This window comes from Dyadobacter sp. HNCC25DJ183, from assembly GCF_056895175.1.
In genome coordinates this window covers 749,728-807,398 of sequence record NZ_JBXHAP010000002.1, presented here as the reverse complement: position 1 = coordinate 807,398, position 57,671 = coordinate 749,728, and the positions used below count along the sequence as shown (strand labels likewise).

Here is a 57,671-nt window from a genome sequence, read left to right as displayed (position 1 = left end):
TTATACACATTCCGGAGCGTGTGAGGGTATACATATGAAATACTACTATTTTCTTTTGCTGCTTATACCTTCGATCGGATTTTCGCAGTACGACAAACAACCTGAAATATATACAGACTCGACAATCAACTACCTGGAAGTGTCGGGAATGGGAAGTAACAATGGACATACTCCTTTCTGGATGCATGCAAACCAGTTTGGAACCGTACCTGTAACCGGCCCGGCAGGTACCGCCAGGGTTGGAATTGAAACATACTGGCCGCTTTCCGAGAATACCGGCAGGAATGTCTGGCGAGTAGGCGGCGGAATAGAGGGAGTAGGAAACGTAGGCGAAACTTCGAAAGTACTTCTCCCGCAACTCCATGCTACACTAAAATTCAAGAACTGGGAATTATCTGTCGGTCGAAAAAAGCAGTGGATCGGCCTGGCTGATTCCACGATCGGCTCCGGCTCCTATTCATGGTCAGGCAATGCAATGCCGATCCCGAAAATCATCCTGGGTACCTCGCGCTTTGTCCCGGTCCCTTTTACAAAGAAGTGGATTTCCTTCCAGGCATTTTATGCGGATGGTCTGTTTGAGAAAGGCAGGCCAGTTACCAGCGGTTTGAAGCTGCACCAAAAATCATTTTACCTCCGGATTGGAAAACCGCATTCTACTTTAAAGCTGTACGGAGGATTCAATCATCAGGTGCAGTGGGGAGGCAGATCAAAACATTTAACAGCTGAGAACGGCAAGCTCCCCGATGGATTTGCCAATTACATTCGCGCGGTAACAGGCTCGATCGGAGGCTCCGGCGATGATGTCACGCATTTTGACAGTACCAACCGCATTGGTAACCACCTGGGCTCCATTGATGCTGCAATGGAGATCGAGACTTATGGAATGAGCATATTTCTTTATCGACAATTCGTATTTGAAGACGGCTCCCTATTCTATCTCACTACGCTGAATGACGGTTTATACGGAATCAGGTTGCGCAAGAAGAACTCCTACGGGGCTAATTTTGAAATTACCGAGGGAGTATTGGAAATGCTTTATACCAAAAGCCAGGGAGGCGATGTATTTGTTCTGGGCGACGGCAAGCAGCGGGGCCACGACGATTATTTCAATAACCAGCAAGTCCGCGACGGTTGGTCCTACTATGACCGAACAATCGGGACCCCCTTTATTCCCCCTACTTCCCAGACGATCTGGAAGTATCCGCAGTACGCAGATAATTTCACAAGCAATAACAGGGTTTTACTTTATCACCTCGGCCTGCGCGGGACATTGTTCCGTAAAGTAGAATGGCAGACCAAGTTCTCGTACTCTCACAATTACGGCACTTACGGTTGGCGTTTCCTGGATATCCCCAAACAATTCTCCGGCTACATTGCACTGCAAACGCAGCTTGATGTACTTGGCGGGCTCACGGTCAAAGGAGCATACGCAGCGGATATAGGGGATTTGTATCGCAAAACGCACGGTTTTACCCTGGGCTTGCGGAAAAACTTCTCCTTTTACTGATCGTTCTTTAAAGCTTTTCGCGGATCTGCGAAGCCAGGCTCGCCAGCTCTTCCTGTGAAATGCTGATTTTTTTAGAGAAATCAGCGTCTGACATACTGTTCAGCGGAATCAAGTGGATATGTACGTGCGGCACTTCAAGGCCGATTACGCTCACACCAATGCGGAGACAGGGGACTGCTTTCTCCAATGCAGGCGCGATGTTCTTTGCAAACAGCAGCAAACCCGTATACGTAGCATCATCCAGATCAAACAGGTAATCAATTTCTTTTTTAGGTATCACCAAGGTGTGCCCCTTTGCAATCGGAAATGCATCAAGGAAAGCCAGAAAATCATCATTTTCCGCAATTTTGTGAGCCGGGATTTCTCCGTTAACTATTCTTGAAAATATAGAAGCCATTGTTGTCAGTTTAAAAAAAATCAGGTCAGGATACCTACTTTGGCAGCCGAACTTTCGTTTGAAATAAGTATTTAAAAACCGAAAAGTACTTAATATTGCGATCTAAATTTTAACAGAGAAAACATGACAAGCAAGAATTGGAAAGCTTTCAGCAGAGCATCCCTGATCGCATTGATCGCTTTCGCTTCTACTACTAACCATGCAGAAGCGCAAAATAAAGGCAAATGGGAAACCCTGTTTGACGGTAAATCACTGAAAGGCTGGCACAGCTGGCAGTCAGACGAAGTGCTGCCGCAATGGAAAATACAAGACAATGCAATCGTGCTGACGGAAAAAGGCGGGAAAGACCTCGTTACCGACAAGGAATACGGCGATTTTGAACTTGAACTCGAATGGAAAATCGCAGAAGGCGGCAATAGCGGTATTATTTACCACGTGATCGAAGATAAGAAGTACTGCTGCCCCTACTCAACCGGTCCTGAAATCCAGGTATTGGATGATGTAAAACACCCTGATGCAAAAGCGGGCAAAGAAGGCAACCACAAATCCGGTTCACTTTATGATATGCTTCCTGCAAACGACTTCAAAGCTGTAAAGCCTGCGGGACAATGGAACAAGGCGAAAATCGTGATCAAAGGTGGTCGTGGCGAAAGCTGGTTAAATGGCAAGAAAGTAGTTGATTTCCCGACGCAGGGTGCTGAATGGGAAAAGCTTGTTGCAAATAGCAAATTCAAAACCTGGGAAGGGTTTGGTGCTGCTTCAAAAGGAAAAATTGCTTTGCAGGATCACGGAGATCAGGTTTCTTACAGAAACATCCGCATCAGAGAACTATAATATGTCTGCCGGCAAATTGCCAGACCAGTACTCTCGGCTATAAATGCGCCTGAATGGCCAGTTTTTCTGCCGCAAAAGGAGGGGTAAGTAAGCGTGCGGTTCCTTTGACGATTTGCTCTCATGATAGAGATCGTCGTCAGTCAGGATCAAGCCCTTATAAACCCCTTCTTCTTTTATTGTCACATCGCCGAACGGAAGTTCTTTTCTATAGTCTGGCCGCAGTCTGGTCAAACGTTCTTTCAGCAGCCAGTCTGTCCTGAATTGCTTTGCACTCACGGGAACGGGCTGGAATTTACCCTGTGATACTTCCAGCGCATATTCCAGGTATGCTTTTAACATTTTGGGGCCTGCATTTGCAGTATGGTCCGTCTGCATTTGAGCCGGCCACAAGCTTGTTACAAAATAGATACGCTCCCGGGCACGGGTAACTGCCACATTCAGCCTGTTTTCGCCTCCCTGCATATTCAGGCTTCCGAATTGCATGGAGAGCCTGCCTCTTTCATCAGGCGCATAGCCCATAGAGAAAATGATAATGTCCCTCTCGTCGCCCTGTACGTTTTCTATATTCTTTACAAAAAGATCGGGTGGCAACATACTTTCCTTTTCCAGACTATCCTGGATCGCCGCTTGCTGGTAGAAATTGAATGTAACGATGCCAATGCTTTTGCCTTCGGGAATCAGCTCTTTAACCAACTCCACCACTCTTTCCACCTCAACTGCATTGGTGTTCTGTTTCCAGATACCTTCGGTTTTAATGTACTGGATCCCGGCTCTGCCTGCATTGATGTGACTGAAATCGGGCAGCAGCCGAAGGCTGTTTTTGTAAAAATGGCGGTTAGAAAAGTCGATCAGATCAAGTGACTGGCTGCGGTAATGCCCGGTAAGCTGATACTGTTCCAGCGACTGTGCTGCCAGGTCCAGCAACGATTCGATCTCTCTGGCCGCAACATATTCATCATCTTCGTCTCCCCTATCCTCATACCTGACCTTATACAAGTCACTTGGAGAAAGTTGTTTATCGTCACCCGTTACAACCAGCTGCTTCCCTCTGAATGCCGCCGGGAGGCCATATTCGGCATAGCATTGCGAAGCTTCATCAAATATAACCAGGTCAAAAAGCGCCTGCTGCATCGGGAAAATGGCAGATACAGACTCCGGCGAGGCGAGCCAGCAAGGTACCAGCGAGAAAACCTCATCCGAATAACTTTCCAACACCTTTCGGATTGGCCAAATCTTGCGTTTTTTGGTTACCTGATGCGCCAGTTCGCGATAGGTAACCGTATTTCCCAGCCGGTTTTTCGCAATATCTTCGTAAGTACCTTCACGCAGCTTGATACTATTGATAGCTACGCTCAGCTTTTGTTTGAGCTGAATACTGGCTTGAAGCTGATCCTCCCATTGCGCCATTTTCAGCGAAGTAACAGCCCGCAGCTGCGGGTATTTTGACTCTATATGTTCAATCCAGGCAAGTTTGATGCTATTTTCAAACAAGCCCATCATAGCTTCCGTATTTGCTAAACCGGATTTGCTGCTTTCGACACGCACGCTTTTGGCTACGGACTGCTCGGAGCTTGTCATTCCCTTAAAAAGCCTATCCATATCAGCCAGCGAGTCAAAGTCTCTGGTTAGAGAAGCGCGTAGGCGAATTGCATACGCTGGCTCACTGATCAATTTGCCAATTTGTGAGGGCAGTATAAAAGGCAGCATTTCACGCTCCATTTTGTCCCAGGTTTCGAGCCACTGGATCAATCCTTTGAGAATGGCGTCGAATTCGCTTTTGTCATTTACATTCGTAATAATAGCATGCAAAACCGCCTGCCAGGGCTGAAATGAACAACGCACAACAGCATCGGCAGCTGATTCTGCATTTCTAAAAAATTGGGTCAATGCGATATCCGGCTGCATTCGGGTATCAGAGTTTTCTTTGTAATGCAGACTTGCCTGCGACAACCAACCCTCCACTTCCTGTCTGTTCCTAATCTGCACCTGCAACTTTCTCAGGTCTGCAATTTCAAGTGAAAGTCCATTGGCAGTGGCAACCCTCTCGATTTCCTTTTTTTCTTTGCTGAATATTCCCCAGAAAAAGCCGGTCAATGCCGACCCCTTGGATTCCAATGCCTTGTTCAGAGATTGAGAAAAAGTAACGAGCTCCGTTTTATTCAGCGAAAATTCAATGCCCTCTTCCTGCAAAAATCCGTCAAGTGCATCGGCAGTCTGCCTTACGAAAGCGAGCCGCTCATGTGCATTGTGTGCTGATGAAAGGTACTGCTTTAATAAAGACCAGCTTTCGTTATTGTGGATCAACGCAGTAATATCCCGAAGCCGACCAAGCGCCTCATTACGGTTTTGACAAAAATCAATTGAAAAATGCGCACTGGTAAGCTGCTGAAATTTGTCTTTCTGTCTCAAAAAAACAGCCGGGATTTCATCCAGCATTTGTTCCATTCTCCTTAACTCCGCAAGCCCAAATCCCGCGAAATCCCTGCGCTCAGCCCAGTCGTGGGCGGCAGTAATGTGAATGGTATAGTCGAAATATGTTTTTAAGCGCCTCCGGAAATCGTCCCATTGGTCAATTCTGAAATGTCTGTAATGCGCAAGCAAGTCAGGATGCGGCGCGCGCTGGTCGCTGGTAAGATATAGTTCCTTGATACTTACACCGCATTCAGTCTCATCAAACAAAGCTTCCCGAAACGCATTCAGGTCAGCGACAGTCTTGTCGATAGCCCGGCTCTCCTGCGTAAACTGTCTTTCAAGAAAAACGGCATCGAGACTATAATTCTCCTTCCGGTATGCATCTACGTCCTCGATCTGCGCCGCGATTTGCCGGTATAATGCCGCCCTGTCATTTTTGAAATCATGGATCAATGCGACAAACCTGTCCATTCCAATTGTTTTGAGCCGCTGGTGCACCACATCCAGTGCAGCCCGTTTCTGACAAACCAGCAGCACCCGCTTTCCCCTGGAAGCGAAGTCCGACATCAGGTTACATATCAGCTGAGACTTGCCACTTCCCGGCGGTCCCTGCACCACGACCGATTTGCCCGTTTTTACCTGTAAAATGATATCCTCCTGCGCTTCGTCAACCGGAAATGGCGTCAGAATTTCTTCCTCCCTCACTTTTGACACATCTGATTGTGCCGCCAGAGACAAGTTGTTTTCCTGATCTTCCGTGTAGCCTTCCTCTTCCGCATTAATCAATGGAACAGAAAACGGCTGCTCGTCAAAAGCGGTAATCAGCGCATTGTAGTCAGGCACAAGGTAAGAACCCGCTTGCGGGAAAATACCCAAAACAGCCTCTGGGTATAGCTTTAACTCTCCGTTCCGGCAAGTGTTATCCAGCTCCGACGCTTTCTCCGCCGAGAATGCAACGAGCTTTTCGTCAAATAATTCCTGATTGAAGTTGATACGGAATGGCGTTGTTTTCAGCCACTCGTAAAGCTGGGTCCTGAATTCCAGGAAATCTTTGGGAAAGTCCTCAAACGATTTTTCAAGAATTTCGTCAGGTAGGGAAGTCTCGTTGAAATGCGCGTAAGCGAGTGCGAAGCTTTGATTTAAGACTACATTGCCTTCTTCCCGCAACTGCAAACACCATTGTTCCCGGTCCATTTTCAGCGTAACAGGAAAGAACAACAGCGGAGCGTGAATGGAAGTACCGTCTGACAGCTTGCCCTTTACAAAAGGATAGCCGACAAACAAATCCTGTGAACCCCGTTCCTCGGCTATAAACTGCTCGGTCCTGCTGATCTTCCGTAGCCGTTTGCTGATTTGATTTACCTTCTCGTAACGCGGATCGGCCACGTCGCAGACAGCAATGCGAGCCTTTTGCTGCACAAGCTGTCTGACCAGATCAATGGAAGGTTTTTCAAGAACAAAGTCCGTATCATGAAGATCAATAAACTGCTCCGCTGCCAGATGCGTGAGGAGCAGTGACTTATTCCTAGTACTTAAATTTGTCAGTCGTTTTAAATAGGCTTTCAGAATCCGCTTCATACATACTTCAACGATCCTGCACGCTAGCTATTTGAAAGTACTTTCTCTTCGTTCGTGTCCTTTTTCGGAAATACAACGGAAGCCAGGATACTGATTGCAAGGATTCCGATGATCACGTAAAGTGAATAGATCGTTTCGAAGCCAACCGATTCCAGGTAGCTGTGAGCCAGCATTTTCCCTCCAATAAATACAAGCAGAACGCCCAGACCATATTTCAGGAATCGGAACAGGCCCATAATGTTGCTGAGGAAGAAGAACATGGAACGCAATCCCATGATTGCGAAAATGTTGGAGAAGAAAACGACGTATGGATCTTTTGTAACGGAGAAAACCGCCGGAACGGAATCGACCGCAAATATCAAATCTGTAAATTCAATGATCAGTACCACAACGAACAGTGGCGTAAGCATCCATTTGCCCTTCTTCTTCACAAAAAAATGCTCTCTTACGTATCTTGGAAAAACAGGCAGGTATTTGGAAGCAAACTTTACAACAGGGTGCTTGGCCGGATCGATCTTTTCTTCTTCTCCACCCTCAAAAAATATCTTACCACCCTGATAAACGAGCAATGCACCAAAAACAAGGATGATCCATTCAAAGCGCTGCATCAATGCGGAACCCACAAAAATAAACACGAACCGCATTCCTATCGCGCCGAGTACACCCCACAAAAGTACTTTCTTATAGTACTTCGGCCGCACACCAAATGACGCGAAGATCAGGATGATGACGAAGATATTATCAACAGACAATGCATATTCGAGCAAGTAGCCGGTAATAAATTCCAGCGACATGTTTTTACGGTATACTTCAACACTAGCCTCGAAATTGCCTGGAATCAGCGTCAGGTGAGGCGCGTATTTATCTTTGATGCTTTCCAGCTGAGCGTAGTTGTCTACGCCATGAATGAGATCACCGTGCGTTCTTATGATCAGGTAAAAGCCCATTGCCAGGGCAATCCACACGATCGTCCACGCAGCAGCCTCCTTGAACTTGACTATATGGTCTTTTCTGTTGAAAAAAACACCCAGGTCAAGAAGAAGCATAATGGTAATAACCAGTATAAAACCTGCGAAAAACAATACTTCGTTGGAAAGTAACATGAAAAAACGCTGTTATGTATTTTGGACTTAGAGACAACATCCGACTGAAAATGGCCTTCACAGCCTGCATTGCCTACTCAGAAGGATAAAGGTAATCAAAATATGAAATGGATCGTCGAAAACGGACGGACGGCAAAAACCACAAGCCGATCTGAAAGTTTTTCCTGATAAAACCGCGCCAGCTTTATGGAAGAGATTTCAGGTAAGTAAAAAAAGTTTACGGGTTATAGTACGTGATTTACAATTTGTTAATTAGTCTGCTCAGATTTTTTGTTAAATATTTGTTGTAAAAACTTGCGTCAAATAGTGCGTGTACATACATTTGCACCACGATAACCGAATCGGTTACGCGAAAGTAGCTCAGCTGGTAGAGCGCGACCTTGCCAAGGTCGAGGTCGCGGGTTCGAACCCCGTCTTTCGCTCAGAGAGCAAAGCACCGGAAACGGTGCTTTTTTTCTCTTAGGTACCATCACAAAATTATGGCACTGGCCGGGGTGGTGGAACTGGTAGACACGCAGGACTTAAAATCCTGTGAGCCGAAACGCTCGTACGGGTTCGATTCCCGTCCCCGGTACCAAAAATGAGAAGCGGCTTTGAACAATTTTCAAAGCCGCTTCTCATTTTTAGCTGAGTTCCAAAACAACCTCCACCATTTCCTCCTTCCCACTTCCGCATACCCCACAACAGTAGCTTTCGGGAAGGGACTCGAAAGGTGTATCTGGTGCAATGTTTTGCTGCTCGTCGCCATACTGCGGATCGTAGACTGTGAAACAGTCCGGGCATTGGTGAAGTACCTTACCCTGCTCTGGTTGTTGCTGCAATTCTTCGTCCGCAGTAAAGGCGAGCTGCATTCCGAGTTTTGAGCGTTGATTACTAAACCTGCGACAGAGCTTTTCGAGCTGCACAGCCAGCTGCATTCTGTATAAACCTTTTTCAAAAGCCACGAGTCGGCGACTGTTCGGGTTGAAGTTTTCGGTATAATAAATGTCGTACAGACTGAAAACCGCCAGCTGACCGATTCGTAGCAATGGACGTTTTTTTATCAATATCGAGCCAAATACTTCTGATTTCGGTCGCGTTTGAATGCCGAAACAAAGTCCGAAAGTGCGTGTATCGTGTTTGTCGAAATACTGGATCAGCTCCTTTTTAAGTACCGAACCTTCTTCGTGATGGTCTTCTGTTTGCCACGCCAGTTCGTTAGCAGCGTGCCTCACATTGATATTGTGTTTACCCAGTATACTGCTCCAATCGCCCCTGTAATGGTCTTCAATCCCTTTTATAATCAGCGACTTCCATGGCGTAATGCATATTTCACCGATCTTCGTTTTCATGCAAAGCGCACAAACATCCAGTAAAAAATCGACAGAAAACAGTTCATCACGTCGGTACAAACCCAGCCAAGTCCGCGATTCGTAGCGGTTAAATCCTTCGTAGTAAGGAAGTGAAAATGAGGGCAGCTCAACCTCATTTGCCGCTGGCTGGGATATATATTGAATGCGCGCATTGACGGATGCGAACAAAGTTTCTTCATCTACAAACTCGTCCGCCAGCAAACAAGCCTCCACGGCATGGGTAACCTTTCCAATCTCATTCGTATAAACCAGCTCCCGCCACCTGAAAACCACATTGCTCTGCTTTGGACGTACATATAAGTACCAAAAATGCGGCTCGGGCGAAGAAATGAAGTTAAGGTTACCTGTAAAAAATGGCGTAAAACTCTGATTTGAATCGGAAATATTGACTTTCAATGCAGGCTGGTAATCAAAACAATCCAGTACCGAATGGTATTCATTTGCAAGCAGCCACTGCCCGGTCCGGAAAACATCCTCCCCGCAATAGGAGCTCACGATGTTCGGATTGCGGTCGGTATTTACCTCGTAGCGAATCGCCGCATTCTTGAGGCTTTTTTCAAGAAACCGCATATCCTCATAATGAGCGGTTATGAGCAGTTGCTGCCGTGCGCCAAAACGCACTTTATGTACATTGGCTTCTCGGGAAGCCAACAAAACTTCCTTTAAAAAGCCCGGAGAGGCAATACCGCCCGGCAGGTTGATCTTTACATGATAATAATCTTTCATCTTTTCACCGCGTTCATTGTAAACATGATCATTCCTGCGCAACAACCAGCGAGCGTTCCATTACCCTTTCGAGGATAGCACGCACTTCGGGCCGGCACGAGCCGCAGCCGGTACCAGCACCGGTCTTTTTACATAAATCCTGAAAATCGTCACAGCCATTTACAATCGCATTTTCAAGGTTTCCTTCACCTACATTGTTGCAGGAACAAACCACTTTTCCTACCAGCGGATCGGCCGGCTTGCTCGCCCTGAGCAACTGCAAACGCTTTTCCGAAAGCTCGGTACCACTTGCGATCAGGTCTCGGAACTCGGCAAATTCATTTTTATCCCCGATCATGATCGCGCCTACCAGCTTGTCACGGTACACAATGCATTTCTTGTAATACCTTTTGGATTGATCCGTAAATACAATTTGCTCATAAGCGGGATCATTTGGCGGCACTTCCGTGAGCCCGATGCTGCACAAATGCAAGCCTTCCATTTTCAGGATATTCATCGAAATACTTCCTTTGTAAGGCTGCGTAATATCTCCTGCCAGGAAACCGGCAATTACCCCGGCCTGTTCTTCGGCAGCCAATGTGATCCCCCACATTCTTCCGTTCCATTCCGCAATTTCACCGGCGGCATAAATGTCCGCATCGGAAGTTTGCATATAATCAGTTACGACCACCCCACGCTTGCATTCCAGGCCGGCTTCCTGAGCGAGCTCGATATTGGGCACAGTTCCCATTGTCATCACCACCACCTGACAGTCCAGCTTTCGTCCCGATTTCAGCCGGATACCTTCTACTTTTTCAGTGCCAGAAAATGTGGCTACTTCATCATTAAAAAACACTTCAACTCCCCTGTCAAGCAACTCCTGATAGAGCAGCTCACTTGCAAGTGAATCGAGTTGGCGCTCCATAAAACGGCCGCTACGCTGGATTACGGTCACTTTTACATTCATTTCGCGAAAAGAAGCAGCCAGTTCCAAACCCAGAATACCTCCGCCAACAATCACCGCGTGCGGCTCCGGCTGTGTTAAAAACGGCAGCAAAGCATCTGCGTCCGGGCGCGATCGCATATTAAAAATACCGCGCAGCTTGGGCACACTTTTCGGCATAAAAGCGCGACTGCCGGTTCCAAGGATCAATTTATCGTAAGTATGTTCCTGCCCTTTATCATCAATAATCGTCTTGTTTTTACGATCAATATGAACAATGCCGGTTCCTTTGTGGACAACAATGCGCTGACAGTCAAATTCATCCTCACGCAACCTGACCAGCTGTTCCCACTGCTGCGCGCCGCTGATGTAGTCGGGCAACATGACCCGGTTATAAAATGGATTAATTTCCTTTGAAAAAACATGGATTTCATCTTCCTGATTCAACTTTCGGTACGCATTGATAAAGCCCAGCCCGGCGGAACCTGCTCCAATAATGATAATCTTTTCAACAGGTTTTTGGTATAATGAGACCTCAACCGCCGAGAATTTAAAATCCGGCTCTTTCGATTTTGGATCTACCAATGCATTGGTCAGGTTATTGGCCCTGACTGCATTACTTCCTAAAATCTTCCCCCAATGCATGGGCAGAAAACAAAGTCCGGGTCGCACATCGCCGGTCAGCTGCGCTTTCACGCGCACCTCTCCTCTCCTGCCTTTCACGATTACCAGTTGTCCCTCCGCGATATTCCTCAGTGTCGCGTCTGCCGGGTTTATTTGTAAAAATGGCTGGGGAATGTGCTTGTTAAGCCGCGCTACCTTCCCCGTTTTAGTCAATGTATGCCACTGGTCGCGGATCCGGCCGGTGGTCAATATCAATGGAAAATCCGCATCAATGGGTTCTGATGCATTTTCATCGTCTACCGCGTGGATCTGAGCTCTTTTGTTTGGAGTATAGAATTGATGATCACTAAAAAGCCGCTGCTGGCCCGCAGTTATATTACTTTCCTGCGTTTGCAATGAAAACGGCCACTGTACACTTCTGTTTTTTTGTAAAAAATCGTGGCTTACCCCGGTCACGTCGATATGCGTCCCGGCTGTGATTTTCACGTATTCATCGTAAACCTCAGCTGCATTGGCATAGTTGAAAGAACTGCCAAAACCCATTTTTTCAGCAAAGCGCCAAATAATCTCAGCATCAGGCAAAGCTTCGCCCGGCGAGTCGACCACCTTGGGTAAGTGGGTAATGCGCCTTTCGGCATTCGTCATTGTGCCTTCTTTTTCAAGCCAGGCCGAAGCGGGCAAAACCACATCCGCAAACTGCACGGTATCTGCACGATTGGATACATCCTGAACCACCACAAACCGCGCCTTTTTCAATGCGCTCTCCACCGCATGCATATCCGGCATACTCACAAGCGGATTGGTATTGATAATCCAGATCGCTTTGAGCTTGTCATTTTCCAGCGCCTCAAACATTTCGGTCGCGGTCAACCCCGGTTTGGCACCTATCTGTACCGGAGTTTGCCAGAAATCTTCCAGTTCCTGCCGGTGAGCTGCGTTGGTAACTTCCCGGTGGCCGGGCAAAATGTTCGCCAAACCGCCTGTCTCCCGTCCGCCCATTGCATTCGGCTGACCAGTAAGTGAAAATGGTCCATTGCCCGCCTTCCCGATTCGGCCGGTTATCAAATGCAGGTTGATCAGAGAAAGGTTTTTATTTACCCCGATGACAGATTGGTTCAGCCCCATTGTCCAGAAAGAGAGAAACCCTTGAGACTCTCCGATCCATTTGGCTGCGAGTGCAATATCTTCCGTAGCTACCCCGCATAACTCGGCAGATTCGGCGAGCGTGCGCTGTATTACCTTCTGGCGGTAAGCTTCATAACCATCGGTATGGTTTGTTATAAAATCATCATCGGTATAGCCATTTTCGATCAGCAACCTTCCTATTGCGTGATTTAAAACAATGTCGGTGCCCGGTATGATTTGCAAATGCAGGTCCGAAGAGCGGGCTGTATCCGTTTTCCGGGGATCGACACAAATGAGCCTTACACCAGGATTTGCCGCTTTGTGCGCCTCCACGCGCCGCCAGATAATCGGGTGGCACCAGGCCGGGTTTGCGCCGGTGACGTACATGACATCCGCCGCTTCAATATCATCGTAGCAAACAGGAACACTATCTTCCCCGAGTGACATTTTATAACCCACTACCGCCGAACTCATGCAAAGCCTCGAGTTAGTATCAATGTTATTGGATCCGATAAAACCTTTGATCAGCTTGTTGACCAGATAATATTCTTCTGTCAAGCATTGACCCGAAACATAAAAAGCGACGGAATCCGGACCGAATTTCTTGATAAATGTTTTGAAAACAGCCGCAGTCCGCTCCAATGCATTGTCCCAGCTCACGCGCTGCATAGGCATTGAACGGTTCATCCGCATTTGCGGGTAAAGCAGCCTGTCCGACTGGTCCATTACCGTATAATGCAGGTTCATTCCCTTCGAGCAGAGCATACCTTTATTGGAAGGGTGCGTTTTGTCACCTTCCAGGCTCAGCCGTCCATTACTCTCTTTGGTGACCACCACCCCGCAGCCAACGCCACAGTAACAGCAGGTGGATTTGAAGGATGTTAGTTTCAATTTTGAATGATTGAATGACCGGGTCGCCGGTGCGGTGAATGAATGAATTAGTGAGTTAGCGAAATGCAAATCATCAAGCTAGCTACTGCGGAGCAGAAATGCCCCTGTGAAACGGAAAATCAGCATTTTGCAAACGCAGCGCAGCGAGCGCCAGGCCAATCGCCCCAATCCATTTCCGTCGGCTTCAGCCAACGGAAGAGGGGGATGGAGATAGGCTTTCTGATATGATGGATTCTGTTTTTTCAAAATTGACCAGCGCGACTACTGCGGCCACACAGGCGATAGCGCCGCCGATGTACATGAATGCATCCGAGTAGGAAATAGAACTGGATTTGAAAAGAAAACCTGCAAGCACCGCCCCTACATTACCACCAGCACCCACGATCCCGCTCACTGCCCCCATCGCTCTCCGGTTGATAAACGGAACAATCGCATAGGTAGCTCCATTGGCCATTTTGAGAAACATCGCGAAGCCGAGCATGGTAATTACTGCTACGGTCAGACTGTTACTCTGGGCAAAAAGCGCAATCCCGATGCCTTCGAGACACAACAATGCAGCTAGCAACCTGCCTTTTCCAAGCATTCCGTACTTGTTCCCAACCTTATCAGCCACAATCCCGCCGATAGCGCGGGCGAAAATGTTCATAAAACCGAAAGCACCTGCGAGCAGCCCGGCAGTAGCCAGCGACGCGTCGAAGTTTTCGGAGAAATAAAGTGCAGCTACATTGTCGAAGGTGATCTCAATTCCAAAACAGGCACCGTACGCAAGAAAAAGCGCCCAGGTGCGCGGGTCTTTCGCTGCTTTTGCCAAAGTACCTTTTACTTTCACAGCCTTGGTATCCGTTACATTCAGATCCTCGAAATTTCCCGCAGGAGTATCTTTTGTAAAGAAGTAGTAAACGAATGCAAAAATGAAAAGAGCCGCGCCGGGAATGATCATCGCCACGCGCCAGGCAGATTCAGGCAGGTAACCCAGACTTATAAAAAAACCGAAAACAAGCGGCATTGCCATATTGGTGATACCACCGCCTAGATTCCCCCAGCCTCCGGCCACCGCATTGGCAGTACCTACTATCTTCTTGTCAAACATCACCGAAGTATGGTATTGCGTGATCACAAACGACGCGCCGATCACCCCGATAGCCAGCCTGAAAAGCAAAAACGATTCATAAGAATGCACCAGCCCGACTGTCATCACGGGAATGGAGCAGATGCCCATCAAAGCCGCATAGGTTTTTCGCGGCCCCCACGAATCACACAATTTCCCGATCAGAATGCGGGCAACTACTGTCGCGGCTACTGATGCGATGATGATGTTTCCGATTTCTTCTTTACTTAAACCCAGGTCTTTTTTGATAATCGGCATCAAAGGTGCGAGACCGAACCAACCGAAAAAGCAGAGAAAAAACGCCATCCAGGTCAGGTGAAAAGTACGCATTTGTACACCCTTGAAACTAAATACATTCAGCTTCTCGAGCGGTTTCTGAGTTGTTTCCATCGTAATAAGAGTTGAAAGGTGAAGATTTGACTTGGGGAATTATTTGATAAACTCCGGTTTGATATTGATCATCAGATAAGCCCAGTTGGCCATGTTCTGAGGATTGGGAATGTTCTTGACAACCGCCAAACTGCTGCTCGGCAAAAAAGTGCAGTAACCCGCCTGAAAGCTGATCGCATTGGTCAGGCTGTAAGTGGCAATCACATCCAGCTCGCTCCCGAAGTTGGCCGACAGCTTCTGGTTCTCTGCATTCCGAATAGGCGCTGCGCTTGAAAACTGGTGCAAATCAGCCTGTATCAGCCACTTTTTTGCAGGTTTGATAAGGGTATTAATGTAAAAATCTTTGAGTCCGCCCCGGCCAAATCCATTGGCTGCATAGAAGTAATCCATTTGTCCCCAAAACTTATGCGGCGTTCCGTAAAGCGGGTCGAATGTGTGGTTTTTGGCTGATCCTGCCTGACTGCCGGAGGTATAATCAAAGCCCGGGCCCACTGCAAAACGGCTGTTTGCATTGTACAAGCCGCGTACCGAATAAAGCCATGCGTCGAGCGACAGCCCATCTTTGTCTTTCCCTGTCTGGTAATGCGCGCTTGCGGTTAGATTCCAGTATTTACCCAACTTGGTCTCAAAATACGGTCCGATTGTAATGCGGTTCCAGGTACCGTTTCTCAGCTCTTTCTTTCCGGTAGAATCCTTTGAATATTTCTGAAAATCGTCTTTAAAAATCAGGAATGAAGCTTTTCCATTCTTTGTCTTTTTACCAAAATATACAAACTGCATTGACTTATACATCGTCCCGATTGCATTGGTACCGGCCGGATAACCCACCGGAACACCATCGTACAAAGTGCCGCTTTTAACCTCACGGTTTTGGTTATACGCAACCCCGATGTGCGCTGTCCAATTCTTGTTTTCATATTTGAGCAAAACCGCATCGTGGCGCCTGGCTTGCTGCAGCCAGTCGAGATTACCGAGCAGCCGGCTGTCGTCGTACAGCAATTCCTGCCGCCCAATCTTGATCGCCAGCATTTTACCCGCATTTGCCTGCCCGGTATCCAGCAAGCTAATCTGTGCCCAGGCTTCGTGGAGCATTAATCCGTTTGCAGCCTGATTGGTAATGCGGTTATTGGTAGAAGCATCCTGTCCCCAGACCCGCACATCCTGAACTGCGGTGAAAAATTGCATGCGGTACCCCGTATAACCTGCATTCAGGCGCGTGCGCTGGGATGTAAAGAAAGCGGCTTTGTCGTTTTTGGACAATGGACTTCCCTGTCCGTGCAGCAGCTCGGTGCGCGTACGGAACTGGCCCGATAATGTGAACTGTGCATTCGCATTGGCGCATATCAGTAAACCGCAGGCTGATAATCCTGCAATGAATAGGAATAAAGTTCTTTTCATCCCGGTGAAAGGTTGGAGGTGGTTGTTAACAGGATATCCCGGCGTGTTGCAGGTATTCGTATGCATAAGAGGGGTGTAGCGCGACTACTTCACCCATCATCATAATCGCGGGCGTGCCTATTCCGTGCTCGCGCACCAGCTCAGGCATTTCCCAAACCTGCCCGATTACACTTTTTTCATCTGGCCGGGTACCATTCTGGATTACCGCCATTGGTAAGTGTCCACGACCGAAATGTTTATACAGCTCACAGATCTCATTCAGTTTGTTCAATCCCATTAAAACCACCACCGTCGCTTTCGATTGTACTGCCAGGCGCAGGTCGTCGGACAAAGTCCCGTCCTGTGTAGTTCCCGTAATCACCCAGAAGCTCTCGCTCACGCCCCGGCGGGTTACCGGTATTTCCATGGAAGCAGGTACCGCAATGCTGCTGGACACACCTGGGATCACTTCGACCGCAATTCCGTAGTCACGTGCATACTGCATTTCTTCGTGGCCACGACCGAACACAAATGGGTCGCCACCTTTTAAACGAACAACGTGACCTTTCTTTCGGGCGAGACGAACGATCAAACCGTTGATCTCATCCTGGGTGAACGATGTTTCTCCCACTTTTTTGCCTACGTAAATTTTCATGGCGTGTGCTGGCGCAAAATCGAGCAGCGTATTGCAGGCGAGCTCGTCATACAATACTACATCTGCCTTTTCAAGTGCTCTGACCCCTTTTAGGGTGATCAGCTCTCCGTCGCCCGGACCGGCTCCTACCAATGTGAGTTTTGCTTCCATTTTCGCTGGTATCATAGAAGTGAATATTAAAAATGTACTATACGTAGTAGTTACTAATCATAGTTATTGGCGCATCAAAATTAGGAGCTACATTTTACAAAACAAGCATTTGACCAAAATTTATATTTACAAATAACTATAATTGCAAATATAAAATTAGGAAAATGACTATTAGCCATTTATTTTTGGAGGCACTTATACCAGTACACTCTAGAAAAGAATTGAAATAGTACAACAAAATACTTATTGGTTCACAAATTAATAGTTACTATTTACTATGAAACAAGAATTAGAGATCAGAATTGTAGTAATCGGCAACGGGATGGTTGGTTTTAAGTTTTGTGAAAAACTGTTGTCGAAGCGGAAAGAAGGGCAGAATATTGCGCTCACAGTATTCGGAGAAGAGCCTCGCGTTGCCTACGATCGCGTACATTTAAGTGAATTTTTCGCAGGTAAGTCTGCCGATGACCTTACCCTCGCCAAAGAAGAATGGTATACTGACAATGGAATTATACTGTATCTGTCCGACCCGGTAGTGGATATCGACAGAGATAGTAAGCTCGTGCGTTCACACCATGGACATGTAGTGCATTATGACTACCTGGTTATGGCGACCGGCTCCGGCGCATTTGTACCCACTATTCCGGGGGTTGAGAAAGATGGCGTTTTTGTGTACCGTACCATTGAAGATCTTGAACTGATCCAGACTTATGCACGCAAGGCAAAAAGAGGGGCGGTGATCGGTGGCGGGTTACTGGGACTGGAAGCTGCGAAAGCGCTGCTCGACCTTGGTTTGCAGGAAGCCCACGTAGTTGAATTTGCATCGCGGCTTATGCCCAGACAGATTGATGAAGCCGGCTCGCGAATGTTGCAGAACCAGCTAGAATCGCTTGGGTTACATATACATTTATCGAAAAATACGCAGGAGATCAAAGGCGGGGATTGCATTGAGGGAATGCAATTTGCTGACCAGTCTTTCCTGGAAGTTGATATGCTGGTAATTTCCGCCGGTATCAGACCGCGTGACGAACTGGCGAAAATAGCAGGATTGGACACACACCCGAGAGGCGGGATTGTGGTGAACAACCAACTGCAAACTTCCGATCCATTCATTTTTGCAATCGGCGAATGTGCGCTGGCCCACCACATGATTTACGGATTGATCGCGCCGGGATATGAAATGGCCGATGTGGTTGCGACGCAGATTACAGGCGGCGAAAAAGAATTTCTTCCCTTTGATATGTCGACGAAGCTAAAACTCATTGGTACCGACGTCGCGAGTTTCGGGGATCCATTTATAGAAGAGCCGGCTTGTACGACTGTCCGTTACGAAAACAAGGCGAAAGGCATTTACAAGCGGATTAATGTAAGTCTAGACGGGAAGTCACTGCTCGGAGGGATCCTCGTTGGTGATGCAGAGCAATACAATATGCTTTTGCAAACCTGTAAAAACAAAACAATACTACCTCCCGATTCCGAAGATCTGATACTAGGCTCGCGTGGCGGCGAAGAAGCAGGTGCAGGCGTGATGAGCTTTCCCGACGATGCATTGATCTGCTCCTGCGAAGCTGTGACGAAAGGGATGATTTGTCAGGAAGTGAATGAAAAAGGCCACCAGCATATAGAAGCAATCAAAAAGTCCTGCAAAGCGGGTACTGGCTGTGGCGGCTGCGTTCCGATGGTCAAGGATATTATCGCAGGCACATTGAAGCAAAATGGCGTTTACATCCGGAATGTAGTTTGCGAGCATTTTGATTATTCAAGACAAGAGTTGCTTGATCTTGTCAAGATGAATGGGCTAAAAACCTACAATACCGTTTTGGATACCTTCGGAAAAGGCGATGGTTGCGAAACCTGCAAGCCGCTGGTCGCTTCCCTGCTCGCTAGTTTATGGAATGAAAATATCCTTCAAAAAGACCGCGCGCCTATCCAGGATTCGAACGACCGCTTTTTAGCCAACATTCAAAAAGGAGGAACTTACTCGGTTGTACCGCGGATTCCAGGCGGTGAGATAACACCGGAGAAACTGATCGTGATCGGCCAGGTAGCTCAGAAATACGGCATGTATACCAAAATCACCGGCGGCCAGCGCATTGATATGTTCGGCGCGCACTTGGGCGACCTGCCGCTGATCTGGGAAGAGCTGATCGGGGCAGGTTTTGAGAGCGGCCACGCTTACGGGAAGTCGCTGCGAACTGTAAAAAGCTGTGTGGGTTCAACCTGGTGCCGGTTTGGAGTTCAGGATTCTGTGAGTTTCGCCATTGAAGTAGAAAACCGCTACAAAGGGCTACGCTCGCCGCATAAGCTTAAATCCGCAGTCTCGGGCTGCATCCGGGAATGTGCCGAGGCGCAGAGTAAAGATTTTGGGATCATAGCGACTGAAAAAGGCTGGAATTTGTACGTATGCGGCAATGGAGGATCAAAACCGCAGCACGCACAGCTGCTCGCGACCGATGTAGACAAAGAAACCTGCCTGCGCCTGATCGATCGCTTTTTGATGTTTTATATCAAAACCGCCGACCCGCTCACCCGCACCGCAACCTGGCTCAACAAAATGGAAGGCGGAATGTCATACCTCAAAGCAGTGGTCGTAGACGACGTACTCGGCATCGCAGCTGAACTTGAAAACGAACTCCAGCAACTGATCGACGTGTATCAATGCGAATGGAAAGAAGTAGTAGAAAGCCCCGAACTACGGAAACGTTTTTCCCACTTTGTTAACACCCCCGCAAAAGATCCTTCTGTGCAGTTCGAAGAAATGAGGGAGCAGAAAAGAGCGAAGGAGTGGGCATGAAAAACGGCTGTCGGCTGTCGGCTGTCGGCTGTCGGCTGTCGGCTGTCGGCTGTCGGCTGTTAGTAATCAGCAGTCTGCTCTAAGAGTTCCTTTAGTTGAAACAGTAGCTAGTCAAAACAATCAAAAACAAAGAAATAAGCCGAAAGCCGATAGCTGATGGCCGAAAGCTTTTAAACTCTTTTCCCCATGAACACCCAAACAAACATCGAAACCCAAGTAACCTGGCATTTCGCTTGTCAGGTGAGTGATATCCCTGAGGATGGCGGCGGTTGTGCGCTGATTGACGGGAAACAAATCGCTATATTTAATTTCGCAAGAAGAGGCGAATGGTATGCAACCGACAATGAATGTCCGCACCGGCAGCAAATGGCCGTGGCGCGCGGGATGATCGGGAGCCAGGATGGTGAACCGAAAGTGGCTTGTCCTTTTCACAAAAAAACCTTTTCATTGCAAACCGGGCATTGCCTCAATGACGATGCTTATCAAATCAAAACCTTTCCGGTGATGGTGAAAGAAAACCTGGTATATATCGGAATATGAGCAAATGGATAGACTCGACAAACGGGTAGCAGGTAGTCTGACAAGGTTTTATGTGGTCGCATTATGCGTAGTGGCATTACTGACGCTCAGCGGCTTATTCCTGATCAGGAAAACGATCAGTAACCTCAACCACGACAGTCGGGTAGTGAATGTGGCGGGGCGCCAGCGGATGTTAAGCCAGCGCCTGACGAAGCTTGCATTGCTCAAAATCAGCGGTACAGCGCACAGGGACTCGGCCCGCTTTTCGGAACTGCTGGATCTCTGGAAAACAAGTCACGAAAATCTTGCAAACAGGAGACTGGCCGTCGAGGACGGGTTTGTAACCTGGAAAAGTCCGGTACTGGATCAGATGTTCACCGAGCTCGAACCGGTATTCGACGAAATGTACACGCAGTTTCTAATCATTGAGCGTGATACCTCGGCCCAGGCCAGCCAGCAGGGATTACAAACCATTTTAGAGAATGAACCCCGCTTTCTTGCCAAAATGGACAAGATCGTTTTCCAGTTTGACCGCGAAAGTTTCGAGCGGCTGGAAAACCTGGAAAGGATAGAATGGATCCTGGATATCATGACCATTCTGGTACTGCTGGCTGAGGGATTGCTGATTTTCAGGCCGGTGGTAAATACAACCCGGCGCGTTGTAAGAATGCTGACCGAGTCTGAGAATGCATTGCAGCTTTCTAACCAAAAACTGAAACAAGCCAATTTGCAGCTCCTGGAAGCACAGAATGAGTTGTTGCGCGTCGAAGAAGAGAAGTACCAGATGAAACTGGCAGAAAACCAGATCAGAGCGGCTTCGCTGATTGAGGGACAGGAAGAAGAGCGAAAACGGTTCGCACTGGAACTGCACGACGGGATTGGGCAAATGCTGACCGGGCTCAAATTGCATGCTGAAAAACTCAAATCGGTGCAGTTTCATGATGAAAAACACAAGCGGCAGTTCGAAAAGCTTGTGGCGCTCGTGCAGGACATTATCCAGACTACGCGACAGGTATCTTTCAATCTGATGCCTTCGGTACTGAATGATTTCGGACTTGCTGCCGCATTGAAATTGCTTTGTGACCAGACAGCCGAAATTGCCGGTGTGCGGGTTGACTTTGAAGGAGATACCAGTTCAAGAATCGCTATAAGCGGCATTATGGAAACGAGCCTGTACCGGATCGCACAGGAAGCACTTAACAATGCGATCAAGCACGCCGGGGCTGATCGCATTAAGATTAAATTGGAACAGAGCAGTAATCGTATTATTTTGGAGATCGCCGACGATGGGAAGGGTTTTGAAATGGATCAGCTGAAAACAGAAGGCGGGTTTTCGACTTCCGGCAATGGAATGGAAAATATCCGCACGAGGAGCCAGCTGCTCAATGCCAGAATGAATATCTCCTCCAAAATCGACGGTGGCACCAGGCTCGTCCTGGAAGTCGAACTATGAACTGTCACTCCTTTTTAAAGCAGAATGCGTATACGGATTTTGGTTGTCGACGACCACTCGGTTGTCAGGCAGGGAATTATCACCCTGCTCGAAGATGAAGAAGACCTGCTGATCGCGGGCGAAGCAGCCGACGGTGACGAAGTGTGGGATATGGTGGAAAAAGTGAATCCGGACGTGATTTTGCTTGACCTGACCATGCCGCGCGTACCCGGCCTGGACGTAATCAAACAGATCGTACCCGCATTCCCGAATGTTAAAATACTGGTTTTCAGCATGCACAACAATGCAGATTATATTGTAGCATCTGCATTAAGCGGCGCATCGGGCTACCTGCAAAAAGACGCGAGCCGCGACGAAATGCTTCTGGCGATCCGCGCCATTGCAAAAGGTGAGCTGTATTTTCCACCTTATGCCTCTTCCATTATCATCAAAAAACTGATGAAACAGTTGCTCGTGGCACCCGAACCCGCCCCGGTGCAGGAAGAGCTGGAAGGCAAATCGGTATGGAGCCTGCTCACCCCGCGCGAGCAGCAGATCCTGGAATGCCTCATTGAGGGAATGAGCAGCAAGGATATAGCCGAAAAATTCGAGATCAGCTCCAATACGGTGGCCAACCAACGCGCCAGCATTATGAAGAAAACGAATGTAAAAAACACGGCAGAACTGGTCAGCCTCGCGCTTAAAAAGTCGAGCTGAGGTGTTTGCCGCTCATTTCGTTTTTACTACTAACAATTGAGCCAGCAATTCCTTCCGGTTTGAAGCGGGTACCGGTATCACAATTTTCCCGCCTGACATGAACAGATGATTCTGTTCCAGCCTTTCCAGCTGATCCAGATTAACCAGTAACGATCGCGAGACCCGGTAGAAATTCGAACTTGTAAAATAGCCCGCCAAATGGCTCAAATTCGCGCTGATGTGAAATGGAGACTCTTTTCCGGCCAGGTACACTTTCACGTAAGATCCATCGGCTTTCAGGTACACGACATCTTCACAATTGACCTTCTGATACCCTTTGTCAACAGGCAAATAAATGCAACCCGGGGTTCCGGGCAGTGCTTCCATTCCTGCTGGAGACTTTCTATGATTATGGTGCGCCAGTTCGATCTGAAAACCAAGCTCCTCCCTGCTAAAAGGCGGAAGTAAGTATGCTGCGGGGGATGTTTCCTTCGCGGCCTGAAATGTAGGATACGCACGATCTCCGGCAAGGAATACTACCGGCAGGTCGTGTGTTTTCATTACTTCCTGCGCAACCTGAATGCCCTTTCTTTCTGCGGAGGTCACTTCAATGACGAGCAAATCCGGTTTGAAGGTTTGTATCGCGCGTACAACCGGGTTGAGCCCGGTCCTTGACGCGAAGATCGTATTTCCCGAATGTTCCATCAACTTTCTGAACGCAGCAGCGGTAGTTACCTCATTCACCGCTACAAGGATCCGTAAATGCATCTGCTTTGCTTTTTTCTGCCGAAGTGGAGTCTCCTGCCTCACTTAATACCAATGCAGACAGGCAGAGTAACACTTCGGAGTTCACATATCAACATTCTCACAAGAAAATCGGGCGGATACGCAAGGAAAAAGCCCGTCTCCGCAAATATCATGTTTGGGAGCCAGCTATTATTCTTCAATTTCAATGCAGGTAACTTCTTTAAAATCAATCCGAAACCAATTAACTGCGCTCCATTTAAAACGCCCCTTTCGCTATGAGAAAACTTTATACGACGGTCCTGGTATCTATATACACCTTCACGATGCCGGCATTCAGCCAGCATCTTAATCTGGCCGGATTAAACAACAGTAAAATCCTTTTGACAGACAACCGCACGCAAGAACCCACATTGAGTCAGCATAATGAAACTCAACAGAAAACCTTCCATTCACAGCCGCCTTCAACGACAGAAGTACAGGAGGAGTTGCGTGCAGCTGCACCGTCTTTTCGGCTTGGTAAGTCTGTTTCTGTGCTGGTTTTTGCCGAAGGTTTGTACGCCATTGAAAGTTTATCAGGAGGCTGGTCTGCCAAGTCCACCGGCGTGGGGATACTGCAGGGCTTTGGTGCCGGCATTCAGCTCAACTACTATCTCGCCGAGCGTGTAAGTGTCAATCTGCAGGGAGGATCTTCCAAGTGGCAGGTCCAGAGAAAATATGTAAGTATCGTTCCCGAGAAGGTACTGCAGTTCAGCAGTGATGAAACGATTACCAGGATTCCGCTGCAAGTTGGCTTCAAGCTTTATCCTATCAAAAACATTTACTTCAATCCCTACGGCGGTGGCCAGTTTACCAAACGCGTGAGGACCACGACTGAACTTCATCCCGAAGGCCCGGGCACTGCAGAAGCCACCGCTTTTTTACCTGCAGTGGGCGGCGCGATCGGGTTTGAGAAGTACCTGGTGGGCGGCTTGTTCCTGGACGTGGCGGCGCAGTACAACTATGTAATCAATACGGATTTCGCAGGAATTTCCGACGCGCTGCATTTTGCCGGTCTTCGAGCCGGAATCGGATACAAGTTCAAAGCAACCAAATAATACACTACCCTTAACACCCAGCTCATGTTCCGTAAATCTACATTTATACTCTTCTCGGTCCTTCTATTCTTCGCGGGCAGCTGTATCCGGAAAATCGAAACCGTAGTAGACCCGATTGTGATCGACCCTTCCGATCCTGCTACGTTCAGCCGGTATATCATTCTTCCCGACGGCACCGTTCGCATTGTGGGTAATCCACCTAGGAGTACGCAGGGTTCCAATCCTTCTATTTTCCCGAGATCCACAGCAGTCATTATTTCCAGTAACGGTAGTACTGTTGCAATTCCTTTCAGCGTAAACCTGCCGCCCGGGTCGACCATCGGCGGCTATTACGTACAGGTAGTGGGTTCTGATATGTACTTTGTAGTTCAGGCTGATCCTGATAATCCCGGCCAATTCACTTTACCGATCGGGATACCGGCTGCATCTATCAACGGGCAGTTTTGCATTAAAGTCTGGGTTTATGACAACAGAAATCAGGTAAGCCAGCCTGTTACACAATGCGTTGATATTGTAAAACTGGGTACGGGAGCATTGCAGATTAATCTTGCCTGGGATACTGACGACACAGACATTGATCTGCACGTGATCGAGCCAGGCGGTAAGGAAATTTACTTTGCAGATGATTATTCATACACCACCGGCGGCCAGCTGGACCGTGACGATGTGGACGGATACGGACCTGAAAATATCTTTTGGGACAATGCACCGGATGGAGAGTACAAGGTATTTGTGCATTACTATGAAGGTTATGTCCGCACGAAATACTATATCACTGTAACCACACCGACAGGCTCGCGCAGCTACAACGGGACTCTGAACAGGGAAGATGATGAGAACATGGTGGTTACGATCCGCAAGCGAGGAGAGCAATATACCTTCGAGTAATTAATATGAACTTTCACTATACCGGGCTTCCTTTCAACAGGAAGCCTTTTTTGCATTACTCTGAGTAGTACCGACACAGTTTTTCCTTCAAAATCCCCTATCGAATTGTTTGGAAACCTGTCTCAATTTTTTCTACAAATATCGCTTACTGCTGCATGGGCGGACTTTCATTTAGGTATGATTTAACCTATATTTGAAGTTTCCCAATTCTTAAAAGAGGTCGTCTCCTACTCTTTGGGAAGCATTTCGTCAACACTTATTACTTGTAGAAACCGGATAATGAAAGTATCTCCGTCCGAGCCATTTAAGATTGTTTATTCAATTTTGAACCATGAATATTTGGGATATATTTTTGAAGCTTTCGCCGTACAGCTGAATGCACAAGGCGATTTTACGTTTCAGATCCAGAATATATCTTCCAAAAACGTCAAGGAATTCAGAAGCGGGCTTGACGCCGGGGATTTTGAGCTGGTAAAACTGATCGACGATATCCAGCAAGATCTGGTAGTCCGGAAGTTTAACACTAAAAAGCTCAATGCAGTCGACTTCTTCCTTAAAGTTTACGATGCACAAAAAGGCGATAAAACGATTCAGGAAGCCATCGCAAGCTATCTCGAAAATAGCAAGGCGCGGATCTTGGAAAAGCTGAATGGAAAGGACATTTTCATCATGGGAAGCGACGGTAACCCGCTCTGGAAACCTGTCGTCACCGAGCCTGAAAAAGCGACTATACGTTTTCATTTTGTAAGAAATGAAGATAACACACATTACTTCCCAACGATCCGCCACAAGTACCAAAAGCTTGATTTTCAATATAAAAATGCATTTCTGATCTGCGAAGATCCTGCCTGGCTCATTGTCGACGGACACCTTTACAGCTTCGAAGGAAATGTGGACGGGAAGAAGATCAAGCCATTTCTGAACAAAAAATTCATTGCCATTCCGGGTCAGGTGGAGGAGCAGTATTACGGGCGATTTGTTGCTCCGCTTATTGCTTCTTACGATGTGGTGGCCAAAGGATTTGAGATCAGGAATGTATCGTCGCAGCCAAAAACGGTGCTGACCATCTCCGAATTTACAACAGCGCCTAAAAAGACGCCGGTGCTTTTCCAGGATTCAGAAGATGTGGAGGTGATCGAAGAGGAAGATAGCGACGTCACTTTTGATCTTTCGTTCCAATATGCAGGTTTTTCTTTTCATTACGACAGCTTTGCGCATCCGTCGAGTGTACACATGGAGAAGAAAGGGAATGATTACTTTTTCAATAAGGTAAGGCGGGATATCGATGGCGAAAGCAAGAATGTGCGACTTTTGAAGGAATGGGGGCTGAATATGCGCAATGGAAAGCTGCAAATGCCTAAGTCACAAGCTTTTGGCTGGCTACAAGGCAATGCGATAACGTTATCTGAAAATGGCATCAGCGTAAGGCAGAACACCAGCGACAGCAAACGTTATTTCCTGGGGTACTCTTCCCTGGACATTTCCGTTCAGGAAGGCCGTGACTGGTTCGATATCAATGCAAAAGTGAAGTTCGGAGAGTTTGAAATCCCGTTTATACAGCTGAGAAGCTACATTCTAAACCGTAAGAAAGAATTTTTACTACCAAATGGAGAAACCGCAGTGATCCCGGAATGGTGGTTTACCAAATACTCCGAATTCTTTTCCTTTACTGAGCACGCCGAAGACGACGATCAGCTCCGGCTCCGGATGCACCATTTGGCATTGGTACAGGAACTGCAGGAGGAAAACCTCGCCACAACAGTAATCAGCAGAAAGCTCGAAAACCTTCGGAATTTCCAGCAAATTGAGCCTGTCGATCCTCCTGTGAATTTCAAAGGCACTTTACGGCCTTACCAAAAAACAGGTTACGACTGGCTTCAATTCCTCAAACAATACCGGCTTGGAGGTTGCCTGGCCGATGATATGGGTTTAGGAAAAACGGTCCAGACGCTGGCATTGCTGCAATCCGAGAAGGAGAATGGCGCATCTAATCCTTCCATGCTGATCATGCCTACTTCACTGCTGTACAATTGGCAACTGGAAGCGAAGAAATTTACACCCGACCTGAAAGTTCTTCTTTATACCGGCACTAACCGGGAAAAAGATACAGCGCAATTTGATCAGTATGACCTGATTTTAACTTCATACGGGATTGTGCGGCTGGATATTGATATTATTGAAACCTACCAGTTCAATTACATTATCCTCGACGAGTCCCAGGCTATTAAAAACCCGACTTCCATTATCACAAAGGCTGTACGAAAGCTTAATTCTTCACACCGGCTCGTGTTGACGGGTACGCCGATTGAAAATAACACACTTGATTTGTGGTCACAAATGACCTTTGTAAACCCGGGTTTGCTGGGAAGTCAGTCGTTTTTCAGGGACGAATTTCAGATTCCGATTGAGAAGAAAGGTGATGAAGATAAATCGAAGCGACTTTATAATTTGATCAAACCGTTCATTTTACGAAGGCTAAAATCGCAGGTAGCAACCGATCTTCCCGAAAAAGTCGAGAGTATCCAGTACTGTGATATGGTGGAAGAGCAGGAAAAAGCTTACGAGGAAGCAAAAGCCTACTATCGGAATCTGATTCTTCAAAGCATTGATAAAGAAGGCATTTCCAAGTCGCAGCTGGTTGTATTGCAGGGCCTTACAAAGCTCCGGCAACTCGCAAACCACCCGTTGATGGTTGATCCGAGATATAGTCACGGTTCGGGCAAATTCGAGGATGTGCTGCACAAGATGCAGACGGTTATGACTGAGGATCACAAAATCCTGGTTTTCAGCCAGTACATCAAACACCTTGACCTTTTCAGGCATTATCTAGACGAACGGAATATCAGATACGCGTATCTCGACGGCTCAACAAAGGACCGGCAGGAGCAGGTGGAAACGTTTCAGGAGCAAGCGGGTATCAAGATATTTCTGATCTCGCTAAAAGCAGGCGGCCTCGGGCTTAACCTCACCGCCGCCGACTACGTTTTCATTCTAGATCCCTGGTGGAACCCGGCCATTGAAGCACAGGCAGTAGACCGCGCACACCGCATTGGCCAGCACAGAACCGTTTTTACTTATAAGTTTATAACTAAAAACTCGGTAGAGGAGAAGATTCTTGCATTGCAGAAATCAAAGAAACAGCTCGCTGACGACCTGATTTCAAACGAAGAAGGTTTTATAAAATCGCTCAGCCGGGAAGATGTGTTGAATTTGCTGGCGTAGCGTATATTGTTTTTTGAAGTACTTGTCAGTCTGAGCAAGTACTTGTCACCCTGAGCGGAGTCGAAGGGCGCTACCACCAAGCAGTAGCGCCCCTTCGACTCCGCTCAGGGTGACCAAAATGTATAAACGGAAACCCTTACCTAAACCGACAATGCAGACGCTTCGCGGCTGATCAATGCCTCACGGTCAGGACCGGTGGAAATGAATGTAATTGGCAACTTCAATTCCTCTTCCAGGAATTTTACATAAGCTACCAGCTCTTCCGGAATGGCATCGAAATCGTGGATACCGTCGAGGGAAGTTTGCCAGCCTTTGAATTCTTTATAGACCGGCTCAACAGACTCATCACATAGATCGTAAGGAAGCTGTTCTGTCAGCGTTCCGTCTGCAAGCTTATAGTTTGTACAAACCTTGATTGAATCAAAAACGGTAAGTACATCTACCTTCATCATAATCAGCTGGGTAACTCCATTGATCATGATCGCGTACTTCAATGCAGGCAGATCGAGCCAGCCGCACCGGCGAGGGCGACCCGTGGTAGCACCAAATTCACGGCCTTCCTGACGCATTTTCTCACCGGTTTCTTCCAGTAGCTCAGTTGGAAATGGACCGCTGCCTACGCGCGTGCAGTACGCTTTGAAAATTCCGAAAACCTCTCCTACCTGCTTTGGTGCAATACCAAGACCGGTACAGGCACCGGCAGCCATGGTAGTTGAGCTGGTTACAAACGGGTATGAACCAAAGTCAATGTCCAGCAAAGATCCCTGCGCTCCTTCTGCCAGAACCGTTTTGTTGTTGGCCAATGCATCGTTAACAACATACTCGCTGTTAACCAATGTGAACTGCTTCATGAATTCCACCGCAGCGAAGAAGTTTTCCTCAGCTTTTGGTAAAGCTTCTGCGTAATCATATTGATAGAAATCAAGGATCACCTTGTGGGCATCAACCAGTTTCTTGTATTTCTGTGCAAAATTCGGGGATAGCACATCTCCTACGCGCAATCCGAGCCTTGCAGTTTTATCCTGGTAAGCGGGGCCAATTCCTCTCAGTGTAGAACCGATTTTGGAATCGCCCTTCGAACGCTCGTAAGCTGCATCGAGCAATGAATGTGTAGGAACGATAATAGACGCTTTCTTGGAAACAACAAGGTTGCTCACAAGGTCAAGGTTGTATTTGCCGAGATTTTCAATCTCTCTTCTGAAAACGATCGGGTCTAGAACCACGCCGTTTCCTATAATATTCTGGATATCACTGCGGAAGATACCGGAAGGAATTTGGTGCAAAACGTGTTTGATACCATCAAATTCAAGCGTGTGCCCCGCATTCGGGCCACCCTGAAAACGGGCTACAACCTGGTAACGCGGCGCCAAAACGTCCACGATTTTACCTTTTCCCTCGTCTCCCCATTGGAGCCCAAGTAGTACGTCAACTTTCATTCAATTTTTGATTACTGAAACTATATGTGTAAGAATAAGATAGGCAGGAGCAAGCCCCTGCCTTAAAGGATATCAGATACTATCTGTCTTCGTATGCAGCCGAAGTTTCCCTCGGTACGTCGTTGCGGTTCTGGCAATTTTCCTTGGTACAGTTACCGTAGAAGATAAGTGAATGGTGCATCACGCTGAAATTCAGCATTTCGCCTACCATATTCTGTATAGACTGGATCCTTGGATCGCAGAACTCCATTACTTTATGGCAATCCGTGCAGATCAGGTGATCGTGTTGTTTGTTACCGTAAGACTTTTCAAACTGCGCCAGGTTTTTCCCAAACTGGTGTTTGGTCACAAGGTCACAATCTACCAAAACATCCAGCGTGTTGTAAACGGTTGCGCGGCTAACCCGGTACCGTTTGTTTTTCATGCTGATGTAAAGCTCATCTACGTCAAAATGATCTTCCCTGGTGTAGATCTCTTCCAATATCGCAAAGCGTTCAGGCGTTTTGCGAAGTCCTTTATTTTCCAGGTAAGCCGTCAGGATTTTCTTGGCGGCTTCGAAATTTGGTTTGCTGGCTTGTGGCATATCTCTGACTATTCTTGCGCGAAAATACGCTTTTTTATACTAAATCACAGTCAATCTGGTAATTTAACAATACCAGGGTCGACACAATTTAATAACACTGCCTGACGATAATCGTTCACCCAATCAGGTGTGGCTCAGGTTCGTGTCAAAGCGCTGTACGTTGTAAACTCCCTCTACCTGTTCCAGCTTATTAATCAGGATATCCAAATGCCGCGTATCCTGTACATAGAGCTTGATATCCCCATTAAACACGCCGTCTTTGGTATCAATTGTCAGTCCGCGCATGTTGATATGCAGCTCATTTGAAATGATCCGCGTCACGTCATTCACCAGTCCCACGCGGTCTGTTCCAGACAGATAGAGCCCTGCCAGGAAGGCTTCATCCTTGTTAGATTCCCATTTGGCCTTGATAATGCGGTTACCATGTTTGGACATCAGTTCGGCCGCATTCGGACAGGTAGTCCGGTGTATTTTAATGCCTTCGTTAATCGTAACAAAACCAAAAACGTCGTCACCTGCAATCGGATTGCAGCAGGCGGCAAGCTTGTAATCGATTTTGTCCATATCGTCGCCGATCAACAGTGTATCACTGTCTGCCCGGTCGCCGTGGATTTGTTTTAAAAACTTGGTAAGTGTCTTACCATCGCTGCCAACCGGCCCGGGAACCGCATTTGCTGCATGGGCGGAATCGGCTTTCCGCTCTTTTATTTCTTTATCCTTCTTGAACCTTTTCAGCTCATCAAGCTGAATATATCCCTTTCCTATTCGGTAGAAAAAGTCGGGCGCTGTTTTACATTCGAAAAATGCCCTCAGTTGGTTGACAACCTCGGCAGTAAGTTCAATACCAAGTGTTTTAAGTTTTTTCTCAACCATCTGCCGGCCGTCAGTTTCGTACCGGCGATTATCTTCTTTCAGAAAATCCTTGATCCTGGCCCGGGCTTTCGAGGTAACTACGATCCGCAGCCAGTCTTCATTGGGTTTCTGCTTATTGGAAGTTATGATTTCGATCTGATCCCCATTGTTGAGCACGTAGCTGATCGGAACCAGGATACCCCCTACTTTGGCAGCCATACAATGCGCGCCCACTTCGGAGTGGATATCAAATGCGAAATCCAGCGCTGTTGCGCCGCTTTGCAATACCTTCAATTCACCTTTTGGTGTAAATACAAAAACCTCTTCGTTAAACAGGTTACTTCTGAATTCATCAAGGAACTCGATCGCGGCAGTTTTATCCCCAAAACCATTTTCAAGCGTTTCGCGGACCTGCGTGATCCATTGCTCGATGTTACCGCGAACCTTGGTATCGTTGCCTTTGTACTTCCAGTGCGCTGCGTAACCTTTTTCGGCGATCTCATCCATCCGCGTCGTGCGTATCTGGACTTCTACCCACTGTCCGCTCTTGCTCATTACTGTTGAGTGCAGCGACTGGTACCCATTTGCACGCGGTGTGCTCAAAAAGTCTTTTAGCCGATCCGGATTAGGCTTATAGTGGTCAGTCACGATTGAATACGCCTGCCAGCAGATCGCTTTTTCACGATCATTTTCAGCCGAAGATTCCAGTACAATGCGAATTGCAAAAAGGTCATATATTTCCTCAAAAGGCTTGTTCTGCTTCCGCATTTTATTCCAGATCGAATAGATCGATTTGGGTCTGCCTTTGAGGATAAAATTCAAGCCGGCAGATTCCAGGTCCTGTGCGATCGGCTCCATAAACTTGGCGATAAACCTGTCACGAATGCCTTTCGTCTCTCTCAGTTTCCTGGCAATGGCGCGGTATTCCTGAGGTTCGGTATATTTCAGGTAAAGCTCTTCCAGTTCGGATTTAATGCTATAGAGTCCGAGCCGGTGCGCTAGCGGCGCGTAGATAAAAATAGTCTCGGAAGCGATTTTAAGCTGTTTATCACGCGGCATACTGTCAAGTGTGCGCATATTGTGCAGCCTGTCGGCGAGCTTCACGAGGATCACACGCACATCGTCGGACAGCGTGAGCAGCATTTTGCGAAAATTCTCAGCCTGCTGTGAAGAACCATATTCGAAGCGCCCGGAAATTTTGGTAAGCCCGTCGATGATCTTTGCAACCTTTTTTCCAAAAAGTCTTTCAATATCCTCGATCCGCATATCGGTATCTTCCACCACATCATGCAGCAAAGCAGCAACAATGCCCGTGGTACCGAGCCCGATCTCTTCCACCACGATCTGGGCTACTGCGAGCGGGTGGTAAATATAAGGTTCTCCCGACCGGCGCCGCATATCTTTATGGGCGTCGACGGAAGTATAAAAAGCCTTTTTGATTAATTTGGCATCATTATCCTTCAAAAATGGCTTGGCTGTACGTAATAGTCTCCTGTACTTTTTGAGGATATCCTTCCGCTCCTGCTCCAGGTCAATATTGAGGGCCTCGACGAGTTGCTCCACTGATGTTTTCTAATTGGTATGCTTCACCAAAATAACAAATTCCGGCGACATTTTTCAATAAAGGATTACCAAAAGATAAAATTTTGAAAAAAGCTTGCATCTATCTAAAAAATAGAAATACCTTTGCACTCCCAATTCGAGAACAGGCGACGATAGTAACTGCGATTGAAGACGGAAAAAGTGAGCGGGCGTGGCGGAACTGGTAGACGTGCTAGACTTAGGATCTAGTGCCGCAAGGCGTGGGGGTTCGATTCCCTCCGCCCGTACAAATTACAAGGGAATGACGGGGCATCAGATTCCTATCCCATATAGAAAAATGTGCTGCTCCGTAGTAAGACCCGTCAAATGCCCTCAGGACTTCGTTTTGAGGGCATTTTTATTTTTCTTTTCTGTTTTACCCAAGGTATTACCATTAGCATAAGCGAAACATGGAAGTTCTGTTAGAAAAAAGCTCGCCTACAATGGCTTCACTTAAAGTGACGCTGACCAAAGAAGATTACCAGCCGAAAATTGATAAAATCATAAAGGATTATTCAAAACGTGTAAACCTGAAAGGTTTTCGCCCTGGAAAAGTGCCTTCGCATGTAATTCAGAGAATGTATGGAAAAAGCATTCTGGTTGACGAGGTGAACAACCTGCTGAGCAATGCAGTGAGTAACTACATCCGGGAAAACAAATTACAGGTAGTAGGTGACCCGATCCCTGATCGTGACAAAGCTGCCGAAGTGAACTGGGATAATCCAAGCCAGTTTGAATTCAGCTACGACCTGGGAATGGCGAGCGACTTTGAAGTGAATTTCTCTGAACTGCCTGCAGTAAAACGTTATACTATCAATGTAGACGATGCGGAGCTTGGTAAGACAAATGACAGCCTGCGCGAGCGTTTTGCAGACAGCATTCACCCTGAAGTAAGTGAGGCTGGCGATATGATCTTCGGAGAGCTTAAACAAGAGTCAACCGAATTCACAACACGCACTGCAATCCCGACCAAGCAGCTTAAAGAAGAGGCACTTGCGAAGTTCATTGGTGTCAAAAAAGATGATGTTATCACATTTGATATCCAGGATACATTCACCGACGAGTCGGCGATCGCTCATGTGACCGGCAAGAAAAAAGAAGATATCGGTTCACTTTCAGGCGATTTCGTTTTGACCGTAGAAGATATCACCCGCTCAGCACCTGCGGAATTGAACCAGGAGTTTTTTGATAAGGTACTGGGAGCCGGACAGGTTGAAAGCGAAGAGCAGTACAACGAGAAAGTTCTCGAAATCATCAAAGGAAACTATGAGCGCGAAACCGAAGCGTTGCTTCGTCGCGATATCGAGAATGCATTGCTGGAAAACATTTCCATCGATCTTCCCGAAGAGTTCCTGAAAGAATGGCTGGAACGTACCAACGAAGGTAAATTTACCCGCGAGCAGATCGAAGAGCAGTTTGAAGATTTCAAAAAATCTTTGAAACTGAGTCTGATCAAAAACAAGATTGCGGACAGAGAGAACGTGAAAGTTGAATATCCTGAGATCCTTGAATTTACCCGTAACATGGTAAAAGGTCAGTTTGGTATCTACGGCGATGACGATAATATGAAGGAAACAATCGACCGCGTTGCACAAGGTTACCTTGCTGACAAAGAGCGTGACAATTACACGAGTATTTTCAACCAGGTTTTCGACAACAAAGTAATGGATATCATTCGCGGACAAGTTTCTACCGACGAGCAAACCATTGAAGTAAGCGAATTCGAGAAAATGGCGAAAGGCGAAGAAGTAGCAGCTTAATCAGCTATCTAGCTTTATACATCAGACACCGCTCCGGTTACCGGGGCGGTGTTTTTTGTTTTACTAAAAACCAATACGCTCACGCTGCTGCCCCAGCTCGCGCACGATCCCTTCACCAAACCACTGCCTGAATTTCAGCTTCCATTGGTCCAGCTCATTCTGCAACCTCCGGTTTTCTGCCAGCAGCCGGGTATTCTCCTGCCTGAGCCAATCCGTTTCCGACATCGAAACCGAATCAAACCCCAGCAGGTCGGGAAGTTTGATGTCAAGCAGTTTGGCAATGTTTTCCAGGCGCGAAACTGACAGTTCCGTCCTGCCTCTTTCGAGATCACCGTAAGCGGTAGTGGATAACCCAAGCATATCTGCCATATTTTCCTGGGAGAGACCTTTCTGTAACCTGATCAACCGGATTTTCTCTGATAAGTTAGCTGCTGCGCTCATGGTCGCCGTGTTTATCTTTTTCAAACTTTTCAAATGCAATGTACTTAACTGTCCCGCTCCTGCTCCTCGCAAATTCCGATAATTTATCGCAGGAATTGACAAGGTTTTCCCGATGAATTAGTCAATTTTGTGCAAGCCGATTATTCAGCAGGCAGGTTTTTAATCAGAAACTAACATATATTGCTTTTTGTTCTGATAGTCGTTGCCCTTTAAATATAAACTCAATTAAAATTAAGTTTACCGATGAATTACGGAAATGAATTTAGAAAATATGCTGTCCACCACCTTGGCGTGAATGGCCTTTCAGTGGACGGTTATATGAACCACACCGTTGAAAATATGACCCGCTCGGTGATCGAGGAACGTCCGATGAACTTCCGTGAAGTTGACGTTTTCTCTCGTTTGATGGCCGACCGCATCATTTTCATGGGAACTGGTGTGGACGATAATATCGCGAATATCATTGTCGCACAGTTGCTATTCCTCGAATCAGCCGATCCTAAGAAAGATATCCTGATGTACATCAACAGCCCGGGCGGTTCTGTGTATGCAGGTTTGGGAATTTATGATACCATGCAATATGTACGTCCAGACGTAGCAACTGTTTGTACCAGCCTTGCTGCCTCAATGGGCGCGGTATTGCTGGCGGGTGGCGCTGCCGGAAAACGTTCGGCGCTTCCTCATGCACGTGTGATGATCCACCAGCCTTCGGGAGGTGCGCAGGGAACTTCGGTTGATATCGAAATTACAACCCGCGAGATTGTAAAGCTGCGTCACGAATTGTACGAAATCCTTGCCAACCATACCGGCCAGACACCGGAGCAAATCGCATTGGATTCTGACCGTGACAAGTGGCTGAAAGCGACAGAAGCGAAGGAATACGGTTTGATCGACGAGGTTTTGACAAGAGACAAATAAGCCATTTTTGATTTGCTGAAAGCACCCTGACAACCAGCTTGCCAGGGTGCTTTTTTATGCATTAGCCTCATTTTCTTTTGGTAACCCGGTCAAAAAACCGGAAATTTGTAATATCCTTTCGATTGGCTGCAAAATGTGCGGCGTTTGGAAACAATAATGTAAACCTTCTTGTTAACACGGTCTTGGCTGTTGCTAATAATAAATAAACTCAGCGAACCGGGTAATTCACCACTGTATAAACAAATTCAATGGCACAAGTAAGCTGTTCGTTCTGCGGACGTAAGAAAAACGAAGTCGATTTATTACTTTCCGGAATAGATGCACATATATGTAATCACTGCATTGCCCAGGGTCATCAGGTGATCACGGAAGAATTAGGGGCAAAAGAAGATAAGAAGGAAAAAAAGGGCAAGCTACCTAAGCTGAAACCCATTCCCCCGTCCGAAATCAAGCACTTTCTCGAACAATACGTAATAGGTCAGGATGAAGCGAAACGCTCGCTGGCCGTTGCTGTATATAATCATTACAAAAGGCTCAACCAGGCAACTACCGAAGATGATGTTGTGATTGAAAAATCGAATATCATTATGGTGGGCGAAACGGGTACCGGCAAAACTTATCTTGCCAAATCCATTGCCCGGATACTACAAGTGCCTTTTTGCGTGGCTGATGCAACTGTTGTTACGGAAGCAGGTTATGTTGGGGAAGATGTTGAAACGATTTTAACACGCTTGCTGCAAGCTGCCGATTACAATGTAGAAGCTGCTGAACGCGGTATCGTTTACATTGATGAGATCGACAAAATTGCACGTAAGTCAGATAACCCTTCCATTACACGCGATGTAAGCGGCGAAGGTGTACAGCAGGCGCTTTTGAAATTGCTGGAGGGCTCTATCGTGAATGTACCCCCGCAAGGCGGCCGCAAGCACCCCGACCAGAAAATGATTACCCTTAATACCGAAAACATTCTTTTCATCTGCGGAGGCGCATTTGACGGGATTGAAAGGCACATCGGAAAACGCATTAATACCCGTCCGATCGGTTTTTCAGGTGATAACAGGATCATCGAGATTTTCGACAAAGGAAATTTGATGCGCTATGTAACGGCAATGGACCTTAAATCTTTCGGTTTGATCCCAGAGCTGATCGGTCGCTTGCCTGTGCTCACGCATTTAAACCCGCTTGATCGCGAAACACTGCGCCGCATTCTGACAGAACCAAAAAATGCATTGGTGAAGCAGTACAGTAAACTTTTCGCAATGGAGGGCATCAATTTGCATTTTGAAGACGCAGTGCTGGATTACATCGTTGATCAGGCAATGACTTACAAACTGGGTGCCCGCGGACTTCGCTCGATTTGCGAGTCGATTATGACCGACGCGATGTTTGACCTGCCTTCGCAAACGGATGTGAAAGATTTCACTCTTTCCTTGGACTACGCAAAAGATAAGTTTGAGAAATCAGCAATGTCGGTGCTACGCTCTGTGGCCTAGACAATTGACTTCATAGTAAGTGGCGCCTGGTATCTTCAAGATGCCAGGCGTTTTATTTTTTACCCCAATAATCCTATTTTGCAATAAAAATGAATAGTGAAAATGGAAAATTGGCTGGGTAATAAATCGATTGTGGTCATAGGAGGAACAACCGGTCTGGGGTTTTCTGCGGCCAGGGCATTTGTAAGAAGCGGAGCAAACGTGGTTGTGGTCGGGCGAAACCCTGAAAACTGCCTTGTTGCTGAGTTGCAGCTCGGAAGCACCGCTCGCGCCAAGCAGGCCGATGCTACTCACCCGCAAACCGCAATGGAAGCGATACAACTCTGTATCCGCGAATTCGGTAGTTTTGACGGCTTATACCATGTTGCAGGAGGTGGCGGAGAGAAATTTGGTGACGGACCTTTGCACGAGCTTTCGCTTGAAGGCTGGCACAAAACACTTGACTGGAACCTGACTTCGCTGATGCTGTCAAACCAGGCAGCAATCCGGACATTTATGGGAATGAACAAAGGTGGCAGCATACTGAACATGAGCTCGGTACTGGGCTTTTATCCTTCTTCCCAGTTCTCAAACCATGCTTATGCTACCGCAAAGTCGGCGGTACTTGGCTTCTCTAAATCCATCGCTTCTTCTTACGCATCTAAAAATATCAGGGTGAATGTGCTCTCGCCAGGTATCATTGAGGGAGTTGAAGGCAAGGAATCTGAACAGTTTGTCACCAGCAAACAGTCACTCGACGGAGGTCGCTATGGTGTACCGGGCGATCTGGATGGGGCTGCTGTCTATTTCATGTCTGATTATTCAAAATTCACTACCGGACAGAACTTATCTGTCGATGGCGGCTGGGAAGTGAGCGACGGGCAATACTGAATAAAATGCCGGGGTTATGTGAACATATCAAGAAGGCTGCATCGGCAATCACTTTTTTTCTTTTATTCGCGTAAATTAAGTGATAAGTTGTTCCGCCTTCGAGGTTTAAACTAACATACAGCATTTTTATGGCTACCGGACCAATTGTGACCCTGACAATCAATCCTGCGCTCGACAAAAGTTCGGAGGTTTCCCGAATTGTACCGGACAATAAGCTCCGTTGCGGAACGCCCACATTCGAGGCCGGAGGTGGGGGGATTAATGTGGCGAAGGCCATTCACAGGTTAGGTGGAAATCCGATTGCCATTTTCACAATCGGCGGTCCTACTGGTCAGAGGTTGCACAAGCTCGTTAAAAATGAAGGCGTGGAAACCATGGTCATCGAAACCAAGCAATGGACCCGTGAAAACTTCCACGTGCTTGAAACCAGCACGGGCTTTCAGTACCGGTTCGGAATGCCCGGCAGCGAAATGATGCCGACCGAAGTAAGATCAATTTTAGAAATGATGGAAGAGTTTGACCCTAAACCTTCCTATATCATTGCCAGCGGCAGTTTGCCTCCGGGTGTTCCCGAGGACTTTTACGGCCAGATATCCAGGATCGCCAACAAGCAAGGTGCCAAGTTCATTGCCGATACTTCCGGAGATGCATTGCGTTATGCTGCTGAGTCAGGTGTGTACCTTCTTAAACCCAATATCAAGGAGCTAAGTGAGCTCGTGGGTGTGGATAAGCTTGAAATGGACGAGGTGGACGATGCTGCGCGCGCGCTGATCATCCGCGGACAATGCGAGGTGGTCGTTGTATCAATGGGTGCAATGGGCGCAATGCTGGTGACCGAAGATCAGGTAGAACACATTCCGGCACCGCCAGTGCAGCCCAAAAGCACAGTAGGCGCAGGAGATAGTATGCTGGCGGGCATCGTTTGGACACTCTCGCAGGGTAAATCTTTCCGGGAAGCTGTTCGGATGGGCGTAGCCTGTGGCACTGCTGCAACTATGAATGCCGGAAGCGAGCTTTTCAAGATGCAGAATGTGAACCACCTGATGGACTGGCTGAACCGTTACGGAAAACGCTACTCTGCAAGCTAACCCGAATCAGAACTTTGTGATAGTAAGAATGTGAATGGACTGTCTTTTTTGATAAAAGTCCAGATCATGTCCTATACCCCATCCCGTCGTCAATTTGCCAAAGTCACAGCCACTACGGCAGCTGCAATTGCATTCAAGCCATTTTACATTCTTAATGCCAAACCGAAAGCTGATGGAGAGACCATCGGGCACGGAAACTTCCGGTACAAGGTAAATCAGAGTTGGGGCAATCTCGACGCATCTAAATTTCCTGTCAATAACTGCCACGAAATGGTCCAGGATAGCAAAGGCAGGCTGATCATGGTCACTGATGAGATTAAGAACAATATCCTTATCTACGACCGGTCGGGTAAGTTGCTGGAAAGCTGGGGGCACGAATATCCCGGCGGACACGGACTTACGCTCTGGAATGCAAACGGCGAGGAATTCCTGTTTATCACAGATCCGAATACAGGTAAGGTCATCAAAACTGACCTGAAAGGCAAGGTTCTACTTACGATTGAGCACCCGTCGAAGGTAGGTGCCTACAAAGAGACAGACCCATTCAAACCAACAGAAACGGCAGTTGGACCTGACGGGACACTATATATTGCCGACGGTTATGGCTCCAATTACATTTTACGCTACAATCAAAAAGGCGAATTCATTGACAAATTTGGAGGCAGCGGCGACGGAGATGCCCAGTTTTCGACAGCCCACGGAATCGCTGTTGATTACAGGGATAAGGCCAACCCTACCCTGCTGGTAACTTCAAGGGCGCACAATGCATTCAAGCGTTTTTCGCTCGACGGTAAATACCTGAGCACGATATTCCTTCCGGGCGCATTTGTCTGCCGCCCGGTATTTCATGGTGAAAACCTGTTCGCAGGTGTTTGCTGGTCGAGACTGAGATACCTCAACCAAACGCCCAATTCAGGTTTTGTAACAATCCTTGACAAATCAAATAAGGTGATATCAAATCCGGGAGGTACCAAACCCGAGTATAAAAATGGCGAGCTACAATTGATGGTTCAGGAGAAACCTATTTTCATGCATTGCCACGATGTTTGCGTGGATGGCGATCAAAATATCTACGTGTGCCAGTGGAATGCGAAGAAGACCTATCCAGTCAAGCTGGAAAGAGTTTAAAGCTTAGTCGGGCTGGTTCTCTCAGAATCAGCCTTTTTTTATACTAAAACCAACCTGAATCCAAAAATAGCCTCAAATTTCATTTGCAACAAAGTTGCATTAGCGTTACTTTTGCAACAATGTAACAGAAAGCTCCTGCTTTTAACAAATGCGCAACAAGTTCCTCTTGATTATTCTGGCAATCCTGCTATCTCTGCCAATTATCGTTTTTGGCCAAAATCCGGGCTGTGCCTGCTTTGTAAAGGGAGTTGTGAAGGACAAGCACACAAACCAGCCTGTGATTGGTGCGACGGTGTTGATAGTGGGACAAAATACAGGTGTGTTCACCGACGAGAATGGCCGGTACGAACTTAGAAACCTCTGCCCCGGCTCCTACACGCTTGAATGTCGCATTGTGGGCTATAATCCGTTTCGGCAAAAGCTTGACCTGACTGCTGGCCACGAAGAAAATTTCGATCTGGAAGAACAGGAGGTGCATTTGCAGGACGTAGAAATTACCGCGCACCGTACTGAGGCGCCTTCTTCGCAGCCGCTGACCACTTTGTCCGGCATTGATCTTGAAAAAACCAGGGGTCAAAACCTCGGCGAGAGCCTGAAAGGTGTCGCTGGTGTAACTACCCTGCAAACAGGTTCTTCCATTGCCAAACCAGTTATCCACGGCTTGCATAGTAACCGCATTCTGATCATGAACAATGGTGTGCGGCAGGAAGGGCAGCAATGGGGCTCTGAACACGCACCGGAAATCGACCCGTTTATCGCGACGCGGCTTTCTGTTGTAAAAGGGGCGGCAGGGGTTCGCTATGGTTCGGATGCAATCGGCGGCGTGATCCTCGTGGAGCCTGAAGAGCTTCCATTTGACAAAATGTTAAGTGGGGAACTGAATGCGGTCGGTTTTTCAAATGGCAGGCAAGGTGTGGTATCCGGCACTTTGCAGGGTGGAATTAAAAATTTTAAAGGATTTGCGTGGCGCGCGCAAGGCACTTTCAAGCGGGGTGGCAACATCCGTACTCCCAATTATTTCCTCGACAATACGGGAATCAGTGAAAAGAACTTCTCGCTTTCTGCGGGGTATCGTCACAAAGGGTTCGGTATCGACGTGTTCTACAGCAGGTTTGCTACCCAAATCGGTATTTTCTCAGGTTCTCACATTGGAAGTGTTACCGACTTGTTGAATGTGATTCAAAAAGGCGAACCTTTGGTAAAATCCGGATTCAGCTATGCAATTAACCGGCCCAATCAAAACGTTGCTCACGAGCTGATCAAAGCTGAAACGCATTATCATTTCCAGAATGGTAACCGGCTGCAATGGACATTTGCCCGGCAGCTGAACGATAGAAATGAATACGATTTACACCGGCCAAGAAACGATTCGATAGCTGCGCTCAATCATCCTGAGCTTACATTCAAACTCTCCACATTAACCAACGATCTGGTTTGGGACCACAAGCCGATTGCCGGAAAACTGGCTGGCCAGGTAGGGATAAGTACGTTGTATCAGTACAATCTGATGGACGGAAGACCTTTGATCCCGAATTTCAATCAATTTAATGTGGGTCTGTTCTGGATGGAGAGGTATGTCACAAAACGGTGGGAGTTTGAAGCCGGGATACGTTATGATTACCGGACTTTAAAAACCTATCGCATTGTCAACAGGCAAAAAGTCGCCGATGATTTCCAGTTTGCCAATTTTTCCGGTACCGTAGGTGCTACCCGCAGTTTTTCGGAAAAGTTTTCCGTGCGGCTAAATGCGGGCTCCGCCTGGCGGGCACCCAATGTAAGCGAGCTGTTCAGCGACGGTGTGCATCACGGTGCGGCCGCATTTGAAAGGGGCGACGCTGCTTTGCAGGCCGAAAAAGCCTTCAACACAATCGCGAGTCTTAAATATGTAGACACAAAGTGGTCGGCAGAAATAGGTGGCTATTTTAATTACATTGCTGATTTCATCTACTTGAAACCACAAGCAGAACCTATTCTGACAGTTCGTGGCGCATTTCCTTATTTTAAATACACGCAAACAGACGCTACTTTCAAGGGAATCGACGTGTCGGCTAGCTGGGAGTTTTTAAGAAATACAACCATAGCCAGCAAGCTTAGCTACCTGCGCGTTTACGATCAGCGAAATGACAGCTACCTGGTAATGATCCCGCCTAACCGCGTTGACAATCAGCTAAAATATGAGCTGCCAGACAAAGGTAATCTGCATGGAACATTCCTGTCACTCGGCAACCTGCTTTTAGCCAGACAAAAGCGGGTACCGGCAAACAGCGATTTTTTACCCCCTCCAAAAGCTTACAGCCTCTGGAACTTACAGGCGGGCACCTCCGTGCACTTCGCAGAAAAGCAGGAGATCGAAATCGGAATTAACATTCAAAACCTCTTTAATACGGCATACCGTGATTACCTGAACAGGTTCCGCTACTATGCAGACGAAATGGGCCGCAATGCTTCACTGCGGCTCAAATGGAAATTTGGAGCTTAAATCTGTTTTATCAATAAATTCATTACCTATGAAAATGTACCGAAAGCTTTCTTCCCTGCTGTTTCTGGGATTGGCTATGTCCTTCACACAATGCAAAGATTCAGGCGAAGACCTCCAACCCGACGATGAAAATGAGCTGATTACTTCTGTGACATTGAATTTCAAGGAGGATGCAACGGGAACCGTTACTTCATTCAGCTATAAGGATGCAGACGGAGATGGTGGAAATGCGCCTACCAAGTTTGATACGGTCGCATTAAAGGCCAATACCAAGTACACGATGACGATCGAATTCCTGGATGAAAGTAAAACGCCTGCTGATAATATTACAGAAGAGATCAGGGAAGAATCGGATGAGCATTTGCTTGTTTACACACCTGCTCCGGCGAGTTTGCTGACTTATACTTATGGAGATAAGGACGAGAACAATTTCAATGTCGGTTTGACGGGAACAGTACAAACCGGGCCTGCGGGTACGGGTAACTTAAAAGTGCAGCTGCGTCACCAGCCAGAAGGAAAAAACGGCTCGCCAACTATCGGTAGCGACGACGCGAACCTGGACTTTGTGCTGAAAGTGCAATAGATCCGGATAGAAGACTTTTATTTTTTGAGGTTTTCAATGCATGATCTATAATGCACTGAAAACCTCAATTGCATTTCGGGCAGGTTCCCTGGATCAGGAGATTGAAGTTCTCGGAATGGTAACCCGCAGGCAGCTGTACTGCCGGAATATGAAGGTTTTCAAGACAGTTTGTCTCGCCGCATTCAACGCATTTGAAATGGATATGATCGTGGTGGTGCTGTTCTTCGGAGCAGCTGTGCGAGCATAATGCATATCTCAGCCCCTCATCGTCGAGCACTTTATGGATAATTCCTTTTTCAAGAAAAGTTTTTAAAGTCCTGTAAATAGTAACGCGGTCGTAATTTTCTCCCAGCGCACCTTCCAAATCACCGTGAGAAAGCGCATTCTTTTTATTTATAAATGTCGACAGCACATCTTCCCGGCATGTAGTTGTACGCAGGTGATGTACTTTCAGGGTTTCTCTCAACTGGTCCATTCTTTCCACAGTTATTCTTATAAAATCTTGGTACTTATAAAACCTTTCACTTCAAAGTTAAGTTCTATCACTTACAATTTCCACAAACAACGCGGTGGAACAGAATTTTATGACAGGTAAAATATTCTGCAACTCTGTTGCAAGTTGATTTTAATGGTCGTATTTTTGCAACATCATTGTATTTAGAAATGAAGTCAGTACACTCACATAACAAAGCCGATTACATAGGAATTCTGGGTTCTGCGCTTTGCATTGTCCATTGTTTACTGGTACCTGCATTGGCGTTCGGCTCAACGATGGCCACGCACCACGAGCATCATGCAGGCTTGCGTTCGCTTGACTTCCTGTTCATTCTTATCAATGGCGTCGCTGTTTATTATGCTACACGAAATCACAAATCGCTTCCTCTGAAAATCTTCCTTTGGGGTGCTTTAATGCTTTTTTCCTTCTCGCTGTTGTTTGAAGGGAGGCACATTATCTTCTCGTGGTTAGGCTACGCGGGTTCTGCACTTCTGATTATCGGCCACCTGATCAACCTTTACATCTGCCAGATCGCACCGAGGTTTAAGGTCCGCATTTCCTGATCTACTTATCGTATTGCACTTCAAACCGGTCCAGTTCCGGTCTTACTGCACGTTTTCTCCCGAGTTCATATTCGAAAATCGTTTTCCCGAGATTAGCCATAAACGGTAAGCCGACCGTTTCATATTCGTATTTGTTGTCATTGAAAATCTGATCTTCATTGCAATAGATCACGGCAGTCAGCATAAATTCAATGCCTTTCTCAAAATCGGCGATGTAGGCGTTATCCAGCAAGAAACCGTACGCATCCCCACTTTTATTAAATAACCTGATATGCCGCGGCAGCCGCGTTTTAGTCGCTCCGAACATCAGGAATTTCACATAACCATCATAATAATCGTCGGTATAGCTTGCCGGGAAATCAGTTTCCACCGGGAACTGGGACATATACTGGTAGATAAACCTGTAATCGTCTTCCGTCAGATTGAAACGCTGATTAACGGGTGTCTGGGCCGGGAAGAAAAGTGCTTTCAGCAGCTTATGCTGTTCTTCCAGCGGAAAAGCATTTTTATACGTAAAATCAAAAGGCTCGTTGATCAGCTCGCCGTTTCTTAGATAACCTTTTCCTTTTAAAATCTGAGAAGGCGCTTTCAGCTCTTTACCTGCGTATTTACCGGGTTGTTGGTAAATGATTTTTCCGTCCTTTTCAAAGCGTACAGGATTGGTATACCTGTTTTCTTCCGCATTCATAGGCGATTCAAGCCGATGTACAATGCGTGTGTCAGAATAACCTTTCTTATGCAGGCTGTCATTCAATTCTTCCTGTCCTATAAATTCATACAACCGGTTGAATGCGTCGTTGTCACTTGCAAGCAGGATCTTCTTTGCATAATGCGCGACGGATGGAAGCCCGTTTTCGGCAGTGGTATCTGTTAACACCTGGGTCTGCCCTGCCCGGTCGACGCCGGTCAGCATGGGCGTATATTTATCAATGCCAAGCTTGTTCAGCTTTTCAAAAGCCAATGCAACGGCAGGGAGCTTAACGGTACTGGCAGGATAGAAATATGCATTGCGATTGACCCGATAACCGTGCGTTGTGAAATGTGGCTCGTTTTTCTTGTTCCTGTCAATGCGGGTATACAGGATCTGTACCTGGTACTTATCGGGATTTTTAAGGATTTCAGAGAACCGCTCTGGGTGCTTTTTCAGAAGTTTTTCAATGAAACTATCTGCCTGAAATTGGGCGAATGAAGGAGAAGCAAACAGCGTTAAGAGCAAGAAAAGCAACAATTTATAACTCTTTCCGAAAATCATTGGCAAGCCTGGAACACGTATAAAACGAAGATACACTTTTTATTTAAAAGGGTCAGTAGAATTATATTTTACTGAAAACGGGCTTTACCTGTTATCTGTAAACTATGGCGATCAATGGAAGAAAATAAGCTACGCAGCCGCGGCTGGTTCGGAAAATCCGGGAAAGATGGATTTATATACCGCGCCTGGATGAAAAACCAGGGATACCCGGCCGATGAATTTGAGGGAAGACCTGTAATCGGCATTTGCAATACCTTTTCGGAGCTTACACCCTGCAATGGACACTTTCGCGAGCTGGCCGAATCGGTAAAAAGGGGCGTTTGGGAAGCAGGCGGTTTCCCGCTCGAATTCCCTGTAATGTCTCTTGGTGAAACATTGATGAAGCCTACCGCCATGCTTTACCGCAACCTGGCCAGTATGGACGTAGAAGAATCGATCCGTGCCAATCCGATTGATGGTGTGGTATTGCTCTGCGGCTGTGACAAAACCACGCCCTCGCTTGTCATGGGTGCAGCGAGTGTGGATATTCCGACGATCGTTGTTTCGGGCGGGCCCATGCTCACCGGCCGGTACCGTGGAAAGACAGTAGGTACCAGCGATGTTTGGCGGTTCAGCGAACTTTACCGGAAAGGTGAAATGTCGCAGGAGGAATTCACGACCTCCGAAGCCTGTATGTGCCGCAGCGCGGGGCATTGCGCCGTAATGGGAACAGCTTCCACAATGGCGTGCATGGTGGAGTCACTGGGGTTAACCCTGCCTGAAAACGCGGCTATTCCGGCTGCTGATTCGCGTCGCAAAGTATTGGCGCACTTATCGGGAAGAAGGATCGTGCAGATGGTCCATGAGGATTTAAGGCTGTCACAAATATTGACCAAAGAAGCATTTGAGAATGCGATCATGATCAATGCGGCTATTGGCGGCTCTACCAACTTCGTGATTCACCTCCTCGCTATCGCCGGCCGGATCGGTGTGGATCTTACGCTCGACGATTTTAACGATATCTGCGCGCGTGTTCCGCTTTTGCTCAACCTGCAACCTTCGGGTGGTTATTTCATGGAGGATTTCTATTATGCAGGCGGCTTGCCGGTGGTGATCAAAGAGCTGATCGGCAGGTTGCATGACGGGGTAATTACAGCTAATGGAAAAACGATGGGCGAAAACTGTGCAGATGCAGAGTGCTTTGACCCCGAAGTAATCGGCACGCTGGCCGAGCCTATCAAAGACCTGACCGGACTGGCTGTTTTGCGGGGTAACCTTTGCGAAAACGGTGCGGTGATCAAACCTTCTGCATCCCTCAACCCTGACTTGATGCAGCACCGGGGAAAAGCGGTCGTTTTTGAAGATATAGATGATTACAAACACCGGCTCGACGATCCGGAGCTGGATGTAGATGAAAATAGCATTCTGGTACTTAAAAATGTTGGCCCGAAAGGTTACCCCGGTATGCCGGAAGTAGGTAATATGTCGCTGCCGAAGAAGCTCCTGGCGAAAGGTGTGATTGATATGGTCCGCATTTCTGACGGACGAATGAGCGGTACCGGTTTTGGAACGGTTGTTTTGCACGTTTCTCCCGAAGCCGCTGTGTGCGGTACGCTTGCATTGGTCCGTGACGGGGATTTTATCGAACTCGATGTTGCTAACAGACGGTTGAATCTGGAAGTGTCACCGGAAGAGCTTGAAATCAGACGGCGCGACTGGCAGCCGCTCGATCTGGGTTATAAACGCGGCTATGTAAATCTGCATATTAACCACGTTTTACAAGCGCACGAAGGCGCGGACCTTGACTTTCTGAAAGGCGGTTCAGGAGATAAGGTGACCAGAGATTCGCATTAAGCAGAGTGGTTTTTGATTTAGGTAAAATGAACAATAATCTTTTTGAAAATCAGGTAGCGATTGTCACTGGCGCAGGCCAGGGTATCGGCTTTGAAATTGCACGCCAACTGGCAGTCCAGGGTGCGTGTGTGATTTTGAATGATACTGATAAAGCACTTGCTTCAGAAGCTGCAAAGAAAATCCGTAACAAAGGCGGCGAGTGCGTCGCCTTTGCCGGAGATGCTTCCAATCCTGAGATGATCGAAGGAATGGTTGATGAAGCTGTCAAATGTTTCGGCAAGCTCACGATTGCGGTAGCCAATGCAGGTATCACCTTATTCGGCGATTTTTTTGAGTATCCCGCCAATGATCTGCGGCGAGTGTTGGAAGTGAATTTAATGGGTTCTTTCCTGCTTACACAGGCAGCTGCCCGACAAATGCGGAAACAAAAATCGGGAGGTCGCATTTTATTAATGTCATCCGTCGTAGGCCACCAGGCGCACCAGTTTTTAGCTGCTTATGCGATGACAAAGGCAGGGTTAGAAATGCTGGCTAAAAATCTGGTTCTTGAACTTTCGCCTTTTGGAATTACAATCAATGCGGTTGCGCCGGGAGCGACTATGACGGAGCGGACAATGGCCGAGGATCCTACCTACCCCAAAATCTGGTCGTCGATCACTCCGATGGGGCGGCCTGCTATTTGTGAAGATATTGCTAATGCAGCCTTATTCCTGCTTTCGCCACATTCAGGACATATTACAGGGCAAAGCATTGTGGTAGATGGCGGGTGGACGTCTGTAAGTCCATTGCCTGATCTCAGCAACCTGGATCCTGTCAAACAGTAAAATCAATCTTCCAGATTACCCGAGAATAGCTGCGCTTCCAGATCTTCAATATTCCCGTCTTTAGAAACAAAAAGCTCTTTCGGCCTTACCGGTGAAGTAGGATTGGCTGTCATAAAATTCCTGTATTGCTCGTCAGAAATGATCTTCAATGCCAGTGCGCGTTTGAGCACCATTGGAAAAGGTACCTTGAAATAGCCTGCAATATCGGAAGCAAGTGAATCAGGGATTTTGTAAATATCATTCCTGAAAAAGCTTTCCACTTCCTTATAAGGCAGAAGTGCCTCAAAAATTAGCTGCTCAGAGCGGGCAGCCAGCGAAGTGGTGCTGGAATACAAGGTATGAAGGCCGAGCGAGACAGTCAGTAAATGAATGTGGTAATTACGCTCATTGATCTCCGATGCCGCATTTACAAACACCCAGCCTTTTTGTCTGTAAATAGCAGAAAAACCTTTGAATGCGGGATCAACTTTATGTAGCTGCGCTATTTTAATACCCTCAGGATAAGGCAGCTTATGGCCTATCTGATGCACGATATCCTGTGCGTAGGAGATATCCGCAGCTTCTCCGGCGGGTTCGATCATCCAGTCACCATTAACGAGCTCATCAAAAAGCCGGGTACCCAAGCGCTGGCTTTCGACTTGTCCCAGATGCAGGACGATCCGGTTACCACGAACCGAGAAATCTAAAGGAAGCTGATTCTTAGGTTGCCTTTTTGCCATTTGCTGATCTTGTTGAGGTGAGAACTTCAAAGATACGTCCTTCGATTTTTCACTGCAATAACTACGACGAATTATCTCCAGTTCAGGGTATTCAAAAGTTGCAGCATGTCTTTTTGCAGATAGCTGATCACAGGTGCCAGGGAGTCGTTTTTGGTAGCAGTTGGGAAATAAATGGCGCCGCGCAAAAAATGCTTGGTACTATCTGTTGTGTAAAACTGATACGGACTCGGCACATCGCCTTCGATTTTAAACATTATTGCTGTACGACCGGTTTTACTCAAAACCTTTTGCTCCTGAATGGAGGATGCCCGGATCTGGTGCTTTCCTGTGAGCTTATAACTATCGTCAATGTAGGATTTCAGCCTTGAAGGATCACCTTCAAGCGATTTGTAAGTCAGCTGGATATTCGCGTTTAATGCAGGATAGTTGATAAAAATCCAGTCTTTTTCCGCAATGGAAAAGGTATCGGGCTCTACTCTGGCAAAAGTGGAATATTGAAAAGTATAAGGATGCAGCTCCGTTAATTGCTGATACTGATGAGCCGGCAAGTCAATGCGATTGAAACCTTTCGGCTTGGGAGCAAAAGAAGATTGCTGCTCTTTACCGCAGGAAACGAGAAAAAGGCTGAAAAGCGCCGCAAAAAGAAGGGGTAACTGCTTTAACATATAAATCAAATCCGACAATGCTGATGCGCAAAGCTAACGAAAACGGGTATATATTATTTTCACTGGATTTGTGTAAACAAGAAAGCGAAACCATTTACGGGCTTCGCTTTCTTTATCGTATTTGTTAAAGCAGTTATTCAACTGTGACAGACTTGGCGAGATTCCTTGGCTGATCTACATTCCTGCCACGCATGACCGCAATGTAGTACGATAAAAGCTGCAACGGGATCACGGAAACAAGCGGCGTAAGTATCTCGTGCGTTTCCGGAACTTCGATCACAAAATCTACCATTCCCGGGATCAGCGTATCGCCCTCGGTAACAATGGCGATCACGCGGCCTTTCCGCGCCTTTACCTCCTGAATATTGGATACGATCTTCTCGTAGGAACTATCCTTCGTCGCCAGAAAAACGACCGGCATATCTTCGTCGATCAATGCAATCGGTCCGTGCTTCATTTCAGCAGCAGGGTAGCCTTCTGCATGGATGTATGAAATCTCTTTCAATTTCAGCGCGCCTTCCAGCGCGACCGGAAAGTTAAGTCCGCGGCCCAGATAAATGAAGTTGCGTGCATAGGTGAAAATGAATGCGATCTCTTTGATCTTAGATGCGTTCTCAAACACTTTCTCGACTTTGTCAGGAATGTTTTCCAGCTCAGTCAGCAATTGCCGGAATACTTCTTCCGATATCGTGCCTTTTTGTTTTGCGGTAGCTAATGCAATTAATGTAAGTACCGTCACTTGTGCTGTAAACGCTTTGGTACTTGCCACGCCTATCTCCGGCCCGGCGTGTGTATAGGCACCTGCATGCGTAGCCCGCGCAATCGACGAGCCAACTACATTGCAAACCCCGAAAATCGTAGCTCCTTTTGATTTGGCCAGTTCAATCGCTGCGAGTGTATCCGCCGTTTCACCCGACTGGGAAATGGCAATCACAATGTCGTTTTCTTTGATAACCGGATTTCTGTACCGGAACTCGGAAGCATACTCCACTTCCACATTGATCCGGGCAAGCTCTTCAAAAAGATACTCCGCCACCAATCCCGCGTGCCAGGAAGTGCCGCAGGCAACGATCACGATCCGCTCCGCCTGGGCGAGCTTATCGAGATGGTTACTTAATCCTCCGAGCTGCAAATGCGCGTCGCTTGAACGCAGTCGACCCCGCATACTGTCGGCAATGGAACGCGGCTGTTCGAATATTTCTTTAATCATGAAATGGTCGTAGCCGCCTTTTTCAATGGCTTCGAGTTCCATTTCCAGCTTCTGGATGTAAGGAATTGTCTCGGTATTATCGAGATTTTGGATGCTCAGCTTTCCGTCACGTACTACCGCAACCTCATAGTCATCGAGGTAAACCACGTTTTTGGTGTAGGCTATAATGGGCGTTGCGTCCGAAGCGAAAAAGTATTCCTCCTCCCCTATTCCAATTACCAGCGGACTGCCTTTTCGCGCGGCGATCAGTTGTCCGGGCTGATCCTCCGACATTACTACGATTGCATACGCTCCCACTACTTCTTTCAGCGCCAGCTTTACGGCAGATTCAAGCGAGTCGCCGGTTTCGGCCTGGATATCTTCAATAAAATGAATGAGAACTTCTGTGTCAGTTTCACTCTGGAATGTATGTCCCTTGCTGATCAGGTTTTTCTTAATTGCGGCGTAGTTTTCAATGATCCCGTTATGAACAACAGCAAGCTTGCGGTTATTGGAAAAATGCGGGTGTGCGTTCACATCGTTAGGTTCTCCGTGGGTAGCCCAGCGGGTGTGCCCTATCCCGATAGTCGCATTCAGCTCTTTGCCCGCCAACCCGGCTTCCAGCTCGGAGACTTTCCCTTTCTTCTTGTAAATATTCAATTCACCATTTTCAAGCAAGGCAACACCAGAGCTGTCGTAACCCCGGTATTCCAGTCTTTTAAGGCCTTTCAAGATCAGGGAATAAGCTTTCTTATTTCCAACATAAGCCACAATTCCACACATAGTTTTTTCAATTTTGGTTAAAGTGTATGTCAACTTGGAACGCAAATAAAGAGCAATACACCTTTCCTAACAAGCTTATTTTAAGTTAAATACTGGAAATTATCCAATTTAAACGGAGTGCTCGAACACATTGAAACAATGAAGAAACGATCCCGTAAGGCACAAAAAAAACCGACAATTCGAAAATTGCCGGTTTCAGTAACTGTTATATGCTAATCAGCTCATCAGATCAGTGTACAAGTTGTAATATGATTCAGAGAAGTTTTCATCCTGCTCGTTCAGCTCTACACGTTTCGGTGCATTGTTGAAGATTTCATTCAAACTATCACTGCAGCTATCGTCAGCTTTCAAGACTGCATCTGCATAAGCACAACCGATTTTAACGAATCCTTCAAAATCAGCAGAATGTAAATGGGCCAAAGCCTCGTCACTTACATCCATTGCTTTTGCCTTGCTCTGCAAATCTGCATCAAACTTGTAATCAAAAGCATTGTTGTGAACCGTAAACACACTTTTCGTATCCTTAAACATCGGATCGTTGCGGTAAGTGGTTTTCAGGTAAAGCGGAATCAGGGCGGTCATCCAGTCATTACAGTGTACTACGTCCGGAGCCCAACCCAGTTTTTTAACTGTTTCCAAAACACCCTTGCAAAAGAAAATTGCACGCTCGTCATTGTCATCGAAAAAGTTGTTCTCTTTATCAAAGAACACAGATTTACGGTGAAAATAATCATCATTGTCAATGAAATACACCTGCAGCTTGGCATTAGGGATTGAGGCAACTTTGATGATCAGTGGCTTTTCTTCATCTCCTACGGTAATGTTTATTCCTGACAGTCGAACTACTTCATGAAGCCGGTTTTTGCGTTCGTTGATAAGACCAAATCTCGGAACTAGAATCCTGATTTCTGCACCTCTTTCCTGCATTGCCTGTGGGAGCTTTCTTACGTAATCGGCAACATCAGTGGTCTGGAGGAAAGGATTGATTTCACTGGCTACATATAAAATTCGTAGTTTCTCCATAGATCTTTTAGCAGTTTGTGAAAAAAAGTTTTGCAAAATTATACAAAAAAAATCGCATTTTCAAAAGATATTCCAAACTAATTGTCATATTGCGCTCAGTTTGGGAAGTCTATTTCCAAATATTTCGCTTTCTCACTTCCGGTTTCATTCTGAGATATAAAGCACTTTGACAAGCAGGGTTACTCCCTCCGAATTTCAGTTTTCCATGGAAGTATTTACTTCGATCTCCAACCTTAGAAAGTACCTCGTTCAGCAAGTTCAACAACAGCAAAAAATAGGGCTTGTCCCCACAATGGGCGCATTGCATGAAGGTCATATTTCATTGATACAGGCTTCAAAAGCCGATAACGATGTGACAGTCTGCAGCATCTTCGTCAATCCTACCCAATTCAACAATCCCGAAGATCTTTTGAAATATCCGCGGACATTGGAAGCCGATTGCGCAATGCTTGAAGCTGCCGGCTGCGATGTTGTATTTGCTCCGTCAGCAGAAGAAATGTACCCCGAGCAGCCTATGCTGAAATTCAATTTCGGCGCGCTGGAAACGGTAATGGAAGGTGCTTCGCGGCCAGGGCACTTCAATGGTGTCGGGATCGTGGTTTCAAAGCTCTTTCATATTGTAAAACCCTATCGCGCCTATTTTGGTCAAAAGGACTTGCAGCAGGTCGCAGTGGTCAGCAGAATGGTTGCGGACCTGGGTTTTGACCTGGAACTTGTTATAGCACCTACAGTCCGCGAAGCCGACGGACTGGCGATGTCGTCAAGAAACCGCAGGCTGAATGAAGAAGAAAGACACATTGCGCCACACATTTTCCGGATCATGGAATCAGCGAAAAATGCCCTGCTTAAAGGAGAAAGTGTTTCAGAGGTTATTAAAGAAGCGAAACAGGAGTTTTCAGCTGTCGATGCATTTAGGCTGGATTACTTTGAAATAGTGGATCTATCCGATTTGCAACCCATCGACATAATTGGAAGTAAGGGGAATAACGCAATATGCGTAGCAGTATTCCTGGGGCCGGTGCGGCTTATTGATAATTTGGTGTTTTGAAAATAGTTGGTCACCCTGGGCCAGACTTGTCACCCTGAGCGGAGTCGAAGGGGCGCTACCGCCTGTGAGTAGCGTCCCTTCGACTCCGCTCAGGGTGACAAAGCATAGCATAAAGGCGGCACGTATCAGGTACGTGCCGCCTTTATGTGAAATGAACATACTGCAACCTAGCTTCCCAGCTTCCAGTCGCCGCGGTACTGGCGCTTTACGAACTGGTTTGCTTCGTCGAAGTTGGTTACTTTCATATTTGTACCATCCCATAGCAGCTTCTTGCGGCCTGGATAGTCAAAACCTTTGCCATCTGCTTTGGCTTTGCGCAGGTTGTAGCTGCGGATACCAAGGTTACCCATAATCACAGTTTCAGTCAATGGACCTGCGTAGTCAAATGAAGAGGTAAGCGCTTTGTGCTCCTTGCTGTTGAAGCCAGCCTTGCAAGCGTCAGACCAGGAAACATGGTGACCGAACTCCGGCATGGTGGTGTATTTGTTTCCGAAATCACCCTGCTTGTATTGCAGCTTGGTTCCGTCTTTCAGATATACTTTTGGATCGATACCATACGTACCGCAGGTCATTACACCTTTTTCACCGATCAGCAAAACACCATTGCTGCTGTCGGGCTCGCCTAGCGGATCGTTTGCAGGGATAATGTCCGGGTGGAATGGGCGGAGACCGCCATCGTGCCAGGTTAATGTTACTTCTGACTTATTTACCTTGTTGGCAGGGAATTTCAATTGCACCCTTGAAGATGGCGGGCAGCCTTCAGGAATGTACTCAGGAGTCCAGTCTTTGATAAACACCTGCCCCACGCTGCATTCCAGCTCGGTAGGGTAACCCAGCCCAAGCGTACGGAACGCCGGGTCGATCAGGTGACAGCCCATATCGCCTAATGCACCTGTACCGAAATTCCACCAACCTCTCCATTTGAACGGGTGCCAGGCCGGATTATAATCAACCCAATCCGCACATCCTACCCAAAGTTCCCAGTCGATATCAGCAGGAACAGGGAATTTTTCGGTTGGAACCGGAATTCCTTGTGGCCACACGGGACGGTTTGTCCAAACATGCGCTTCATGCACATTTCCGATCAAACCTTTATTAAACCATTCTTTCATCTGGTTCTGCGCCGGGTTAGAAGCGCCCTGATTTCCCATTTGGGTCACAACTTTGTATTTCCTGGCTGCTTCTGTGAGCATACGCGCCTCATAAATGTCGTGCGTCAAAGGTTTCTGAACGTAGACGTGCTTGCCTCTCTGCATTGCGGCCATTGCGATTATGGCGTGCATATGATCAGTAGTGGAAACAGTTACCGCGTCGATATCCTTTCCCATTTCGTCGAACATCTTCCTGAAATCCTTGTACTTCTTGGCTGTCGGGTGCAGTTCAAAATTCTTCTTTGCCTGACCCCAGTCTACGTCGCAAAGTGCTACCAGGTTTTCGGCGCCTTTGTTCCATGCATTATTGGTGTCCGAAAAGCCTTTTCCTCCGACACCTACGCCAGCTATATTCAGCTTGTCGCTTGGTGCCCGGTAGCCTTTACCCAAAACATGTCGCGGGACTATAAAAAAGCTACCAATTGCTGCTGCCGTAGTCTTTTGTAAAAAGTCCCGGCGGTTTACATCTTTTGGTTTATTTTCTGTACTCATCGGATATTTAAGAAAAATAAGGTGATAATATAAGTAAAGCAAAGTGGCTCGGAATATTACTTCAAGACCTTGGAAAAATGGCACGTTCAAACGAGTAGAATTGAGGGAGCGGCTGCATAGGATGCGGGTGGAACCGTAAACCGGACCCTGATGTTTTGAGGACTGCGCATTATTCCTGTAACTTTGGGCAGTAATGCATTCTTTTTTATCTCGACTTATAATACCGGGTAATGCAAATAACAGTAATGAAATCCAAGATTCACCGCGTGAAGGTGACTCAGGCAGAATTGAATTATGTTGGCAGTATCACCATCGACGAAGACCTGATCGATGCTGCCGGACTTATTGAAAATGAACAGGTTCACATTGTCAACAACAACAATGGCGAACGTTTTGTAACCTACGTAATCAAGGGAGAAAGAGGATCAGGTATGATTTGCCTGAATGGAGCCGCCGCACGCCGCGTGCAGATCGGAGATATCATCATCATTATTGCTTATGGATCAATGAGCCAGGAAGAGGCCAAAACCTTCAAGCCGATGATCGTTTTCCCCGACCACAACAACCATCTGGTGAGCTAATCCAGCTCCCGGCACCACATAAACAGCAGCTATGAAAAATGTTCTACGTTACACCATTTCGCTGGTTTTGGCCGGCGGATTGATCTGGTTTGTATTTAAAGATATTAATCTGGCTGAAATGCTGGACCGGTTTGCCAAATCGGATTGGCGCTGGATAGCCGTTTCCTGCTTTTTTCTTCTTTGCGCCCACGTTACCCGCGCCTGGCGGTGGAGCATGTTAATGGAGCCGCTCGGCCATAAACCGCGCATTGTCAACAGCTCGGTCTCTGTTCTTACCGGTTATTTTGCCAATTATATTGTTCCGAGAATGGGTGAAGTAACACGTTGCGGAACATTGTACCGACTGGAACGCATTCCTGTAAACCTCAGCTTCGGGACAGTAGTCGCGGAGCGTATTTTTGACGTGATTATCCTGGTTCTGCTGATCGGCCTGAACTTCATTTTAGAATTTGATCGGCTCAGTACATTCTTTACCGATTTCTTCCAAAGCAAAGTCGCAGGCGGAAATGGAGGCTCGGGCAGCGGGATGCTGCTGGGTATCCTGGTCGGTGGATTGGTGCTCGTTGTCTTACTTGCAATTTATCTTTATAAAAACCTCACTCTCAGATCGAAGCTCCAGCAGAATGCATTGGTCGCTAAAATCGTCCAGTTTGCACAAGGTATGCTGGAAGGGTTGCTGAGTATCCGCAAGCTGCGCAATCCCGGACTTTTCATTTTAAGTACATTGATGATCTGGGTGCTCTACTACTTCGTCTCGTACGTACTTTTCTTCTGCATTCCCGAAACTTCCGATCTTGGCCCCCTTGCCGGATTGACGCTACTGGTGGTAGGCGCAATTGGAATGACCGCTCCTACGCAAGGCGGAATTGGCGCATATCACCTGCTGGTGGGCAATGTAATGATCCTTTACGGACTGTCGCAAAGTGACGGGATAACCCTCGCAACATTTATTCACGGGGCTCAGATGCTCTTTATGCTGGCCGCAGGTGCATTAGCATTTCTTTTTGTTTTATTAAAAAACAATAAAACAGTAGATGAACCTGAGCAGGTATCGGCTTGATTCAATGATTGAATGACTGAATGATTGAATAATTGCTACTAAGTGACGTAATGACCACATGACGGAACGCAAGTGAATAATGCCTTGTAATAGTCTGGGATAATGTAAAATCAGTATGATGATTGTACATTCATTTTCCGGCATTTAACACCTTTTATACCCTATGAACCTTACTGAGAGCAAAATCCTGAGACTGGAAGAAGCAATCCCTACCGTAGAATCATGGCAGCGTGCCGG

Annotated in this window: 44 protein-coding genes and 3 tRNA genes (1 of these 47 running past the window's edge); 27 read left to right on the top strand and 20 right to left on the bottom strand. The window is 47.1% G+C overall.

Annotated elements, in window-relative coordinates; translation table 11 throughout:
• Positions 1-34 precede the first annotated feature (34 nt).
• A complete protein-coding gene (locus AC1XTG_RS07350; protein WP_484841495.1) occupies positions 35-1,507 on the top strand; it encodes a capsule assembly Wzi family protein in 1,473 nt (490 codons plus the stop codon).
• 7 nt (positions 1,508-1,514) lie between these two features.
• Here the strand turns inward: AC1XTG_RS07350 and AC1XTG_RS07345 are convergent, their stop codons facing one another.
• Positions 1,515-1,904: an HIT family protein gene (locus AC1XTG_RS07345; protein ID WP_056280672.1), complete on the bottom strand. Its 390-nt coding sequence runs from the start codon at positions 1,902-1,904 to the stop codon at positions 1,515-1,517.
• A gap of 123 nt (positions 1,905-2,027) precedes the next feature.
• On the opposite strand from AC1XTG_RS07345, the gene AC1XTG_RS07340 reads away from it, so the two are divergent.
• Complete coding sequence (locus AC1XTG_RS07340; RefSeq protein WP_056280667.1) at positions 2,028-2,738, top strand: 3-keto-disaccharide hydrolase; 711 nt, start codon at positions 2,028-2,030, stop codon at positions 2,736-2,738.
• On the opposite strand, the gene AC1XTG_RS07335 is transcribed toward AC1XTG_RS07340, so the two are convergent.
• Both AC1XTG_RS07335 and AC1XTG_RS07330 read right to left on the bottom strand, forming a co-directional pair.
• On the bottom strand, positions 2,733-6,728 hold the full coding sequence (locus tag AC1XTG_RS07335; protein WP_484841494.1) for an AAA domain-containing protein: 3,996 nt from the start codon (positions 6,726-6,728) through the stop codon (positions 2,733-2,735). The two genes, AC1XTG_RS07340 and AC1XTG_RS07335, sit on opposite strands and share 6 nt — an antisense overlap.
• A gap of 23 nt (positions 6,729-6,751) precedes the next feature.
• A complete protein-coding gene (locus AC1XTG_RS07330; protein ID WP_056280662.1) occupies positions 6,752-7,831 on the bottom strand; it encodes a TerC/Alx family metal homeostasis membrane protein in 1,080 nt (359 codons plus the stop codon).
• 349 nt (positions 7,832-8,180) lie between these two features.
• On the opposite strand from AC1XTG_RS07330, the gene AC1XTG_RS07325 reads away from it, so the two are divergent.
• Positions 8,181-8,253: transfer RNA gene (locus AC1XTG_RS07325), tRNA-Gly, on the top strand.
• Positions 8,254-8,319: 66 nt separating this feature from the next.
• Positions 8,320-8,408 (top strand) — tRNA-Leu (locus tag AC1XTG_RS07320).
• Between the two features lie 46 nt (positions 8,409-8,454).
• Here AC1XTG_RS07320 and AC1XTG_RS07315 read toward each other — a convergent pair.
• The 5 genes from AC1XTG_RS07315 to cobA all read right to left on the bottom strand — a co-directional run bounded on the left by AC1XTG_RS07315 (position 8,455) and on the right by cobA (position 17,151).
• A complete protein-coding gene (locus AC1XTG_RS07315; RefSeq protein WP_484841493.1) occupies positions 8,455-9,909 on the bottom strand; it encodes a rubredoxin in 1,455 nt (484 codons plus the stop codon).
• Positions 9,910-9,937: 28 nt separating this feature from the next.
• Entirely contained in the window at positions 9,938-13,471 is a 3,534-nt protein-coding gene (locus AC1XTG_RS07310; RefSeq protein ID WP_484841492.1) for a molybdopterin-dependent oxidoreductase, read from the bottom strand.
• Between the two features lie 184 nt (positions 13,472-13,655).
• The gene (locus AC1XTG_RS07305) at positions 13,656-14,969 is read right to left on the bottom strand and encodes a NarK family nitrate/nitrite MFS transporter (RefSeq protein ID WP_056280650.1); all 1,314 of its coding nucleotides are present in this window, start codon (positions 14,967-14,969) and stop codon (positions 13,656-13,658) included.
• Positions 14,970-15,008: 39 nt separating this feature from the next.
• Positions 15,009-16,367 carry an alginate export family protein gene (locus AC1XTG_RS07300; RefSeq protein ID WP_484841491.1) on the bottom strand — a complete coding sequence of 453 codons (1,359 nt, stop codon included), beginning with the start codon at positions 16,365-16,367 and terminating at the stop codon, positions 15,009-15,011.
• 25 nt (positions 16,368-16,392) lie between these two features.
• Positions 16,393-17,151 (bottom strand): uroporphyrinogen-III C-methyltransferase, encoded by a 759-nt coding sequence (cobA, locus tag AC1XTG_RS07295; RefSeq protein ID WP_056280642.1) that lies wholly within the window; start codon positions 17,149-17,151, stop codon positions 16,393-16,395.
• A 277-nt stretch (positions 17,152-17,428) separates the two neighbouring features.
• Between cobA and nirB the strand changes: the two genes are divergently transcribed.
• The 4 genes from nirB (at position 17,429) to AC1XTG_RS07275 (ending at position 22,613) form a co-directional block, all read left to right on the top strand.
• Positions 17,429-19,945 (top strand): nitrite reductase large subunit NirB, encoded by a 2,517-nt coding sequence (gene nirB / locus AC1XTG_RS07290; RefSeq protein ID WP_484841490.1) that lies wholly within the window; start codon positions 17,429-17,431, stop codon positions 19,943-19,945.
• Positions 19,946-20,131: 186 nt separating this feature from the next.
• Positions 20,132-20,485: a nitrite reductase small subunit NirD gene (nirD, locus tag AC1XTG_RS07285; RefSeq protein WP_484841489.1), complete on the top strand. Its 354-nt coding sequence runs from the start codon at positions 20,132-20,134 to the stop codon at positions 20,483-20,485.
• Between the two features lie 4 nt (positions 20,486-20,489).
• On the top strand, positions 20,490-21,917 hold the full coding sequence (locus AC1XTG_RS07280) for an ATP-binding protein (protein ID WP_484841488.1): 1,428 nt from the start codon (positions 20,490-20,492) through the stop codon (positions 21,915-21,917).
• A 24-nt stretch (positions 21,918-21,941) separates the two neighbouring features.
• Positions 21,942-22,613 carry a response regulator transcription factor gene (locus AC1XTG_RS07275; RefSeq protein WP_484841487.1) on the top strand — a complete coding sequence of 224 codons (672 nt, stop codon included), beginning with the start codon at positions 21,942-21,944 and terminating at the stop codon, positions 22,611-22,613.
• 12 nt (positions 22,614-22,625) lie between these two features.
• Here the strand turns inward: AC1XTG_RS07275 and AC1XTG_RS07270 are convergent, their stop codons facing one another.
• Positions 22,626-23,360 (bottom strand): LytR/AlgR family response regulator transcription factor, encoded by a 735-nt coding sequence (locus AC1XTG_RS07270; RefSeq protein WP_484841486.1) that lies wholly within the window; start codon positions 23,358-23,360, stop codon positions 22,626-22,628.
• A 254-nt stretch (positions 23,361-23,614) separates the two neighbouring features.
• Here AC1XTG_RS07270 and AC1XTG_RS07265 point away from each other — a divergent pair, with 254 nt between their 5' ends.
• The 3 genes from AC1XTG_RS07265 to AC1XTG_RS07255 all read left to right on the top strand — a co-directional run bounded on the left by AC1XTG_RS07265 (position 23,615) and on the right by AC1XTG_RS07255 (position 28,543).
• On the top strand, positions 23,615-24,433 hold the full coding sequence (locus tag AC1XTG_RS07265) for an outer membrane beta-barrel protein (protein ID WP_484841485.1): 819 nt from the start codon (positions 23,615-23,617) through the stop codon (positions 24,431-24,433).
• Between the two features lie 24 nt (positions 24,434-24,457).
• Entirely contained in the window at positions 24,458-25,321 is an 864-nt protein-coding gene (locus AC1XTG_RS07260) for a YfaP family protein (protein ID WP_484841484.1), read from the top strand.
• A gap of 279 nt (positions 25,322-25,600) precedes the next feature.
• Positions 25,601-28,543 carry a DEAD/DEAH box helicase gene (locus AC1XTG_RS07255; RefSeq protein ID WP_484841483.1) on the top strand — a complete coding sequence of 981 codons (2,943 nt, stop codon included), beginning with the start codon at positions 25,601-25,603 and terminating at the stop codon, positions 28,541-28,543.
• Positions 28,544-28,683: 140 nt separating this feature from the next.
• Here AC1XTG_RS07255 and AC1XTG_RS07250 read toward each other — a convergent pair whose 3' ends face one another.
• The 3 genes from AC1XTG_RS07250 to AC1XTG_RS07240 form a co-directional block, all read right to left on the bottom strand.
• Positions 28,684-29,979, bottom strand: coding sequence for an adenylosuccinate synthase (locus tag AC1XTG_RS07250; RefSeq protein ID WP_056280623.1), 1,296 nt, complete (start codon positions 29,977-29,979; stop codon positions 28,684-28,686).
• Between the two features lie 79 nt (positions 29,980-30,058).
• The gene (locus AC1XTG_RS07245) at positions 30,059-30,562 is read right to left on the bottom strand and encodes a Fur family transcriptional regulator (RefSeq protein WP_031526345.1); all 504 of its coding nucleotides are present in this window, start codon (positions 30,560-30,562) and stop codon (positions 30,059-30,061) included.
• 123 nt (positions 30,563-30,685) lie between these two features.
• Complete coding sequence (locus tag AC1XTG_RS07240; RefSeq protein ID WP_056280620.1) at positions 30,686-32,977, bottom strand: RelA/SpoT family protein; 2,292 nt, start codon at positions 32,975-32,977, stop codon at positions 30,686-30,688.
• Between the two features lie 184 nt (positions 32,978-33,161).
• Between AC1XTG_RS07240 and AC1XTG_RS07235 the strand changes: the two genes are divergently transcribed.
• Both AC1XTG_RS07235 and tig read left to right on the top strand, forming a co-directional pair.
• Positions 33,162-33,243 (top strand) — tRNA-Leu (locus tag AC1XTG_RS07235).
• Positions 33,244-33,405: 162 nt separating this feature from the next.
• On the top strand, positions 33,406-34,755 hold the full coding sequence (gene tig, locus AC1XTG_RS07230; protein ID WP_484841482.1) for a trigger factor: 1,350 nt from the start codon (positions 33,406-33,408) through the stop codon (positions 34,753-34,755).
• Between the two features lie 63 nt (positions 34,756-34,818).
• Here the strand turns inward: tig and AC1XTG_RS07225 are convergent, their stop codons facing one another.
• Entirely contained in the window at positions 34,819-35,196 is a 378-nt protein-coding gene (locus AC1XTG_RS07225) for a helix-turn-helix domain-containing protein (RefSeq protein WP_484841481.1), read from the bottom strand.
• 243 nt (positions 35,197-35,439) lie between these two features.
• Here AC1XTG_RS07225 and AC1XTG_RS07220 point away from each other — a divergent pair, with 243 nt between their 5' ends.
• From AC1XTG_RS07220 to AC1XTG_RS07190, 7 genes are all read left to right on the top strand, one after another.
• Positions 35,440-36,114 carry a ClpP family protease gene (locus tag AC1XTG_RS07220; protein ID WP_031526349.1) on the top strand — a complete coding sequence of 225 codons (675 nt, stop codon included), beginning with the start codon at positions 35,440-35,442 and terminating at the stop codon, positions 36,112-36,114.
• A gap of 248 nt (positions 36,115-36,362) precedes the next feature.
• A complete protein-coding gene (gene clpX / locus AC1XTG_RS07215; protein ID WP_056280609.1) occupies positions 36,363-37,607 on the top strand; it encodes an ATP-dependent Clp protease ATP-binding subunit ClpX in 1,245 nt (414 codons plus the stop codon).
• Positions 37,608-37,709: 102 nt separating this feature from the next.
• Positions 37,710-38,477, top strand: coding sequence for an SDR family NAD(P)-dependent oxidoreductase (locus tag AC1XTG_RS07210; RefSeq protein ID WP_056280606.1), 768 nt, complete (start codon positions 37,710-37,712; stop codon positions 38,475-38,477).
• Positions 38,478-38,605: 128 nt separating this feature from the next.
• Entirely contained in the window at positions 38,606-39,565 is a 960-nt protein-coding gene (locus AC1XTG_RS07205; protein WP_484841480.1) for a 1-phosphofructokinase family hexose kinase, read from the top strand.
• A 66-nt stretch (positions 39,566-39,631) separates the two neighbouring features.
• Positions 39,632-40,693, top strand: coding sequence for a 6-bladed beta-propeller (locus AC1XTG_RS07200; RefSeq protein WP_484841479.1), 1,062 nt, complete (start codon positions 39,632-39,634; stop codon positions 40,691-40,693).
• A gap of 148 nt (positions 40,694-40,841) precedes the next feature.
• Entirely contained in the window at positions 40,842-43,172 is a 2,331-nt protein-coding gene (locus tag AC1XTG_RS07195) for a TonB-dependent receptor (protein ID WP_484841478.1), read from the top strand.
• Between the two features lie 28 nt (positions 43,173-43,200).
• Positions 43,201-43,755, top strand: a complete 555-nt coding sequence (locus AC1XTG_RS07190) for a hypothetical protein (protein WP_056280593.1) — start codon at positions 43,201-43,203, stop codon at positions 43,753-43,755.
• A 64-nt stretch (positions 43,756-43,819) separates the two neighbouring features.
• Here AC1XTG_RS07190 and AC1XTG_RS07185 read toward each other — a convergent pair whose 3' ends face one another.
• Positions 43,820-44,230, bottom strand: coding sequence for a Fur family transcriptional regulator (locus AC1XTG_RS07185; protein WP_056280590.1), 411 nt, complete (start codon positions 44,228-44,230; stop codon positions 43,820-43,822).
• A gap of 188 nt (positions 44,231-44,418) precedes the next feature.
• Here AC1XTG_RS07185 and AC1XTG_RS07180 point away from each other — a divergent pair, with 188 nt between their 5' ends.
• A complete protein-coding gene (locus tag AC1XTG_RS07180; protein ID WP_484841477.1) occupies positions 44,419-44,814 on the top strand; it encodes a MerC domain-containing protein in 396 nt (131 codons plus the stop codon).
• 1 nt (position 44,815) lies between these two features.
• Here AC1XTG_RS07180 and AC1XTG_RS07175 read toward each other — a convergent pair whose 3' ends face one another.
• Positions 44,816-46,030, bottom strand: coding sequence for a serine hydrolase (locus tag AC1XTG_RS07175; RefSeq protein ID WP_484841476.1), 1,215 nt, complete (start codon positions 46,028-46,030; stop codon positions 44,816-44,818).
• A gap of 150 nt (positions 46,031-46,180) precedes the next feature.
• On the opposite strand from AC1XTG_RS07175, the gene AC1XTG_RS07170 reads away from it, so the two are divergent.
• Together AC1XTG_RS07170 and AC1XTG_RS07165 are read left to right on the top strand one after the other, a co-directional pair.
• Entirely contained in the window at positions 46,181-47,899 is a 1,719-nt protein-coding gene (locus AC1XTG_RS07170) for an IlvD/Edd family dehydratase (RefSeq protein ID WP_484841475.1), read from the top strand.
• Between the two features lie 26 nt (positions 47,900-47,925).
• Positions 47,926-48,723 (top strand): SDR family NAD(P)-dependent oxidoreductase, encoded by a 798-nt coding sequence (locus tag AC1XTG_RS07165; RefSeq protein WP_056283232.1) that lies wholly within the window; start codon positions 47,926-47,928, stop codon positions 48,721-48,723.
• 2 nt (positions 48,724-48,725) lie between these two features.
• Here AC1XTG_RS07165 and AC1XTG_RS07160 read toward each other — a convergent pair whose 3' ends face one another.
• The 4 genes from AC1XTG_RS07160 to AC1XTG_RS07145 form a co-directional block, all read right to left on the bottom strand.
• Entirely contained in the window at positions 48,726-49,442 is a 717-nt protein-coding gene (locus tag AC1XTG_RS07160; RefSeq protein ID WP_056280579.1) for a hypothetical protein, read from the bottom strand.
• 71 nt (positions 49,443-49,513) lie between these two features.
• Positions 49,514-50,107: a gliding motility lipoprotein GldD gene (gene gldD / locus AC1XTG_RS07155; protein WP_056280576.1), complete on the bottom strand. Its 594-nt coding sequence runs from the start codon at positions 50,105-50,107 to the stop codon at positions 49,514-49,516.
• 133 nt (positions 50,108-50,240) lie between these two features.
• Positions 50,241-52,079 (bottom strand): glutamine--fructose-6-phosphate transaminase (isomerizing), encoded by a 1,839-nt coding sequence (glmS, locus tag AC1XTG_RS07150; RefSeq protein ID WP_484841474.1) that lies wholly within the window; start codon positions 52,077-52,079, stop codon positions 50,241-50,243.
• 216 nt (positions 52,080-52,295) lie between these two features.
• Positions 52,296-53,102 (bottom strand): glycogen/starch synthase, encoded by an 807-nt coding sequence (locus AC1XTG_RS07145; RefSeq protein ID WP_056280570.1) that lies wholly within the window; start codon positions 53,100-53,102, stop codon positions 52,296-52,298.
• Between the two features lie 205 nt (positions 53,103-53,307).
• Here AC1XTG_RS07145 and panC point away from each other — a divergent pair, with 205 nt between their 5' ends.
• Positions 53,308-54,150 (top strand): pantoate--beta-alanine ligase, encoded by an 843-nt coding sequence (panC, locus tag AC1XTG_RS07140; protein WP_484841473.1) that lies wholly within the window; start codon positions 53,308-53,310, stop codon positions 54,148-54,150.
• Between the two features lie 167 nt (positions 54,151-54,317).
• Here panC and AC1XTG_RS07135 read toward each other — a convergent pair whose 3' ends face one another.
• A complete protein-coding gene (locus AC1XTG_RS07135; RefSeq protein WP_056280565.1) occupies positions 54,318-55,793 on the bottom strand; it encodes a Gfo/Idh/MocA family protein in 1,476 nt (491 codons plus the stop codon).
• A 230-nt stretch (positions 55,794-56,023) separates the two neighbouring features.
• Between AC1XTG_RS07135 and panD the strand changes: the two genes are divergently transcribed.
• The 3 genes from panD to rfaE2 all read left to right on the top strand — a co-directional run.
• Positions 56,024-56,374, top strand: coding sequence for an aspartate 1-decarboxylase (gene panD, locus AC1XTG_RS07130; protein ID WP_031526370.1), 351 nt, complete (start codon positions 56,024-56,026; stop codon positions 56,372-56,374).
• 31 nt (positions 56,375-56,405) lie between these two features.
• Positions 56,406-57,434, top strand: a complete 1,029-nt coding sequence (locus tag AC1XTG_RS07125; protein ID WP_484841472.1) for a lysylphosphatidylglycerol synthase transmembrane domain-containing protein — start codon at positions 56,406-56,408, stop codon at positions 57,432-57,434.
• 163 nt (positions 57,435-57,597) lie between these two features.
• Positions 57,598-57,671, top strand: the beginning of a protein-coding gene (gene rfaE2, locus AC1XTG_RS07120; RefSeq protein WP_056280559.1) for a D-glycero-beta-D-manno-heptose 1-phosphate adenylyltransferase. It continues 415 nt past the right edge of the window; 74 of the gene's 489 nt are visible here — the first part of the coding sequence; the start codon lies at positions 57,598-57,600; its stop codon lies off the right edge, out of view.

What these genes read in the sequence shown, in the direction of transcription:
- AC1XTG_RS07350 (WP_484841495.1), top strand. Translation starts at nt 35, where the DNA reads ATGAAATACTACTATTTTCTTTTGCTGCTTATACCTTCGATCGGATTT.
- AC1XTG_RS07345 (WP_056280672.1), bottom strand. Translation starts at nt 1,904, where the DNA reads ATGGCTTCTATATTTTCAAGAATAGTTAACGGAGAAATCCCGGCTCAC.
- AC1XTG_RS07340 (WP_056280667.1), top strand. Translation starts at nt 2,028, where the DNA reads ATGACAAGCAAGAATTGGAAAGCTTTCAGCAGAGCATCCCTGATCGCA.
- AC1XTG_RS07335 (WP_484841494.1), bottom strand. Translation starts at nt 6,728, where the DNA reads ATGAAGCGGATTCTGAAAGCCTATTTAAAACGACTGACAAATTTAAGT.
- AC1XTG_RS07330 (WP_056280662.1), bottom strand. Translation starts at nt 7,831, where the DNA reads ATGTTACTTTCCAACGAAGTATTGTTTTTCGCAGGTTTTATACTGGTT.
- AC1XTG_RS07315 (WP_484841493.1), bottom strand. Translation starts at nt 9,909, where the DNA reads ATGAAAGATTATTATCATGTAAAGATCAACCTGCCGGGCGGTATTGCC.
- AC1XTG_RS07305 (WP_056280650.1), bottom strand. Translation starts at nt 14,969, where the DNA reads ATGGAAACAACTCAGAAACCGCTCGAGAAGCTGAATGTATTTAGTTTC.
- AC1XTG_RS07300 (WP_484841491.1), bottom strand. Translation starts at nt 16,367, where the DNA reads ATGAAAAGAACTTTATTCCTATTCATTGCAGGATTATCAGCCTGCGGT.
- cobA (WP_056280642.1), bottom strand. Translation starts at nt 17,151, where the DNA reads ATGGAAGCAAAACTCACATTGGTAGGAGCCGGTCCGGGCGACGGAGAG.
- nirB (WP_484841490.1), top strand. Translation starts at nt 17,429, where the DNA reads ATGAAACAAGAATTAGAGATCAGAATTGTAGTAATCGGCAACGGGATG.
- nirD (WP_484841489.1), top strand. Translation starts at nt 20,132, where the DNA reads ATGAACACCCAAACAAACATCGAAACCCAAGTAACCTGGCATTTCGCT.
- AC1XTG_RS07280 (WP_484841488.1), top strand. Translation starts at nt 20,490, where the DNA reads ATGGATAGACTCGACAAACGGGTAGCAGGTAGTCTGACAAGGTTTTAT.
- AC1XTG_RS07275 (WP_484841487.1), top strand. Translation starts at nt 21,942, where the DNA reads ATGCGTATACGGATTTTGGTTGTCGACGACCACTCGGTTGTCAGGCAG.
- AC1XTG_RS07270 (WP_484841486.1), bottom strand. Translation starts at nt 23,360, where the DNA reads ATGCATTTACGGATCCTTGTAGCGGTGAATGAGGTAACTACCGCTGCT.
- AC1XTG_RS07265 (WP_484841485.1), top strand. Translation starts at nt 23,615, where the DNA reads ATGAGAAAACTTTATACGACGGTCCTGGTATCTATATACACCTTCACG.
- AC1XTG_RS07260 (WP_484841484.1), top strand. Translation starts at nt 24,458, where the DNA reads ATGTTCCGTAAATCTACATTTATACTCTTCTCGGTCCTTCTATTCTTC.
- AC1XTG_RS07255 (WP_484841483.1), top strand. Translation starts at nt 25,601, where the DNA reads ATGAAAGTATCTCCGTCCGAGCCATTTAAGATTGTTTATTCAATTTTG.
- AC1XTG_RS07250 (WP_056280623.1), bottom strand. Translation starts at nt 29,979, where the DNA reads ATGAAAGTTGACGTACTACTTGGGCTCCAATGGGGAGACGAGGGAAAA.
- AC1XTG_RS07245 (WP_031526345.1), bottom strand. Translation starts at nt 30,562, where the DNA reads ATGCCACAAGCCAGCAAACCAAATTTCGAAGCCGCCAAGAAAATCCTG.
- tig (WP_484841482.1), top strand. Translation starts at nt 33,406, where the DNA reads ATGGAAGTTCTGTTAGAAAAAAGCTCGCCTACAATGGCTTCACTTAAA.
- AC1XTG_RS07225 (WP_484841481.1), bottom strand. Translation starts at nt 35,196, where the DNA reads ATGAGCGCAGCAGCTAACTTATCAGAGAAAATCCGGTTGATCAGGTTA.
- AC1XTG_RS07220 (WP_031526349.1), top strand. Translation starts at nt 35,440, where the DNA reads ATGAATTACGGAAATGAATTTAGAAAATATGCTGTCCACCACCTTGGC.
- clpX (WP_056280609.1), top strand. Translation starts at nt 36,363, where the DNA reads ATGGCACAAGTAAGCTGTTCGTTCTGCGGACGTAAGAAAAACGAAGTC.
- AC1XTG_RS07210 (WP_056280606.1), top strand. Translation starts at nt 37,710, where the DNA reads ATGGAAAATTGGCTGGGTAATAAATCGATTGTGGTCATAGGAGGAACA.
- AC1XTG_RS07205 (WP_484841480.1), top strand. Translation starts at nt 38,606, where the DNA reads ATGGCTACCGGACCAATTGTGACCCTGACAATCAATCCTGCGCTCGAC.
- AC1XTG_RS07200 (WP_484841479.1), top strand. Translation starts at nt 39,632, where the DNA reads ATGTCCTATACCCCATCCCGTCGTCAATTTGCCAAAGTCACAGCCACT.
- AC1XTG_RS07195 (WP_484841478.1), top strand. Translation starts at nt 40,842, where the DNA reads ATGCGCAACAAGTTCCTCTTGATTATTCTGGCAATCCTGCTATCTCTG.
- AC1XTG_RS07190 (WP_056280593.1), top strand. Translation starts at nt 43,201, where the DNA reads ATGAAAATGTACCGAAAGCTTTCTTCCCTGCTGTTTCTGGGATTGGCT.
- AC1XTG_RS07185 (WP_056280590.1), bottom strand. Translation starts at nt 44,230, where the DNA reads ATGGACCAGTTGAGAGAAACCCTGAAAGTACATCACCTGCGTACAACT.
- AC1XTG_RS07180 (WP_484841477.1), top strand. Translation starts at nt 44,419, where the DNA reads ATGAAGTCAGTACACTCACATAACAAAGCCGATTACATAGGAATTCTG.
- AC1XTG_RS07170 (WP_484841475.1), top strand. Translation starts at nt 46,181, where the DNA reads ATGGAAGAAAATAAGCTACGCAGCCGCGGCTGGTTCGGAAAATCCGGG.
- AC1XTG_RS07165 (WP_056283232.1), top strand. Translation starts at nt 47,926, where the DNA reads ATGAACAATAATCTTTTTGAAAATCAGGTAGCGATTGTCACTGGCGCA.
- AC1XTG_RS07160 (WP_056280579.1), bottom strand. Translation starts at nt 49,442, where the DNA reads ATGGCAAAAAGGCAACCTAAGAATCAGCTTCCTTTAGATTTCTCGGTT.
- gldD (WP_056280576.1), bottom strand. Translation starts at nt 50,107, where the DNA reads ATGTTAAAGCAGTTACCCCTTCTTTTTGCGGCGCTTTTCAGCCTTTTT.
- glmS (WP_484841474.1), bottom strand. Translation starts at nt 52,079, where the DNA reads ATGTGTGGAATTGTGGCTTATGTTGGAAATAAGAAAGCTTATTCCCTG.
- AC1XTG_RS07145 (WP_056280570.1), bottom strand. Translation starts at nt 53,102, where the DNA reads ATGGAGAAACTACGAATTTTATATGTAGCCAGTGAAATCAATCCTTTC.
- panC (WP_484841473.1), top strand. Translation starts at nt 53,308, where the DNA reads ATGGAAGTATTTACTTCGATCTCCAACCTTAGAAAGTACCTCGTTCAG.
- AC1XTG_RS07135 (WP_056280565.1), bottom strand. Translation starts at nt 55,793, where the DNA reads ATGAGTACAGAAAATAAACCAAAAGATGTAAACCGCCGGGACTTTTTA.
- panD (WP_031526370.1), top strand. Translation starts at nt 56,024, where the DNA reads ATGCAAATAACAGTAATGAAATCCAAGATTCACCGCGTGAAGGTGACT.
- AC1XTG_RS07125 (WP_484841472.1), top strand. Translation starts at nt 56,406, where the DNA reads ATGAAAAATGTTCTACGTTACACCATTTCGCTGGTTTTGGCCGGCGGA.